Origin of the sequence: Streptomyces sp. NPDC020884 (assembly GCF_044333935.1) — a bacterium.
Lineage (GTDB): Bacteria > Actinomycetota > Actinomycetes > Streptomycetales > Streptomycetaceae > Streptomyces.
In genome coordinates this window covers 1-55,419 of the sequence record NZ_JBIRRY010000009.1, presented here as the reverse complement: position 1 = coordinate 55,419, position 55,419 = coordinate 1, and the positions used below count along the sequence as shown (strand labels likewise).

Below are 55,419 nucleotides of genomic sequence, written 5' to 3'. Positions count from 1 at the left end.
AACGCGAGGGCATGCCCTTCGTCGAATTCTGCGACTGATTGGCGAGGATGTTGTAGTCCATCGAGAGCACCTCGAAGGAGTGCCCGGGGAACGGCATCGCCTGCAGCGGCAGGTCCCAGACGCCGCCGCGCTTAACCGGCCAGGTCTGACGGCCGCCGGGCGAGCTGGCGTCGTAGCGCCAGCCCAGCTTGCTCGCGGTCGGCAGGAGGTTGTCCTGGCCGAGCAGGCAGGGGGTGCGGCCGCCGATCAGTTCCTTGCGATAGTCGAACGGAAGCGGGTCCTCGTTCTCCCAGCCGGTGTTGGTGCGCCATTCCGTGACGAACGACACAGCCTGATTGATCTCGCTGTGCCATTGCGCCGGGGTCCAGCGCTCCACCGATCCGGAACCGCCGCAGAAATGCCCGTTGAAGTGGGTGCCGATCTCGTGGCCGTCCAGCCACGCCTGACGCACGTACTTCAGTGTGTCCTTGACGTGGTCGTCGGTGAGATAGCCGATGTCGGAGGCGCCGCGGGGGTTGTTCGGCGGACGGTAGAGGGACTTCTTCGACTCGGGCAGCAGATAGACGCCGGAGAGGAAGAACGTCATCGCCGCGTCGTGTTCCTTGGCGAGTTCGAGAAATCGCGGGAAGAGTCCGTTGCCGACCTCGCCCGCGCCGTCCCAGGAAAAGATCACGAACTGCGGCGGCTTCTGGCCGGGTTCCAGCGGAACGGGCGCCTGCGGCTGGTGGGGCTGCTTGCCGGTGTCGGCGGTCGAGCCGTCACCGATCAGCCGGACCTTGTTCTTCGGCGAGCCGTTGCCGCTGCCGTTGCCGCCGGTGCCGGTGTCGCCCTTGCCGCCCTGGCCGGACCCTCCGTCGCCCGAGGATCCCGAGGTGCCGCAGCCGGCGAGCCCGATCGCGGCTGCGGCGCCGAGCCCTGCCCCGAGCAGTCCCCTTCGTTTGATGTCGCGCATGCCGTCCTCATCTGCGGTCGTTTTATCTCAAGCCCATACAAACTGCTGAAGGATTAGATGAGGTGTGCAACACGTCGGTTCCGTGCATTTGGGGACTTTCTTTACGCTTTACCTTGCGACCGCCCGGACGATCTTGGCGCGACATCCGTGCGGCGCTCGCACACCTTTACGGGCAACCCTGAGAGGGGACGCCGGGACGACCCTCCGCAGTTCTGCCGTCGGCCGACGGATCGACTTCCCCGGATCGTCGAACTCATGCACGAGCGCGGGGAGAGGGCGGCAAAGGGGACGGGACCGGCCGCCGTTGCTTCGGCGACCGGTCCCGTCGTGTCCCGTCATGTCCTCCCGGCGGCGGCTACGCGCCGAACGCCTTGGACTGCCCCGGCTTTCCCTTCACCGGCTTGGCACCGGCCAGCAGATGCGCGGGCACCAGGTCCCGGGCCGGCTCCGAGTAGCCCACCGAGACGATCTCGTCGCCCCGGTAGGTGAAGCTGGTCAACGAGGCCAGCGTGCACTGCCGCTTGCGCGGGTCGTGCCACAGCCGGCGGCGCTCCACGAAGGAACGCAGGATCCAGATCGGCAGCTGGTGGCTGACGCAGACCGCCTCGTGTCCGCGCGCCGCGTCCCGGGCGGCGTCCAGCGCGCCCATCATCCGGACGACCTGCTCGATGTACGGCTCGCCCCAGGACGGCTTGAACGGATTGGTGAGGTGCTTCCAGTTGTCCGGCTTGCGCAGCGCGCCGTCGCCGACCCCGAAGGTCTTGCCCTCGAAGACGTTGGCGGCCTCGATCAGCCGGGCGTCGGTGGCCAGGTCCAGGCCGTGCGCCTTGGCGATGGGCGCGGCCGTCTCCTGGGCGCGCTCCAGCGGGGAGGCGACGACATGGGTGACATCGCGCTTCTCCAAATGCTCGGCCACCCGGTCGGCCATCTTCCGGCCCAGGTCGGAGAGGTGGTAGCCGGGGCGGCGGCCGTAGAGCACACCGTCCGGGTTGTGCACCTCGCCGTGCCGGACCACGTGCACCACGGTCAGCTCGGCGCGGTTCGCGTCCCCGCTCTGCACGTTCTCGCTCATGCGGTGGCCTCCGATGCGGCACGGGCCGCGGCGGGCAGGGCGGCGGCGATGCGCTCGACCGCCCGCTCGTCGTGGGCCGTGGAGACGAACCAGGACTCGAACGCGGAGGGCGGCAGGTAGACGCCCTGCTCCAGCATGGAGTGGAAGAAGGCGGTGAAGCGGAAAGCTTCCTGCTTCTTGGCGTCGTCGTAGTTCCGGACCGGCCGGTCGGTGAAGAACACCGAGAACATGTTGCTCGCGGCCGACACCGTGTGCGCGACGCCCTCCTTGGTGAGCGCGTCGCCCACCAGGCCCCGCAGCTCGGCGGAGACCGCGTCGAGCTTCGCGTACGCCGCGTCGTCCAGCAGCCGCAGCTGGGCGAGCCCGGCGGCGGTGGCGACCGGGTTCCCGGAGAGCGTGCCCGCCTGGTAGACCGGGCCGGCCGGGGCGAGGTGCGCCATCACGTCGGCGCGGCCGCCGAAGGCCGCGGCGGGGAAGCCGCCGCCCATCACCTTGCCGAAGGTCATCAGGTCGGGCCGGACGCCGTCGACGCCGTACCAGCCGGCCTTCGACGTACGGAAGCCCGTCATGACCTCGTCGGAGATGTACAGGGCGCCGTTCGCCGCGCACAGCTCCTTGAGCCCGGCGTTGAAGCCGTCCGCCGGCGGGACGACGCCCATGTTGCCGGGCGAGGCCTCGGTGATCACGCAGGCGATCTCGCCCGGGTGCGCGGCGAAGGCGGCCCGCACCGCGTCCAGGTCGTTGTACGGCAGCACGACGGTGTCCCCGGCGGTGGCGCCCGTGACGCCCGGGGTGTCGGGCAGCCCGAAGGTGGCCAGGCCCGACCCGGCGGCGGCGAGCAGCGCGTCCACGTGCCCGTGGTAGCAGCCGGCGAACTTCACGACCTTGGCCCGGCCCGTGAAACCGCGGGCCAGCCGGATCGCCGACATCGTCGCCTCGGTGCCGGAGGAGACCAGGCGCACCTGCTCGACGGGCTCGATCCGCGCCACGATCTCCTCGGCGAGCGTGACCTCGCCCTCGCCCGGCGTGCCGAAGGAGGTGCCCCGGGAGACCGCTTCCTGGACGGCTGCGATGACCTCAGGGCGGGAGTGGCCGAGAATCATCGGCCCCCACGAGCAGACGAGGTCGACATACTCCCGGCCGTCGGCATCGGTGAGGTACGGACCGGTGCCGGACACCATGAACCGGGGCGTACCGCCCACGGCCCGGAAGGCACGCACGGGTGAGTTCACGCCGCCGGGCGTCACGACGGACGCCCGGTCGAACAGCGACTGCGAAACTGGGGCTTCGTATGAATACGCCACTTTGGTCCTGATCTGCGATTCGGGTATCGGGAGGCCGGGCCGGAGAATCCAGGGGAATCCCGGCCACCGGTGAGCAGGAGGCGTGCTCCGCTCGTATCACGGAAGAGCGTCAGCCCCCTCGCGTCTGCGAAACTGGGCCGGCACAGGGAAAGCTCACACATGCCATGGTGTCAGAGGCACGGACGGTCTTGCGGACAGGTGTTTCACCGCACGCCCGCGGGGGAGGTCACTGACACGATGATCGGGTTGCGCGGCGGGGGCTGTGTCTCCTAAGAAGTAGTCGGGTGGATGAGATATGCATCGCGGTGGCGGAGTGGGCGAAGGGACCGACGACCTGGGGCCCGAGCCTGCCCGGCGAGGGCGGCACCGGCGTAGGGCCGAGCGCGCACAGAGCAGGGGCGCGGACAGCACGCCGCCCCCCGGGACCAGGAGCGGGGGCGGGATGGGGGTGACCTACAAGTACTTCGGCGCCCCGGACGGCGCCACCGCCGCACGCGTGCCCATCTCGATGCGCCCGGAGGAGCTCGGCGGTGACGAGCTGGGCATGGGCGGCATGTTCACCAAGATCAAGCCGGAGACGGTGGCCGCCATGGTCCTGACCGGGATCCAGGGCATACCCCTGCACAAGGTCCCGCCGCTGGAACTGGTCGTCCTCCACCCCGACTACGCCGTGGTGAAGCTCCCGATGACCGTCGTCGACCCGCTGCGCGGCGTCGGCGAGGAGTCGGTCGGCGCGGCGGCCTTCATCTGGTCCACGGTCCCCGACCGCGGCGGCCCGCGCGACGCCTTCAACGTCTACCAGCTGCTCCACGAGTGGCAGGACTTCTCCCACCGCCTGCACGACGCGGGACACCAGGCGTACTGCCTGGTCTGGCCCTGACCCGGGATCCCCCGGAGGCCGTACGACCGGTCGAAGCGACCGAACAGGCGCACCCGCGCGCACGCATTCGGTCAAATCCAGCCGTATATTGCGGAGATTTGGCCGACGGCCAATCTTCAGCCGACCCTCCCGGCACGCCGATGCACAGGACATCGACCATCGAGGAGGTCCGCCGTGGGCGACGTTCTGCTGGCCCTGTCCATCCCCGTGCTCGTCTTCGGCGGCGGCATCTACGCGGCCTGCGACTGCTGGTGGCGGCGCAGGCGCCCGGCGCCACCGTCCCCGTACACCCACCGGGCGGCCCGGCTGGCGGAGCAGGACATGCTGCTCCTGGCCGAAGGGATCGTCGACGGCGCGTACGCCGCTCTCGGCCCCCTCTACGACGCCCCGGCCGCCCCGCGTCCCACCGGACCGCCCGCCGGACTCAGTCTCCGGTCGGACGCCACCGGGGATCGCGCCCCGTCACCGCCAGCAGCCGCTCGAAAGCGCTAGCCCCCTCCCCCACCGGGAACGGCTCGCCGAACACCTTCATCTCCCGGGCCTGCGGGGCCATCGCCGCGAGCCCCGGGCCCAGCACGTCGAGGACCCTCGGCTCCGGCACGAAGTCCGCGCCGGTCACCCGTGCCAGGTCCCAGGCGTGCACGGTCAGATCGCCGAGCACCATGAGCCCCACCGTCCGGGCCGGCAGCCCCATCTTCCCGGCCGTGCCCTCCTCGGCGCCCGGCGCGTCCCACGCCGCCACCAGCCGGGCGGTCTCCGCACCGAACCTGCCCCGCCAGTCGCCCGTCACGAACTCCGGCGCCCCGCCGAAATCCGCGTCCTCGCGGGCCGCGAGGGCCCGGAAGTTCACGACCACCAGGAACAGGTGGTTCACCAGCGCCCGTACGTCGTACGCGGCACAGGGCGTACGGTCGCCCAACTGCGCGTCGTCGATGCCCCGGACCACGGGCAGGGCCCGGACCGCCGCCGCGTCCAGCAGTTCACTGATCTTCTCCGTCATGCCTCCCACCCTGCGTCCGCGCCCGGCCCGCGTCTTGAAGAAAGACGACAGGCGTCCGGGCCGCGCGCCCGAGCGCCGTCCCGTCGTCCCCGGCCGGACAGCCCTTAGGATCACGGTCATGGCCGCCGGACCCCGCCGCGACACCCGGGGCATCGTCGACGCCCCGGACCTGTTCGCCCGCGTACGCTTCCGCCGCCGCGAGCCCGCCGCCGCGCTGCGCCCGTACCTGGAGCACTACTGGCTGATCGACTGGGACCTCACCGAGCCGTACGCCGCCCATGTCGTCCCGCACCCGTCGGTGAACCTGGTCCTCCAGCGGCACGAGGCAGGGCAGACCCCCGGGGAACGGTCCGGGTACGCCGAGGTCGCGGGCATCGGTCCCGGGCTCTTCACCCAGGAGCTGGCCGGCCGCGGGCGGGTCTGCGGGGTGCAGTTCCGGCCCGGCGGCTTCCGCCCGTTCGCACCGGAGCACGCCCTGTGCGACCTGACCGGACGCCGGATCGCCGCCGCCGCGGTGCTGCGCACTCCGCCGCCCCTCGACGCGGTCCTCGGCCCGGACGACGAGGACGCGCGGGTCGCCGCGCTGGACGCCTTCCTGCTGGCCCTGGAGCCCGTCCCCGACCCGCAGGCCGCGCTCGCGATGGCCGTCGTCGACCGGGTGCGCACCGACCGCACGGTGCGCCGGGTCGGACGACTGGCCCGGGACGCGGGGCTCTCCCCCCGCTCCCTGCAACGGCTCTTCGCCGCGTACGTCGGGGTGGGGCCCAAGTGGGTCATCCTCCGCTACCGCATCCACGAGGCGATGGAGCGCGCCGGATCCGACCCGGCGCTCGACTGGGCGCGGCTCGCGGCGGATCTCGGCTACAGCGACCAGGCGCACCTGGTCCGGGACTTCACCGCCACGGTGGGCGTGCCCCCGACGGCCTTCGCCGCGCGCTGACGGCGCACGGGCGCGCACCCCGCCAAATCCCTGGCTCCCCGTCCCGCCCCGATGGCATCCTGACCGGGTGAACGGACCCGAGATCACCCTCGAAGTAGCCCCTGAGCTGCGGCTCTTCGTACCGCAGGACCGCCGCGGCGGGCCCACGCCCCTCACCACCGACGGCTCCTCGACCCTCGGCCATGTCATCGAGTCCCTCGGCGTCCCGCTCACCGAGGCCGGCACCCTGCTGGTGAACGGCGGCCCGGTGGCCCGCTCGCACGTGCCCGGCCCCGGCGAGCACATCGAGGTGCGCCCCGTGGCACGCCCCCAGCAGGTGCCCGGCGCGCCTCTGCGCTTCCTCCTCGACGTCCATCTCGGCACGCTGGCCCGCAGGTTGCGGCTCCTGGGCGTCGACGCGGCGTACGAGAGCGAGGACATCGGTGACCCCGCCCTGGCCACCCTCTCGGCGCGGGAGCGGCGCGTCCTGCTCTCCCGGGACCGCGGGCTGCTGCGCCGCCGCGAGATCTGGGCGGGGGCGTACGTCTACAGCGACCGCCCCAAGGAGCAGCTCCGCGACGTCCTCGGCCGCTTCGCTCCGGCCCTGACCCCGTGGACCCGCTGCACCGCGTGCAACGGCATCCTGGCCGGGGCGGCCAAGGACGCGGTGAGCGGGCTGCTGGAGCACGGCACGCAGCAGGCGTACGACGTGTTCGCCCAGTGCACGGAGTGCTCCCGGGTGTACTGGCGCGGCGCCCATCACGGCCACCTGGAGACGATCGTGTCCGAGGCGGTCCGCGACTTCGGGGGTGCGGCGGCGTAGGCGCAGCCCCCCGGCGGCTGCGGCTGCGGCTGCCGGCTCAGAAGGCGTAGGGGTCCCCGGTCGAGGGCGCCAGCACCGCGTGCACGTCGTTCCCGGTGTCCGCGTCGCGCACCCCGCCGTTCCACACGGTGTCGACCCGGACGACCACCTCGGCCGGACGGCTCGCGAGCCGCAGGTCCAGCGCGGTCTGCCGGCCCCCTCCGCCGGAGGACAGCGCGCCCGTCTCGCACAGCACCGCGGCCCTGCCGCCCCACAGGCAGCCGGCGGGAAGCCGCTGCCCCACGGACGGCGGCGCGGAGAAGCGCAGCCGTACCGTCGAGGCGGGCACATCGGCGGGCCCCCGGTTCGCGGTCCGCAGCCGGATCTCCAGCCGGTCGCTCCAGAGGGAGACATGACCGTGGTGGGAGACGTCCGCCTCGGGAGCGGCGGGGGCGGCGGGGGCGGCCGCCGCGAAGGAGACGGGGTCGGTGTCCGCCACCGGCACCGCGGTGGCGGTCACGGTCGGCACGGTCGTCGCGGCGGCCAGGGCGACGACGACGGACAGCCGCGTCAACAGTCCTCTGCTCAGCATCAGCATGTCCGGAACGTACCGAAACCATCGGTTGATCCGATGAACCCACCGGCCTGACGCGCTCTCCCCCACCCGCACAGCCCACGGCCGCCCGCGCGGCGGACCCGCCGCGACGCCTGCCTATCCTTTCCCCGTAACCGATCAGCAGTCCGAGGAGATCGCCATGGCCGCCACCCCCATCGCCGTCGTCACCGGCGCGAGCAGCGGCATCGGCGCCGCGACCGCCCGCACCCTGGCCGCCGCCGGCTTCCGGGTCGTGCTCACCGCACGCCGCAAGGACCGCATCGAGGCGCTCGCCGCCGAGATCACCGAGGCGGGCCACCAGGCGACGGCCTACCCCCTGGACGTCACCGACCGCGCGGCGGTCGACGAGTTCGCCACCGCGTTCCGCTCCCTGGCCGTCCTGGTCAACAACGCGGGCGGGGCGCTCGGGGCCGACCCGGTCGCGACCGGCGACCCCGCCGACTGGCGCCAGATGTACGAGACCAACGTGATCGGCACCCTCAACGTCACCCAGGCCCTGCTGCCCGCCCTCACCGCGAGCGGCGACGGCACGATCGTGATCCTCTCCTCGACCGCGGCGCTGTCCGCGTACGAGGGCGGCGGCGGTTACGTGGCGGCCAAGCACGGCGAACACGTCCTGGCCGAGACCCTGCGGCTGGAGATCGTCGGCACCCCGGTCCGCGTCATCGAGGTGGCCCCCGGCATGGTCAGGACCGAGGAGTTCGCCACCACCCGCTTCGGCGGCGACACCGAGAAGGCGGCCAAGGTCTACGCGGGCGTCGACGCCCCCCTGACCGCCGAGGACGTCGCCGACACGATCGGCTGGGCCGTCACCCGCCCCAGCCACGTCAACATCGACCTCCTGGTGGTCCGCCCGCGCGCCCAGGCCTCCAACACCAAGGTCCACCGCACCCTGTGAGGAGGATGCGGGGCCCGGCGCCCGGCCTCAGCCGACCGTGAACGTCGTCAGGACCGCCGCGTGGTCCGTGGGCCACACGTTGCCCGCCTGGTCCGGGACCGGCTTCGGGTCACCGTCGACGAAGGACACCGAGTCCTTCACCGTGAGCTTGCTGCCCGCGTAGTCGATGAAGTCGATACGGTCCTGCGGCTCGTCGACCCCCGTGGAGCCCTCGTGCTGCGGGTAGACCGGCGACCAGGTGGTGCCGGGCAGCGCCGCCGGGTCCGGGTTCGCCTCCCGGAAGGAGTCCTTCAGACCGGCGCCCTCGAAGATCTTGGTCACGGGCCAGTCCACCTGCCCGTACCCGCAGTGGCTGTCCTTCGTCGCCTCGGTCCAGTCCAGGTGCGAGGGCGTGTTGAAGTCGCCGACGAGCAGCACCGGCGTCTCGTCCGCGGCCGCGATCTTCGGCGCGAGGTCCTTGGCGATGGCCTCGGCCTGCGGGGTACGGCCGGACTGCGCCTCCCGCCGGAAGATCTCCTCGACCGGCATCCCGTCGAAGCAGGCGTCGTACGGGCCGTACGGGTCGTAGCCCAGGTGCGCCGTCCAGAGTTCGACCTCCTGGCCGGTGCTCTCGTCGATCCGGATGCGGACGCCCGCCGCGGCCTGGCTGGTCTCGACCTCCGAGGTGAACGGGAAGCGGCTGATGATGCCGAGATCCGCGTCGGACTGCCAGTGGTCCCAGCCCAGTTCCTCCGCCAGCTCCCGCGCGGAGTGACCGGAGGTCTCCTGGAGACCGACCACGTCGGGCCGGTGCTTCTCGATCACGGCGACCTGCTTGGCCAGACCGTCGTCGACCTTGGCTCCGCCGTGCCACAGGTTCAGGGTCATGACGCGCAGCTCGCTCGCCGCAGCGGGCTCGGGGGGCCGGTCGGCCTCGTCGGGCCCGGCCACGGGACCGGCGACCGCGACGGCCGCGGTCGCGGCGAGGGCGACGGCCGCTCCGGTGGCGGACAGGAACACACGGCGCTTGGCACTCACTGGTTGCTCACTCCTTCACTTACACCTTGAGGGACGGGGCGACGGCTCGCTCGGCGACGAGCACGGGGTTGTCGTGCGGGGTGATCGTGCAGCGGGCTCCCGGCGCCAGCGCGGTCGCCTCCCAGCTCGGCAGGTCGGCCTTGCACACGGCTCCGGAGTCCGTGGTGAGGTGCAGCCGGGTGGTGGCGCCCAGGAACGTCGCCACCCGTACGGTCGCGGGTGTGCCCGCCCCGTCGTCGGCGGCGCCGACCGCCAGGCCCTCGGGGCGCAGCAGCACGTCGACCTCGGCGCCGGACGCGGGCGTCGCGCCGTGGATGGGCAGCCGCCGCCCGAACAGCTCGACGACCCCGCCGTCCCGGACGGTGCCCGGCAGCCGGTTCATGGTGCCGACGAACTCGGCGACGAAGGGCGTGGCCGGGCGGTCGTACAACTCGCCCGGCACCGCGCACTGTTCGAGCCGCCCGTCCTTCATCACGGCGACGCGGTCCGCCATGGACAGCGCCTCCTCCTGGTCGTGGGTGACGAAGACGGTGGTGATGCCGAGATCCAGCTGGATGCGCCGGATCTCCTCGCGCAGGGTGAGCCGCACCTTGGCGTCCAGGGCGGACAACGGCTCGTCGAGAAGCAGCACCTTGGGCGAGATGGCGAGCGCGCGGGCGAGCGCGACCCGCTGCTGCTGACCGCCGGACAGCTGGTGCGGGTAGTCGCCCTCGCGGCCGGGCAGGCCGACCAGGTCCAGGAGTTCGCGGGCCCGCTCCCTGCGTTCGGCGCTCGCCCTGCCGCGCACCCGCAGGCCGTACGCGATGTTCTCGGCGGCCGTCATGTTCGGGAAGAGGCTGTAGGACTGGAAGACCATGCCGATGTCACGGCGGTGGGCCGGGACCGAGGTGACGTCCTGGCCGTCCATCAGCAGCTCACCGCCGTCGGCGCTCTCGAACCCCGCGATGATGCGCAGCGCGGTGGTCTTGCCGCAGCCGGACGGGCCCAGCAGGGCGACCATCTCGCCGGGGGCGATGTCCAGGTCGAGCCCGTCGAGCGCGACCGTGGAGCCGAACGCCCGACGCAGGTTCTTGAGGTGCACGGGAACGGTCATGACACGGTCTTCTTTCGGTTCGCGCGGTTCTCGCGGCCGGAGTTCGGGCGCGTACGACGGCGGCTGCGGCCGCCGGCCAGGGTGGTGAGCAGGAGCAGCAGCCCCCAGGTGATCAGCAGGCTGAGCATCGCGGCCGCGACCGACAGCTGGGCCTCGGAGTCCTTGATCTCCACCATCCATACGGAGAACGGACGGTAGGAGAGCACGGAGGCGACGGTGTACTCGCCGAGCACCATGGCCAGGCTGAGCACGGCGCCGCCCACCACGGCCGTCCGCAGGTTCGGCACGACGACCTGCCACAGGGTCTGCAGCCGCGAGGCGCCCAGGCTGCGGGCGGCCTCGACGAGGGTGCGCAGGTCGACGGCGCGCAGCCCGGCGTCCAGCGAGCGGTACAGGAACGGCAGGGACATGACCGTGTAGACGAGCACGAGGATCAGCGGGAAGTCCTCGTCCCGCAGGATCTGGAAGGTCATGTACAGGGGCGTGTCGGCCAGGTCCTGCTCCCAGGACAGCACCGTGGTGACGCCCGCTACCAGCGCGATCGGCGGGACGACCAACGGCATCATGCACAGGATCTCGACGATCCGGCGCAGCCTCGGCAGATAGAGCGCGATCGCGACCAGGGTCGGCACCATCAGCAGCAGTCCGCAGACGATGGTGGCCAGGCCCAGCCGCACGGAGAGCATCAGGCTGGTGGTCAGCCCCTCGGCGCCGAGCCCCTCGGTGTACGCGTCGAAGCTGATGCCCTCCACCTCGTTGACGCTGAACCAGATCGAGGCGCCGATGGGGACCAGGAAATACAGCGCGGCGAGCGGCAGGACGACGCCTCGCGAGGTGAACTTCATCCGAGCCATCGGGTACTCCTGCGCTGCAGCGGTATCTGTACGGCCATCACGAGCAGCGCGATCACGACCATGTTGAGGCTCATCGCGAGAGCGAGGTTCTCCTGACCCACCAGAACGTTGCCGTTGAGGGCGTTGGCGATCTGGATGGTGATCAGCGGCTGCGAGGAGCCGACCATCACGGCGGCCGTGGCGTGCGAGGCGAACGCCGTGCCGAACATCAGCACCGCGCCACCGAGCAGCGAGGGGGTCAGCACCGGGATGCCGACATGCCGCCAGTACTGCCCCCGGGTGGCGCCGCAGGACGCCGCGGCCTCCTGCCACTGGGAGCGCAGGCCGTCGAGCGCGGGCAGGACGGTCACCACCATCAGCGGCACCATGAAGTAGAGGTAGGCCAGGACCAGGCCGGTGAAGCTGTAGAGGCTGAAGCCCGTCCGGTCCAGGTGGAACAGCTGGGTGACCGTGCCGGTCGTGCCGAGCGTCGCGATGAAGGCGAACGCGAGCGGCGCGCCGGAGAAGTTGGCGAGCACCCCGCTGGCCGAGACGACGACGCCCCGCAGCGCCGGCCGCGGGGAGCTGACGACGGCCTGAGCGATCAGCGTGCCGACCACGGTCGCCAGCAGCGCGGTCACGAGCGAGAGTTCGACGCTCCCGGTCAGCCCGGTCGCGTACGCCCCGGACAGCGACCCGCTGACGTTCTCCGTCGAGAACCGGTCGGCGCCGCTCGCCCGGTCGACGACGGTGAAGGCCCCGTACACCATGGTTCCGGCGGGCAGCCCGAAGCACACGGCGAGAAACGCGAAGAAGGGAACGACGACGGGCCACCGGTGCCGCCGCGCGCCGCGGCGCCGGGCGCCGCCGTCCCGTGGGGGACGCGCGGGGGCGGCCGGGCCCGCCGCGGGCACGGAGTCCGCCGAGGTGGCGGCTCCGCTGCCCGCGGGGAAGGGTGCGGTCGTGTCGGGCATGGTCAGCTGACCGCCTTGCCCCAGCCCTGGACGACCGTCTCCTTGGCCTTCGCCTCCTGGGCCACGGTCGGCTCCTCGGGAGCGCCGTGCACCTCGGGGATCTCGGCCAGGGCGGCCTTGTCGGCGGTGCCGTCCTTCTTCATCGCGTCCAGGAGCGCCGGGCGCGAGAAGCCCTTGAGCCAGATGTTCTGGCCCTCGGGGCTGTAGACGAACTCCAGCCACAGGCGGGCGGCGGCCGGGTGCGGGGCGTGCTTGTTGACACCCTGGTTGTAGTAGCGCGAGTACAGGCCGTCGGAGGGCACCACGACCTGCCAGTCGACGCCCTTGGGCTTGAGCTTCTGGCCGTAGCCCAGGTTGAGGTAGTCCCAGTCGATCGAGATCGGCGTCTCGCCCTGCTGGATGGTGGCGAGCGTGGACTTCGCGGGGACGAAGTTGCCCTTCTTCCGCAGCTCCTGGAAGAAGTCGAGACCCGGCTGCGCGTCGTCCAGGGAGCCGCCGTTGGCCAGCGAGGCCGCGATGACCGCGGCCAGCGCGGAGCTGGACTCGGTCGGGTCCCCGTTCAGGGCGACCTTGTTCCGGTACTCGGGCTTGAGCAGGTCCTCGAACGTCCGGGGGCAGTTCTTCACGGCCTTGGCATCACAGCCGATGGACATGAAGCCGCCGTAGTTGTTCATGAAGGAGGCGTCCGGCTGCTTCTGCGCGTCGGGGATGTCGGCCCAGCCCTTGACCTTGTACGGGGCGAGCAGGTCCTGCTTCTTGGCCTCCTGCATGTACGAGGTGCCCAGGTCCAGCGCGTCGACGGCCCGGTCCTGGCCCTTGCGCTTGGCCGCGGCGTTCAGCGCGCCCTGGCTGCTGCCGCCCGGGTCCTCGTTGTTGACCTCGACGGCGTACTTCTTCTCGAACGCCGCGATCATCTCGCCGTAGTTGGCCCAGTCCGGCGCGAGGGCGTAGACGTTGAGCTTGCCCTCCTTCTCCGCCGCCGCGACGAGCTCCTCCATACCGCCGAGGTCCGCGGCCGACTCCGCCTTCGCGGCCGTGCTGTTCTTCGCCCCGTCGTTGTCGGGTGCGGAGCCACAGCCGGCGGCCACCAGGGCGGTGAGCCCGGCGAGGGCCGCGGCGGTCAGGACGCGGCGGGGACGGTGTGCCTTCACGATGCGTACTCCTGGGTCTGCGGCGAGCCACCTGTATGGACAAGCCATCGTCAGTAAGCGAGCCGAAGCTAGCAGCCGAGTGACCGGCGGGTAAAGCTTTCGTGAGGTAAAAAGTGCAGGTCAGAAGCGTTATCAAGACGTAGGTTTACCTGACCCCAAAGCGGTTAGACGCAGGGTTCGCACTTCGGGGGAAGCGCCGATTGCGTGCAGTTCAAAGATGCGACGCACCTCGTGCGGATGACATGATCGTCCCTGCTCACCCGGAACGCACCGAGCGTCCGGCGCACCCCCCGGAAGCCCCAAGGAGAGACGTGACCCGACGGCACCAGCAGATCGCCGAGGAGCTGCGCCGATCCATCGCCGAAGGCGCCCACCCCGTGGGCTCCGAGCTGCCGTCCGAGTCCGAACTGGCCCTGGCCCACGGCGTGTCCCGGGGCACCCTCCGGCAGGCCTTCGGCACGCTCCAGTCGGAGGGCCTGATCGGCTCCCGGCAGGGCGCCCGCCGGACCGTCCTGTCCACCACGCCCAGCCAGAGCTTCACCGAACTGCGCAGCTTCGCCCAGTGGGCCAGGGCCGGCGGCCGCACCCCCGGCGGCCTGGTCCTCCGCAAGCGCCACGCGAAGGCCACCGAGGCGCAGGCCGCCCAACTCCAGCTCGCCCCCGGCGAACCGGTCCTGCACATCCTGCGGGTGCGCACCCTGGACGGCGAACCGGCCCTCCTGGAACGCACCCTGTACGCCGGGTGGGCGGCGGCGGCCGTGGAACGGCTTCCGGACGACTGCGAGTCGGTCACCCAGAGCATGTACGAGGAGGCCGGCGTGGTCATGAGCCACGGCGAACACCACCTGGACGCCGTCGCCGCGGGCACCACGGACGCCCGGGAGCTGGCCGTCCGGCGCGGCTCCCCGCTGCTGCGGGTGCGCCGCACCACGACCACGACCGAGGGCCGTCCCGTCGAGACCTCGGACGACCGCTACCGGCCCGGCTCGGTCGTCTTCACCGTCCGCAACTCCGTGCAGGCCAACCCGCTGGTCCGCACCGCCGCCGACTGACGCACCGGGCAGACGCGCCCGGCCCCGCCCATCCACCCCCGACCGGGCGGGGCCACCCGCCCCTCCCCCGCGGCCCGGTCGCCCACCCCCAGGAACAGCGAGCCCCGTATGCCCCCGCTCCCCCGCCCCGCCGCCCTGCTCTGCGACATGGACGGCACCCTCGTCGACACCGAGCACGCCTGGCTGGACACCGTCGCCGGGTTCCTGCGCACGCAGGGCGCCCCGGCGGATGCGGGCGCCCTCGCCCCGTTCGCGGGCGCCGCGGTCGCCGACGCGGCCGCCCTTCTCGTACGCGGCGGCCTCACCGCCCTTCCGGCGGCGGAGACGGCCGCCCGGCTCGACCGGGAGTTCACCGCGCGGGTGGCGGCCGGCGTGACCGTCCAGCCGGGCGCCCTGCGGCTCCTGGACCGGGCGCGCGCGCTGGGCGTGCCGACGGCCCTGGTGACCGCGTCCGAGCGGCATGTGGCCGACCTGGTCCTCGGCATCCTGGGCCCGCACCGGTTCGACACGTCGGTCGCCTCGGGCGAGACGGCACGCGGGAAGCCGCACCCCGACCCGTACCTGGCCGCCGCGGCCGCGCTCGGCGTCGCCCCGCGGGACTGCCTGGCCGTCGAGGACACCCCCACGGGCGCCGCCGCCGCGCTGGCCGCCGGGTGCCGCCTGCTCGCCGTCCCGTCGGTGCCCGGCATCGAACCGGGCCCGCGCACGGTCCTGGTCGCCTCCCTGACGGAGGCGGACCTGGCGGAGGCGGCGTAGGAGCCGGTGCCCGGAGATCCCCCTCGCCCCGTCCGCGCCGTGCTAGGAAGGACGCACCTCGACCGCCGGGTACCGGCCGGTGAGTTCACGAAGGAGTGGTGCGCCATGAAGCTGGTGGTCCAGGAGTTCCTCTCGCTCGACGGCGTCTCCCAGGGCCCCGGTGCGCCCGACGAGGACACCAGCGACGGGTTCACCCGGGGCGGCTGGTTCGTACCGCACCTGGACGAGGCCTTCGAGCGGCAGGCCGGCGAGTGGCTCGACGAGGCGGACGCCTTCCTGTTCGGCCGGCGCACCTACGAGAACTTCGCACGGGACTGGCCGCAGATGACCGACCACCCCTTCGCCGGCATCCTCAACGGCCTGCCGAAGTACGTGGCCTCCACCACCCTGACCGAGGCCGCGTGGAACCCGACCACGATCCTCTCCGGCGACGTCCCCGCCCGGGTCGCCGAGCTGAAGCGGCAGCCCGGCCGGGACCTCCAGATCCACGGCAGCGCCCGGCTGGCCCAGTCCCTGCTGGCCGCCGGCCTGGTCGACGAACTGCGCCTGGCCATCGCCCCGGTCGTGGTCGGCCAGGGCCGCCGGCTGTTCCCGGACGGCGGGGCCCCGGCCGGCCTGCGCCTCGTCGAACAGCGGACGACCCCGGCCGGCGTCTCCGTCCACGTCTTCGCGGCGACGGGAACGCCGGACTACGCGACGTACGGGGGCGGGGAGTAGTCCGGCCCTCCGCCGGACCTGCGTGCCACGCCCCTGTCCTCGATCACTCGTGCGGGTGATCGGGCCGGATCACCCGCCCGTCCCTCGTGGCCGCTGCCTAGGCTCGATCGCGCCAGAACACCGTACGGCCCCCGGTCAGGATTGCCGTCCCGCCCGAGGGCCTCACCATCAGGAAGTTGGGCTTCCCATGGCTGAGCACGACACTAACGCGCGCCCACTGTTCGAGATCGGAGATCTCCTGCCGGCCCCAGCCGCCGGTCCGGTCTTCATGGATCTCGAGCACCCCGACTACGCCTACATGTTCGGCTTCCTCCAGGCCGACGGCCACCTCGCCCAAGGCACCGGCCGCAAGGGCCGCCTGACGGTGGAGATCAACGTCCGGGACATCGCCGTACTCCGCGAGTTCCAGCGGCTGACCCCGTACTACAGCAGCATCAACGAGCGAGTGCGGGCCACGAACTTCTCGGAGAAGCACCACTCGGCCACCTGGACACTCTGCGATCAGGAAGCCAGGGCCCGGATCAACGGGCTGGGCCTTCCCTACGGCCGGAAGTCGAGGAAGATCACCCCGCCCCGTGTGGAGTTCTCCCGTCGCGACTACCTACGGGGCGTCATCGACGCCGACGGTTCGGTCGGCCACACCGGTCAAGGACTCCCCTTCATCTCGCTGACCACCGCGAGCGCCGCTGTCGGCGCCTATCTCTGCAGGTATGCCAAGGCCGTGACCGGGGCCGCCCGGCAGATCGGGCGCAACGCCCGCGACGGGGTCTTCAACGTCGTCTACACGAAGGAAGCGGCGGTTCAGCTGGCCGGGCACCTCTACTACCCGGGCTGCCTGTCCCTCGCGCGCAAACAGACGGCGGCCACGTCCCTGGCTTCCTGGAAGCGCCCGGCGGACATGAGCGTTCGTCCTCCGGGGCGACGCTGGAAAGCCTGGGAGGACCGCGTCCTGCTGGCTCACGACGCCACTGCGGCGGCCGCCGAACTGGGCCGCAGCGAAGCCTCCTGCTCCGTACGCCTGTGGCGGCTGAAGACCGGAAAGGTGCGGCACCCCGAAGACGCTCCGCCCGGCGCGTAACCCCCTGGAAGGCCGGTGAGGGGCTTCGCCGGCGTCGGCGGCGGAGCCCCTCGTCTCAGCCCTTGATGCAGATGACCTGCTTGAGCTTCGCGACAACCTCGACCAGGTCCCTCTGCTGCTCCATGACCTGCTCGATCGGCTTGTACGCGGCCGGGATCTCGTCCAGGACACCGGAGTCCTTTCGGCACTCCACACCGCGCGTCTGCTCCTCCAGGTCACGCACCGTGAAGCGGCGCTTGGCCGCGTTCCGGCTCATCCGGCGACCGGCTCCGTGGGAGGCCGAGTTGAACGCCTTCTCGTTGCCCAGGCCCTTCACGATGTACGAGCTGGTGCCCATCGAGCCCGGAATGATCCCGTACTCACCGGAGCCGGCGCGGATCGCGCCCTTGCGCGTGACCAGCAGGTCCGCTCCGTCGTACCGCTCCTCCGCCACGTAGTTGTGGTGGCAGGAGATCTCCTGCTCGAAGACCGGCTTCGCCTTCTTGAACTCCTTGCGGACCACGTCCTTGAAAAGCGCCATCATGATCGCGCGGTTGTACTTGGCGTACTCCTGCGCCCAGTACAGATCGTTCCGGTAGGCGGCCATCTGCGGGGTCTCCGAGATGAATACGGCCAGGTCCCGGTCGACGAGGCTCTGATTGTGCGGAAGCTTCTGCGCGATGCCGATGTGGTGCTCGGCGAGTTCCTTGCCGATGTTGCGGGAGCCCGAGTGCAGCATCAGCCACACCGCACCCTCACGGTCAAGACAGAACTCGATCATGTGATTTCCCGAGCCCAGCGTTCCCATCTGCTTTGTGGCGCGCTCCTGACGGAATTTGACCGCATCGGCGATCCCTCCGAACCGCCCCCAGAAGTCGTCCCATCCCGACGTCGGGAATCCGTGCAGCTTCCCCGGGTCCACCGCCTCGCCGTGCATCCCCCGGCCGACCGGAATGGCCTGCTCGATCTTGGAGCGCAGCCGTGACAGGTCGCCGGGAAGATCGTTCGCGGTGAGGGACGTCTTGACGGCGGACATCCCACAGCCGATGTCCACCCCCACCGCGGCCGGGCACACCGCGCCGTGCATCGCGATCACCGAGCCGACCGTCGCCCCCTTGCCGAAATGGACGTCCGGCATGACGGCGAGACCTTTGATCCACGGCAGCGTGGAGACATTGCGCAGCTGCTGCATCGCGACGTCCTCGACCGAAGCGGGGTCCGCCCACATCCGGATGGGAACCTTCGCCCCCGGTACCTCTACGTACGACATAACCCCTCGATTCCCCCGAAAAGACTGAAAGCGCAAAACCGGTGCCAAGGTCGGCAAACCTGTCGGCCGACCGGCATTCACAGCGGCGCGTGCGATACACATTGTGTCCATCGGCCGCCTCCGAGCGGCAACCCGTTTTCCGTACCGAAGGGAGCCTGGGACGGTGCGACACATGGCGTACGTACCCGGCGTCGCGCTTCTCGCAGCGCTCGTCGTCGGCTGCAGCGCCGGCGCCGACAGCAACGCGAACGGCGCCGACAGCAAGGCGGGCAGCCCGACGGTCAGCCCCGCGCCCCCGGGCAAGTACCTGACCCTGCCCGCCCCCTGCCGCGCCGTGCCGCGCGGCACGCTCAAGGACCTGCTGCCCGGCGCCGCGGAACTGCCCGGGGACCAGCAGGAGAAGGTGTTCCGGGGCGCCGCGTCCGTCACGTACGACACCGACCGCAAGGTCGGCTGCAGCTGGAAGTCCGACGCTCCGGACGCCACCCGGAGCCTCTCCGTCGACTTCGAGCGCGTCGTCTCCTACGACCCCGCCGTCAGCGACGACGACCGCGCCGACACGGTGTACGCGAAGAAGGAGAAGGCCGCCGGCCTGTCGTCCTCGGCGACCCCCGGGCCGGACGCGGAGAAGGACACCGGGACCCCCGGTGAGAAGGGCAAGGGCAAGGGCGGCGGCGAGCCGAAGGAGACGGCGGGGGACGACACGGCCTCGGCGGACCCCTCGCCCTCCGGAAGCAGCGGCGGAAGCAGCGGCAGCCCGGAGGACGTCCTGCCCTCACGCGTCCTCGACGGTCTCGGAGATGCCGCATTTCTGCAGGATCTGCCCACACGGGCAGGTTCCACCGCACAGCACCGCACGGTGAGCGTGGTATTCCGCACATCGAACGTGGTCGTGACCGTCCGGTACGCCGAGCAGCCGGCCCTCGTCACCCAGGAGCCCGACAGCCGGGAACTCCAGGAGAAGGCCCAGGCACTGGCCCGGAAGCTGGCCGAGACGCTCAGCGAATAGGCTCCCGCCCGAGGGCCCCCACCGGCCGGATTCCGGCCGCCCGGGGGCCTCGGTCGCGGCGCGGGACGGCCGCCGCCCGTCGTACCGTGGCTGTCCGGAACGCACCGACCCGCCACCGAATCCGCCCGTACACCGCACGAACCGAGACCTCCAGCACCGAGAGCTCCGTGCCATCCGAGTGAAGGAACCATGCACCGATCAGCCCCGCGCCTGTCCCGCATACTCGCCTGCGCCGCCGTCCCGGTGATGCTCGTAGCCGTCGGCTGCTCGTCGGACTCCGGCTCCGACGGCAAGAAGAACGCGGGCTCCTCCTCGTCCGGCGCCGCCAGCACCAAGCCCTCGGAGCCCACCGTCGAGCCGGCGAAGTTCGCCGATCTGCCCGACCCGTGCACCTCGGTCGCGAAGAAGACGGTTCAGAGCCTGGTGCCCGCGGCCAAGAAGAAGAACGGCACGGCCGGCCAGTCCAACGATCTGGCGGCCAGGAGCAGCTGCTCCTGGAACGGTCTGGACGACAAGGGCGTCAAGGGCTCGCAGTACCGCTGGCTGGACGTCGGCTTCACCCGGTTCGACTCGGACCAGTCGCTGGGCAGCGGCGCCAAGCGCGCCACCGACGACTACGCGAAGCAGGTCACCAAGACGAAGGCGTCCGAGGGCGCCAAAAAGGTCGCCGCCGAGCCCACCGCCGGCATCGGCGAGGAGGCGACCCTCATCACCTACGGCCTCAGCAAGACGGACGAGGACTTCGCGTACGCCACCGTCGTGGCGCGCACGGGCAATGTCGTCGTCACCCTGACGTACAACGGCGCGGGCTACGCGGGTGCGAAGACGCCCTCGTCCGCGGAGATCGTCAAGGGCGCCCGGAAGGCGGCGAAGGAAGCGGTCGACGCGATCGACAGGACCGCCGACGCCAAGACCACTCCGCCGGCGAAGGGCGGCTCCGGCGGCGACGCCGGGGACGACGGGAAGGACAGCGGGAAGGACAGCGGGAAGGACGCGGCCAAGAGCAGCGGCAAGGGCGGCACGACGTCCAAGCCGAAGTCGAGCTGACGGCCCGTCCGGGCGTCCGGATGCCCGGCGTGACCTGAGGTCCGCCCGGCCGACAGGACGCGAGCACCCCCTCCGAGCACGGCTTTCCCGCGACCCGGCCCTCCCGAGGGCCGGGTTGCGCACGTTTGGGCACGTCCCGGGGGCATGTGCCTGTCACCTTCATGCCAACCCTCCGCCCGTTCCGTTCCGATCCCGGCGGACGCCGTTACGCTCCACGGCGAACCCCGAGGAAAGGCAAGGGAATTGCGCCATCGAATCGCACTCGCCGCCGCGCTCGCCACCGGTCTTCTCGCGCTCACCGCCGCCTCCGCCACCGCCGCGCCGACCGAGGCGCGGGCCGCGGCGTCCGGCGACGCCCGTGCGTGCGCGGACGTGAAGCTGTCCGGCGCCCTGCCCGTGCCGCCCGCGGGCATGTCCGTCCGCCAGGACGTCTCCATCGGCCCCGACTGCGCGCCGGTGCTCGGCCCCGCGCGGCTGGTGCCGAAGGCCGGCCCGGCCGCAAACGCGCAGGCGGCTCCGGCCGCCGCCCAGGCCGACCGGCAGGTGCGGAGCTGGTCGGAGATGTACGACTGCTGCAACATCCGGATGACGGGTCTCTACACGACGTCCGACTGGAGCTCCGACGGCACCGTGGTGACCGCCTCCGCCACCGACGCGACCCAGCAGTGGAACCGTGAACCGTGGAACGCGGGCTGGTCGCTGGAGTCCTCGGGCAAGTCCGCCGACTGCGTCGCGAACTGCGCGGTCTCCACCAACGTGGCCGACGCCTCGTTCTCCTACCAGGGGATCTTCGACCCGACGGGCAGCGTGTACGCCAACACGCACCGCTCCACCGTGGCCCTCAAGGCCGACGGGACCGCGTCCTGCGAGTTCGAGGTCGACCTGAAGAACACGTTCGTCGGCTGGAACTGGCAGCGCGGCTGCGAGTAGACCCTTCAGCGGTGACGGCCCCCCTCGCCGTCACCGCTGGAGCCCCCCGGCCATCGCCGAAGTCCCCGGCGTTCAGGCCGGGTTCTTCTGTTTTCCGACGGGTCACCGCGAGCCCACCCGACCCGAAAACAGCCCCGCGGCTCCTCCCCGCGCAACGGAACTCGCACACATGTGCCAGGCTGTGCCATCGCCGGGCGTCCGATGTCCGGCCGAAAAACAACGCCGGGCGCACCGAGTCGGGTCCGGGTACAGAGGTCGGGGAGGGGATCGCGGGTGGCCGCGATGCAGCTGACACGCACGCACCGCATACTCATCGGGATCGTCGTCGCCGGTGCGGTGCTCATCGCCGCGATCGGTTTCGCGGGTTCCTACGCCGCCGTGCGCGAGCTCGCGGAGGACAAGGGCTTCGGCGAGTTCTCCCTGGTCTTCCCCATCGGCATCGACGCGGGCATCTGCGTCCTGCTGGCCCTGGACCTCCTGCTCACCTGGATGCGGATCCCGTTCCCGCTGCTGCGCCAGACGGCGTGGCTGCTGACCGCCGCGACGATCGCGTTCAACGGTGCGGCCTCCTGGCCCGACCCGCTGGGCACCGCGATGCACGCGGTGATCCCGGTGCTGTTCGTCGTCTCCGTCGAGGCCGCCCGGCACGCGGTGGGCCGGATCGCGGACATCACGGCCGACAAGCACATGGAGGGGGTCCGCCTCACCCGGTGGCTGCTCTCCCCCATCCCGACGTTCAAGCTGTGGCGGCGGATGAAGCTGTGGGAGCTGCGCAGTTACGAGCAGGTCATCAAGCTCGAACAGGACCGGCTGATCTACCAGGCCCGGCTCCAGGCCCGCTTCGGCCGCAGCTGGCGGCGCAAGGCCCCGGTCGAGTCGATGATGCCGCTGCGGCTGGCGAAGTACGGGGTCCCGCTGGCCGAGACCGGTCCGGCCGGGCTCGCCGCCGCCGGGATCGAACCGGCCCTGCTGCCGCCGGTCGAGGGGTCCCGCCCGAAGGCGGAGCTGGGCTACGAACCGCGGCAGGAGCACGAGCAGGCGTACGAGACGGACCCCGGCCGCCCGTACGACGGCCGCCCGCACCACCAGGAGCAGGCGCAGGGCCACGGACCGGACCAGGGGCCGGGGCAGTACGCCGACGCCCCGCACGTCCACCCGCAGCAGGACCGGCCCGAGCAGCCCCAGGCGTCCGCGAACCACGAGAGCCCGTGGTTCGCGGTCCAGCAGCTGCCGGACGGCACCGCCCACGGGAGCGCGTACGACCCGCAGCACGCCGAGGGCCTGGAGCGGAACCCGGTGCAGATCCCCTCGGGTCCCGGCCGGACCCGGCCGCTGGGGGACGTGGGCACCATCGGCGCGGTCCCGCACCCCCGCCGCGAGGAAGCCCTCCAGCCCGAGCCCCAGCCCACGCCCCAGCCCGAGCCCGCGCCGCAGCCCGGGATCCAGGCCGTCGAGGCGGCCGAGGCCCCCGGCCCCGAGGACGCCCCGCAGCTGGAGGAGTGGACCCAGGAGGACGCCGAGTTCGCCGACGCGGCCTTCGAGGTGTTCAGCGCGTACACGGACCAGGAGAGCCAGTACCCGAGCGTGGAGATCCTGGACATCCACCTCTCCGACACCCGCGACGTCCGCCACCCCCGCTCGCGGGAGCTGCTGCTGCGCCTGATGCCGGAGTTCAAGCAGGCGTACGTCCCGGCGCAGTCGACGGCCGACCAGAGCGCCTGACGTACGGCCGCACGGCGCGGCCCGCGACCACGCGGCATGACGAGGGGCCGCCGCCCGGAGATCCGGGCGGCGGCCCCTCGTCGTCGTCGCGGTGCTACGCGCCGAGCAGCGCCCGCACCCGGTCGGCCCCCACCGCGAGCAGCAGCGTGGGCAGGCGGGGCCCCGTGTCGCGGCTGACGAGCAGCCGGTAGAGCAGCGCGAAGAAGGACCGCTGGGCGGCCTTCAGCTCGGGCGTCGGCTTGGCGTCCGGCTCCAGGCCCGCCAGCTCCTTCGGCACCCCGTAGACGAGCGTGGTGAGCCCGTCCAGCGACCAGTGCGAGTCCAGCCCGTCCAGGAGGAGGCGCAGCGACTTCCGGCCCTGGTCGTCGAGGGAGCCCAGGAGCTCCTTGTCGGCCTCGTCCCGGACGATGGTGCGGGCCTCGGCCGGGACCTGGGTGGTGATCCAGTTCTCGGCGCGGTCGAGGCGCGGGCGGGCCTCGTCCAGGGAGGTCAGCGGGTTGTCCGGGTCCAGCTCTCCGAGGATGCGCAGCGTCTGGTCCGCGGCGCCCGCGGTGATGTCGGCGACGGAGGCGAGCGTCCGGTAGGGCAGCGGGCGCGGGGTGCTGGGGAGCGGCCCGGCCGCCGTGCCGATGGCGCGGGAGTGCGCGGCGGCGTCGGCGGGCAGCACCGTGCCGTCGGCGACCTTGCGGCCCAGCGAGTCCCACTCGTCGTACAGCCGCTGGATCTCCTGGTCGAAGGCGATCTTGAACGACTGGTTGGGCCTGCGGCGGGCGTAGAGCCAGCGCAGCAACGGCGCTTCCATGATCTTCAGCGCGTCGGCCGGGGTGGGCACCCCACCCTTGCTGGAGGACATCTTGGCCATGCCGGAGATGCCGACGAAGGCGTACATCGGCCCGATGGGCTGCACGCCGTCGAAGACCTCGCGGACGATCTGGCCGCCGACGACGAAGGAGGAGCCGGGCGAGGAGTGGTCGACGCCGCTGGGCTCGAAGATCACGCCCTCGTAGGCCCAGCGCATCGGCCAGTCGACCTTCCAGACGAGCTTGCCGCGGTTGAACTCGTTCAGCCGGACCGTCTCGGCGAAGCCGCACGCCGAGCAGGTGTAGTTCAGCTCGGTCGTGTCGTCGTCGTAGGAGGTGACGACGGTCAGGTCCTTCTCGCAGTTGCCGCAGTAGGGCTTGTACGGGAAGTAGCCGGCGGTGTTGCCGCTGCCGTCGTCCTCATCGGCGGCGCCGGAGCCCTCGGCGGCCTCCAGCTCGGCCTCGTCGACCTTCTTCTGCTGCGGCTTCTTGCCGCCCTTGCCCTGGGCCGCCGGGTCCTTCTTCGTCCGGTAGCGGTCGAGCACGGCGTCGATGTCGCCGCGGTGCTTCATCGCGTGCAGGATCTGCTCGCGGTAGGTCCCCGCGGTGTACTGCTCCGTCTGGCTGATTCCGTCGTACTCGACGCCCAGCTCGTCCAGGGCCGCCGTCATGGCGGCCTTGAAGTGCTCGGCCCAGTTCGGGTGGGCGGAGCCGGCCGGGGCGGGCACCGAGGTCAGCGGCTTGCCGATGTGCTCGGCCCAGGACGTGTCCACGCCCGGGACCCCGTTCGGGACCTTCCGGAAGCGGTCGTAGTCGTCCCAGGAGATCAGGTGCCGCACGGTGTACCCGCGGCGGCGGACCTCGTCGGCGACCAGGTGCGGGGTCATGACCTCGCGGAGGTTGCCGAGGTGGATCGGGCCCGACGGGGACAGGCCGGAGGCGACGACGACCGGTTTGCCAGGCGCACGACGCTCCGATTCGGCGATGACATCGTCCGCGAAGCGGGAGACCCAGTCGGTCTCGGTGCTGGTCTGACTCTCGGCCACGGTCGGCACGTCCTTCTCTCGTCTGTCGTTTCCCGATGGGGTGCGGACCATTCTCCCAGCTACCCCCCGCAGCGCGAAAACGGCTTTACGCCCCGTGGGATACTGGACCGATCCCTTGTACCCCTACGGAAACGGCAGCCCGTCCCATGCCTGAGCACGGCTCGGTTCCCTCCCTCGCTTCCACGCTCCAGCAGCAGCTGGCGGACGCCCTGACGGCAGCTCTGCCGGATGCCGGCGCCGCGGACCCGCTGCTGCGCCGAAGCGACCGGGCCGACTTCCAGGCGAACGGCATCCTGGCGCTGGCCAAGAAGCTCAAGGGCAACCCGCGCGAGCTGGCCGCCCAGGTCACCGCCGCCCTTCCGGCGGGCGGGCTGATCAAGGACATCGAGGTCTCCGGACCCGGCTTCCTCAACATCACGCTCACCGACCGGGCGATCGTCGAGACGCTGGCCGCCCGGTCGGCGGACGGCGGGGGCCGGCTCGGCGTCCCGCTGAAGGACGACGCCGGGACCACGGTCATCGACTACGCCCAGCCGAACGTGGCCAAGGAGATGCACGTCGGCCATCTGCGGTCGGCGGTCATCGGCGACGCCATGGTGAAGATCCTGGAGTTCACCGGCGAGAACGTGGTCCGGCGGCACCACATCGGCGACTGGGGCACCCAGTTCGGGATGCTCATCCAGTATCTGACCGAGCACCCGGGCGCCCTGCGGCACGAGGGCGGCGCGAGCGACGGCGAGGCGGCGATGTCGACGCTGAACCGGGTCTACAAGGAGTCGCGGGTCCTGTTCGACTCCGACGAGGAGTTCAAGGCGCGGTCCCGGGACCGGGTGGTGGCCCTCCAGGCCGGGGACCCGGAGACGCTGGAGCTGTGGCAAGGCTTCGTCGACGAGTCGAAGATCTACTTCCACTCCGTCTTCGACAAGCTCGACATGGAGATCAGCGACCCGGACATCGTCGGCGAGTCCGGCTACAACGACATGCTGGCGGAGACCTGCCGGATTCTGGAGGAGACGGGCGTCGCCGTCCGCTCCGAGGGTGCGCTGTGCGTGTTCTTCGACGATGTGAAGGGCCCGGACGGCAACAAGGTCCCGCTCATCGTCCAGAAGACGAACGGCGGCTTCGGCTACGCGGCCACCGACCTGTCCGCGATCCGGGACCGGGTGCAGAACCTGAAGGCCGACACCCTGGTGTACGTGGTGGACGTCCGGCAGGCGCTGCACTTCAAGATGGTCTTCGAGACGGCGCGCCGGGCCGGCTGGCTGAACGACGGCGTCAAGGCCGTCCAGCTCGCCTTCGGCACGGTCCTGGGCAAGGACGGCAAGCCGTTCAAGACCCGTGAGGGCACGACCGTCCGGCTGGAGGACCTCCTCGACGAGGCGGTCGCGCGGGCGACGGCGGTCGTCCGGGACAAGGCCGAGAAGGTGGGCCTGTCCGAGGAGGAGATCGTCGAGAACGGCCGGTACGTCGGCATCGGCGCCGTGAAGTACGCGGACCTGTCGACCTCCGCCGTGCGGGACTACAAGTTCGACCTGGACCAGATGGTGGCGCTGCACGGCGACACCTCGGTGTACCTCCAGTACGCGTACGCCCGGATCCAGTCGATCCTGCGCAAGGCCGGGGACGCTGTCCCGGCCGCCCACCCGGAGCTGGAGCTGGCCCCGGCCGAGCGGGCGCTGGGTCTGCACCTGGACCAGTTCGGCGAGGTGCTCGCCGAGGTCGGAGCGGCCTACGAGCCGCACAAGCTGGCCGCGTATCTCTACCAGCTGGCGTCCCACCTGACCACGTTCTACGACCAGTGCCAGGTGCTCAGCCCGGACAACGCCCCGGAGGTCGTCGAGAACCGGCTCTTCCTGGTCGACCTGACGGCCCGGACCCTGCACCGGGGGATGGCGCTGCTGGGCATCCGGACGCCCGAGCGGCTCTGACCCGGGGCGTTGTCACGTGTGTGGGCCCCGGCACGGGTGATGTGCCGGGGCCCACGCGCGTAGGTCCGTCCGGGTCAGGGAGCGGTGAGTTCCACGACGACGTCGTAGACCGCCGGGTTCGGGGTGACCGGCTGCACGGTCTGCTCGCGCGCGGCCCGGGTGCGGGAGGCGAAGTCGGGGTCGGCGGTGGCGGCCTCCCACGCCTCCTGGCTCTCCCAGTGGGAGACGTTGACGAGCTGGAAGCGGGAGTCCGAGGAGCGGGCCCGGTGCATCCGCGAGTCGATGAAGCCCGGCTTCTCCCGCATGAGGCGGGCCCGCTGCTCCCACTTCTCGACGAACGCGTCGAGTTCGTCGGCGGAGATCTCGAAGACGTTGATGAAGGTGACGGGCGGGTCCGGCGTGCCGTCGGCCGGAAGGTTCTCTGTGGTCATGCCGAAACCCTAAGCAACGGGCCGGAGTTGAGCGGCACCGCCGTGTCCGGCGTGGTGACGGGGCCGCCTACTGCGGGCGGCCCAGCGCCCACCCCGACACGTCGGCGAGGCGTCCGCGCCACAGTGGCAGGGAGACCGGGTTCATGGCCCCGACGACGAGCGTGACGTCCCGCAGATGGATCCAGCGGGGCAGCCGGGCCGTCTCCGCGTCCTCGCCGGCGCGCAGTTCCCGTACGCCCTGGTCGACGGTCTCGGGGAACTCGGCGAGCAGGTTGGCCCCCTCGCCCTCGACCTGGCGCAGGCTCCGGGCCCACTCGGCCTTCCACTGCTCGTGCCCGATGACGTCCCCGTGCAGGACGCCGCCGGGGTGCGTGAGGGTGAGGGGCAGGCTGGAGCGGGGGTCCTCGTCGAGGAGCTGGATGAGCAGCTGGAGCTGAAGGTCGGGCAGGGGTTCGGTGATCACCGCGGCGGACGGTGCCGGTGAGGTGTCGGCGGTGGCGCTCATGGGCCCTTCCCTTCCTGTGGAGGAGGACGGTCGTTCTCCCCGCCTGCCCGGCGAGCGCGGGAGCACGCCCCCGAGGGCAGGCCGGTCTCAGAGGAAGCGGCGGATGGGCAGCACGGCTGCTTCCCGGGCCCGCTGGAGGAGGTCGCGCCGCTTCCACCGGCCGCGCTCGATCAGCACGCTCTTCTCCCGGTCCTCGTCGAAGTGGCCGTCGAGGGTGGCGGTGAAGTCCCGGTCGAGGACGGCGAGCATGACTTCCTCGTCGTGGTCGAGCGAGCGCCGGTTGAAGTTGGTGGAGCCGATGAGCGAGGCGACCCGGTCGATGGTGAGCGTCTTGGTGTGCATCATCGTCGGCTGGTACTGGTGGATCTTCACGCCGCAGGCGGTCAGCTCCTCGTAGAAGCGCTGCCCGGCGAGCTGGCAGACCCGCTTGTCGGTGTGCGGGCCGGGCAGCAGGATCTCGACCTCCACCCCGCGCCGGGCGGCGGCGCAGAGGAGCCCGGTGAAGTAGGCGTCGGGGGCGAAGTAGGCGGTGGTGAGGCGGACGCGCTCCTCGGCGGACTCCAGGACGACCCGGATCAGGGTCTGCATGTCCTGCCAGCCGAAGGACGCGGAGCCGCGCACCACCTGGACGACGGCGTCCCCGTGGTGCTCCTCCGTGAGGAACCGGTCGCGCTCGTCGAACAGCTCGTCGTGGCACTCGGCCCAGTTCTGGGCGAACGCGGCGGCCAGTCCGTCGACGGCGGGCCCGGTGACCCGGACGTGGGTGTCACGCCACTCGTGCTCGTTGCGGGCGTCGCCGCACCACTCCTCGGCTATCCCGACACCGCCGGTGAACGCGGTGCGCTCGTCGACGACGAGGACCTTGCGGTGGCAGCGGTGGTTCTGCTTGAGCGGCGAGAGGTAGAGGGGCTTGCGGAACCAGGTGACGGTGACCCCGGCCTCGTCCATCAGGGCCAGCTGGTCCTTCTCGATGAGCCGCGACCCGAACCCGTCCAGCATGAGCCGCACCCGGATCCCGGCGCGGGCCCGGTCGGCCAGTGCCTCGGCGAACTCGTGGGCGATGTCACCGCGCCAGTAGACGAAGGTCATCAGGTCGATGGTGTGCTCGGCGCCCCGGATGGCGTCCAGCATCGCGCCGAAGATCTCGTCGCCGTTACGGAGCGGGAGGAGGGCGTTGCCCTCGGTGGCGGCGATCCCGATGAGCCGCTCCAGCCTGCGTCGGAGCCGCAGGGACCGCTCCTCACAGGTGCGGGCGTCCAGGGCCATGGGGTCGGGGGCTTCGGCGGTCGCGGACATGGGGTCACCTGGTGGGGAGGCGGGCTGGAGCGGCTGACCGGTCGGAACCGGACGACCGCGAGGACCCGGCGACTGTACTCCTGTGCGAATCCGGACGGAATCGGCCTTGTACCCCGAGGGGCACGTTCCCCTCGGGCGGGGGCGGGCGGGAACCGAGCCGGAACGCGCGTCAGGTCGCGGGCTCCCACCCGACGTCCTCGTTGCCGTACACGTACTCCGGCCGCCCCTTCATCCCACTGGTACGGAACGGCTTCCCGTGGTCGTCGATCCGCAGCACCCCTTCGTTCCCGCCGCTGCTCCACTCCAGCTCCAGGTACCAGGTGACGTCGTAACCGACGGCCTTCATATCGAGGTTGAAGACCTCCACGTCCTCGGACGTCACCTTGTACGGGAAGTCCACGGCAGGAACCACCACGTCCCCCTGCTTCCCCGACACCGGCCGGAGGGTGGGATGACCGGCGTCGAGATGGGCGGCGAAGGTCTGGGGCGCGATCCCGCTGCCGCAGCCGTTGCCCATCAGATACGCCGACCAGGGCAGCGGAGCCTTGCGGGAGAGGACGCGTACGTTCATGCCCTTGAGGACCACCGCCTCGCGGGAGGTCCCCTGCACGGTGAGCTGGAGCAGCATGTTCCCGGCGTCGACCCCGCCGTACGACTCCGCCCAGCCGCGCCGGTCCTGCGGCGCGGGCGGCGGGTCGAGCTCGTCGGGCCCCCGGTTCACCAGGTAGTGCTGGCCGCAGGGTTCGTCCCAGTTGTACGAGGAGATGTTGACGGTCGGCGGAGCACCGAGGCCCGTACCGCTGCCGCCACCGCCCTGCGGCTGCCCCGCCCCGGAGCCCGCCGAGGGCTTCACGGATGGCGGCCCCGAGGGGGACGCGGAGGCGCTCGCCGAAGGATCGGCCGAACTCGGGCTCGCGGACGGCCGGGGCGTGGCCGAGGCGGAGCCTTCCGGCGCGGGCCCGAGGTCTCCGCCGGCGTCCTCCACCCGGTCCGCGGCGCTCCCGCCGTCCTCCCTCCCCGAGCCGACGAGGTCGGCGGCGACGACGGTGGTGGGTACGAGGAGCGCGGCGACCCCGGCGGCAGCGACGAGCACCCGCGTACGCCGGGAGAGCCGGGACCACCGGGCGCGCGCGGCCGACGGAGGACGGCCGCCGCCCACGTCGCTCGCCGTGACGTCCGGCGCGAAGCCCTCGTCGTCCGCGGCGCGGTCACCACCCCCGGAAGCCTGGCCTCCCGCAGCGGCCCCGCCGCCCGCAGGAGCAAGGGCCGGAGAAGCCGCAGGAGCAACACCCCCCGTCCCGCTCCCCGCTTCCGCTCCCGTGCTCGCCTCCACCGGAGGCCGCCGCCGCGCCGCGTCCGCCACGATCCACCGCCGGTGCACCTCCACCAACTCGTCGCCGGACGCCCCGCACACCCGCGCGAACCGCTCCACCGGGGCGAACTCGTTCGGCACGGCGTCCCCGTTGCAGTACCGGTGGAGCGTCGACGTGCTGACGTGCAGCTTCCCCGCCAGCACGCCGTAGCTGCGCCCCGAACGGTCCTTCAGATCCTTCAGCAGAGCCGCGAACTCCACGGCCTCCGGCGTCGCCACGACGGCGCTCCCCTTCCTCATGCGTCCCGGAACGGCGTTCCAGGGACGCGGAATCCCCGCAGGTCACCGTACGCGTAGTCATTCCAGCATCCCCAATGGTTCGGCAGGCGTTGCGGCCGGAACCCGCCACCCCACAAGCTCGGACCAGACCACAGCAGGACAGCACCACCGCGGGCCGGCCGTTCAACCGGACCAACACGCCAACCGATCACGGGGAGTACCACCGCCATGCGCACCAACCGCATCCGCACCACCGCCCTCGCCGCCACCGCCCTCGCGGCCGCTCTCTCGCTCACCGCCTGCGGCGGCGAGGACAAGGCCATGGGGACCAAGCCGGCCGGCGCCGCCGATACGGCGACGCCCGCGGCGACGAACACCGGCTCCACCGACGGCACGGCACAGCCCGACGCACCGAAGACCGGCACCCCCGGGACGCAGACCATCCCCACCGCGGGGAAGCACGCGGGCGGCAACGGCAAGAAGCCGGAGACCGTGCCGGACACGGAGGCCGCACAGTCGATCCCGGCCTGCACGCCCACGAACTCCACGGTCAAGGTCTCCTCGGTGAGCCGCCCGATCAACCACCTGCTGCTCACGGTGACCAACACCGGCTCCACCGACTGCGCCGCCTACTACGCGCCGTTCCTCCGCTTCGACGGCGCGCAGGCCGTGTACCCGGTCTACGACGACAGCCAGCCGCAGGCGGTCGTCACGCTCTCCCCCGGCGAGAAGGCGTACGCGGGCATCGCCCTCCTCGGAGAGCCCGGCGAGAACGAGCCGGTCAAGAGCGACAACCTGGGCGTCGCCATGGTCGACAAGAACAACAAGCCGAAGGGCGAGTCCACGCTGAAGCTCCCGGCGGGGACCTCCACGGACGGCCTGGGCTTCGTCACCTACTGGCAGTCGGACGTCGAGAACGCCCTGATGTACTGAGCGGACGAGGCAGTCCGGGCCAGTGCCTGACGTGCGGTAACTGTGCGCGACCCGTACACCTTTGTTGTACGGGTCGCGCAGGCGTGAAGTGGGTTCCGGGGTGGGAGTGGGAACCGTATGCACCCCAGAAAGCGACAGCGTAAGAACGCGTCGACCATGAAGCTCGTGGGCAAGCTGCTGGCCCGCTTCCGCAAGGAGGCGGGCCTCACGCAGACCGAACTGGCCCAGGCCGCAGGCGTACAGGAGGACACGATCGCCTCCGTCGAGCAGGGCAGGCGCTCGCTCGTCCCGGATCTGGCGGAGACGATCGACGATCTGCTGGACACCAAGGGCGCGCTGGCGACGGCGGTCGACAACATGCCGGAAGTCGACCTGATCCCGCTGTGGGCCGAGGACTACATCGACATGGAGCAGGACGCGCTGGCGCTGTCCTGGTACGACAACCAGGTCATCCCGGGCCTGCTCCAGACGAAGGCGTACGCGCAGGCGGTGTTCGGCAACAAGATCCCGGTCTACAGCCCGGAGGAGATCGAGACGCAGACGGGGACTCGGCTGCAGCGCCAGCAAATCCTGGGCCGGAAGAAGCCGCCGACCACCAGCATCGTGATCTGGGAACCGGTCCTGATGATGAAACTGACCTCGGACGAGGACCACCGGGAACAGCTGCGCCACCTCTACGCGATGGCCCGACTCCCGGGCGTCTGCCTCCAGGTGCTCCCGCTCGACAGCCGGGTCCACGCGGGCATCGACGGCCCCTTCATCCTCCTGGAGACCCCGGACCACCAGCACGTCGCGTACACCGAGACCCAGCGCGGCAGCCAGTTGATCTCCGACCGGAACGAGGTCAGCATCCTCGCCCAGAAATATGCGATGCTGCGAGCCCAGGCGCTCAGCCCTGTGGAGACCCTGCGCCTGCTGGCCCGCTTACTGGGAGAGACATGAGCACCGCACTGAACTGGTTCAAGTCGAGCTACAGCGGCGACGAAGGCGGCGCGTGCCTCGAAGTAGCCTACGACTGGCGGAAGTCGAGCTACAGCGGCAGCGAGGGCGGGGCATGCGTCGAGATCGCCGCCCACCCCGCCGCCGTCCACGTCCGCGACTCCAAGGACATCGAGGGCCCGGCCTTCACCGTCGCGCCCGCCGCGTGGTCGGCGTTCGCCGCCTACGCCGCAACCGCCTGACCCCGCACCGCCGCAAGGCTCACCCCCGGACCGTCTCGTAACGGAGCATCGCGACCCCGTTCCCGAAGGTCCGGGACTCCAGCAGCCGGAGCATCTGCCGCTCCTCCGCGTCCCGGAAGAAGCGGCGGCCCCGGCCGAGGATGACCGGGTGGACGTAGATCCGGTACTCGTCGATCAGATCGGCCCGCCGGAACGACTCCAGCAGATCCGCCCCGCCGACCGCCAGGTCCCCCGATGCGGCGTCCCGCAGACCGCGCACCTGCTCGGGGTCGACCTCGTGCAGCAGGGTCGCGTTCGGCCCCACGCTCTCCAGCGTGCGCGAGAAGACGAACTTCGGCGTGTCCCGCCAGATCCCCGCGAACTCGGCCATCGGGCCCTCGTTGGCCGGGTCCTGATCGGCGGTCGGCCAGAACTCCTCCATCAGCTCATAGGTGACACGCCCCTCGACGAAGCCACCCATGGTCCGGAAGTAGTCGTTGAAGTGCTGGTGCACCTCCTCGTCGACGGTGTGCCACTCGATGTCGTGGTCGGGTCCTTCGAAGAATCCGTCGAGGGAGAGCGAGATGGACGTGACGATCCTGTTCACGGCAGCCTCCTGGGCAGCTCATGGAGCGGGACAACAGGGGTGGTTCATGGGGTGTGGCTCATGACGTGGCTTCCTGCCGTCGCACCATCTCGGCGATCCAGGCGGGCGCGTACGGGGACGTACAGTTCGGCGGGGTCGGATAGTCCTCGAGAACTCCCAGACGCTCACCGATGGCGATCGCGCGGGCGCGGTGTTCGGGGTGCTGGATGCCGATCTGGGCCAGGCAGTGGTTCATCGCCCACTGGAGCCGGTCCGGGGCGTCCTTCATCTTCGCCCCGACCGTGTCCAGCAGCCCCGCGAGGTCCAGCCCTTCGGGCTTCTTCGCCACCCGCTCGGTGGTCAGCGCCCACCCGGCGCTCGCGACCACGGGGTCGGGGTCCTCGGTCCAGGAGAGGCGCAGCTCCTTGGCGTGCGGGCTCTTCTTCACGACGTAGTTGACGAGCCAGTCGTGCACCTTGGGGGCGCGCGCCCCACGCAGCATGGCGTCCAGCTCTTCGCGCTCGAAAGCCTTGGGACGGCAGATCAGGATCGCCAGCAGCCGAGCCGCGGTGTCGTCGGTGGCCCAGAGGTCACGGGCGAGGTCCTGCTGCGTCCTGAGCCGCTTGGCGAGAGCGCGCAGCTTGCCGAGGTTCACGCCGTGGTCGTCGCCGTGCCTCTCGTTGACGACGCGCGCCTTCGGATCCTCCAGCGCGGCCAGTTCCTCCATGACCTGCGCCGCGGTCGTCCCGGTCGTCCCGGACTTCGCGGTCACCGCTGTCATCGCGGTCTCCTTCCCCTGGTCGCCTCGCACGGCAGTTTTCAGCCTATGACCGACGGAGGCCCCCCGCTTCCGCTCGGCACCCGCTGTCCGTACCCGTTGTCAGTGCCCCGGCTTAGAGTCACCACCATGGCGACGCTCCCGAATCCCCTGCCCTCCCTGGCCTCCTCCGGCCTGGATCTCCCACCCGGCTCCCTGGTGGACGCCACGCTGGACGGCCCCTGGCACGAGCCGCTGCTGTGGTACGCGGACGGCCGGGCGGCCCCGCGTGACTGGTCGGCCCTGCGGGCGGCCGGGCGGCGGCTCGGGCTGCTGCCGGTGCTGGTCACCGGCGGCCCGCGCGAGCAGTGGCCCGAGGACTGGGACCTCTGCCCGGACGGGACGTCCTTTCCCGGCGACCACGACGCCGACGAGGTCCTCGCGGGCTACTGGACGAACTACGCGGCCGACGAAGTGGCCCCGGAGAACGCCGGGCCGGGCACGGAGGACGACTCCTCGGGCTCATCGGACCCCGGCCCCGGCTCCTGGCCCGGTCTCGCACCGGTCCCCGCCCAGGAGGCGGCGGAGGACCCGGACACGGCGGCCGCCGGCATCGCGGGCGTGATCGCCGCCGACGCGGACAGCTGGCCCGGCGGGGCCCGGATGGCGCTCGTCCCGGCCCGCCGCAGCGCGGACATACCGGCGGCGATCGGCTGGTCCGGCCCGATGAACCACGAGAACGACGTGGCCCGGCTCTGCGCGGTGCTCCGCTCCTGGGAGGACCGCTTCGACGCCCGGGTCGTGGCGCTCGGCTTCGACACGATGATCGTGTCCGTGGGCCGCCCGCCCGCCACCGCCGAGGAAGCCCGCGCCCTGGCCGCCGAGCACTACGCGTTCTGCCCGGACAACGTGGACCAGTCCCCGCCGTACGACCTCGACGTCTACGCGGAGAAGGCCGTCCTCAACCAGGAAGCGTGGTCGTTCTGGTGGGACTGAAAACGGACCTCAGCAGGATCAAGGCCTGGTGGCGCACCCTGGGCGGCGACCGCTTCGCCGTCCTCCCGCCACCGACCCGGGGCCGCTACACCCAGTCCGACGGCCACGCGGACGCGGCGGAGATGTTCGCGGCCCGGGGCATCGCCACCGACACCTCCTTCGTCTACTGGCACTGGCAGTCCCACGACGCCTTCGCCCGCTCCGGCGAGCTGACCGGCGAGCTCTATCTGCACTGGGGCGGCGACCACGCCACGGTCGCCGCCTGTCTCGGCGACGGCCCGGACGGCTATCGGATCGTCAACGGCGGGCCGCAGGGCGCGTTCCGGCTGGACAGGGTCACGACGACGGACGCCGACGGGCTGCCCGGCCCCGAAGACACCACAGGCGTACGCCAGTTCCTCGCCCGCGTCGGCAAGCCCCGCCGCCGGACCGGTCGCTCCGTGGAGTACGACCCGCTGACCGCCGCCGAGGAACGCTGGCTCCACGACCGGCTGGCGGGCCCCGTGGACCTGGCCGCCGCCGTCCGTTTCGCCGCCCCGCTGGAACACCGGCAGGCGCTGACCCCGGACGAGACGGCACGGCTGCTGTCCGCCTGGCGGGAGACCTACGCCGGGCGGCTCACGGCCTGGGGCGGGTGGCGTTCCGTGCTCCTCGCGCTGCTGCGCCAGGAGCACCCGGAGTGCTGGGAGGTGGCCGCCGAGCTGGGCGCGGACGCGGCGCACGCCCTCGCCGCGTACCCTTCGCCGCGCTCGCTGGAGTTGCTGCGCAGGACGGCGCTGGCCGGTGACGTCGGTGCCGTGCGCTGCTGGTTCCGCGCCCACCACGCCCTGCGCGAACCGGACCCGGTGCGCGCCGCCGCCGCGCTCTCCGAGGAGCTGACGGAGCACACCGCACCCGAGGCCGCGCAGACCGGCCTCCTTCACGCGCTGCGCGAAGCCGTCACGGACGAGCCCGACACGCGCCCCCACGTCGCCGACGCGTTCTTCCCGCTCCTCCTCGCCACGGTCCGGTTCGCCACCGACGACCGTCTGCCGCGCCCGCTGCGGGTCGCCGCCGCGCAGGCCGCCACGGACACGGCCGACCGCGTGCGCGAAGCGGCCGGCCGCCTCACCGACGCCGCCGAGACGGCCGAGGCGCTGGCCGCCGTGGAGCGGTACGAGACCGTCCGCGACGACCTCCTCGCCGGCACCGGCCCCGACCTCACCGGCTACGAGGGCGGCCTCGGCGACATCTGGCACCACTACCGCACCCTCACGCCCGCCGACGTCCAATGGCTCCGGGCCCGGCTCGCCGACCCGTCCACCGGCGTCCAGGGCATCGCGTTCTGCCTGGAGTCGCTCCACGCCCACGGCGAGGCCACCGAAGCGGAACTGCTCGCCCTCCTGCCCCGCTGGAAGAAGGAGCTGACCAAGCAGTACCGCACCACGTACACCGAGTGGCGTCACCCGCTGGTCACCCTGACCTGCCTGGCCCAGGACCTGGGCCACCCGGCCGCCGAAGCGATGCTGGCCTGGTGGGCGAAGCCCAAGCCGCTCTGGAAGGGCCCGGTCCGGCTCCTCACCCACCTCGGCGCCCCCGACGAGGCGAAGGCCGCCGAGCTGTGGGAGTTCATCGTCTCCGGCGGCCACGACACCGGGCACCTGATGACCTGGGTGCTGCTGCGGGCCCGCCTCGACGGCACGCACCCGCTGTACGTCGCGGAGAGACTGATCGGCGAGCCGGGCGTCCGCGCCCACGTCCTGGGCCACGTCCTGATCGGGGTGGCCGACCCCGGCCAGCCGCTGTGGCACTACGGGTTCGACCCGCGCAGCCACAGCTGGTGGCGGCGCGCCCAGGAGGTGGCGGACCACCCCGGCCTGTCCGCCGAGGCTCGCGCGATCGGCATGAAGGCGGCCCGCCGGCACTGCGTCGCCCGCTACCCGGACCAGGTCCGCCCGGCCCTCACGGACGGGCAGGTGGCGCAGGCGCGCGCCTGGCTGGAAGCCCGCGCCGACAGGACCGCCGCCGGCTGAGCCCTCGTACTCATGCGGGCGGCGGCCCCACGCGGTTCACTCGGAAACATGAGCGACGACAGGCCCGGGACCGCCCCCGCACCCTCCCCCGACGAGACGCCCGACCCCCATGCCTGGATCGCCCCGCTGATCTCCTCGGTCGTCACCGTGCCGCTGGGGCTGCTCGCCCTGATCTACGGGGCGCTCTCGCCCATGGAGTGCGACTCCTGCAACGGCGCGGTGGCCGACCGCTTCCACGACAGCTGGACGATCGGGTGGACCGTCCTGTGGATCGGCCTGCTCATCGCCCTGGCCGTGCTGATCGCGAGCTGGGCCGTCCCGCACCAGGTCCGCAACTCCGCCCGGCGCATGGGCCTGGCACTCGCCGCACCCGCCACCGTGGGGGTCACTTTCGTAGCATTCATGGCACTGGTCGACTGGCCCTGACAGAAAGTGTCCACCCCCATGAACGACACGAACGTCCCGACCACGACGGAAGCCGCCTCCGCGACGGAAGCGGCGGAAGTCGCCGAACGCCTGATAGCCGAGTTCCGCGCGCTGCCGCCGGGCAGCGACCGCAAGCGCGAGATCGTCACCGAGCTGGACGCCAACGCCCAGGCGCTGCCGTTCCTCGTCTCGGTCGTCGCGGACCCGGGCGAATACGACCTCGCCCGCGTCGAGAGCGCCACCGTCCTGCGCCTGTGGCCCCCGGCCGACCCGGCGCTGCGCCGCGCGGCGGGCCGCGCCCTGCTCACCGCGCTGCGGGACCCCGAGGAGGACCTGGTACGCCAGTACGCGGCGATGTCCCTGGCGCCCTACACGGCCGACCCGGTCGTCGCCACGGTCCTGGACACCACCGCGCGGGCCGACGAGGACCCGCTCGTACGCGACAGCGCCCGCTTCTCCATCAAGGAGGCCCGCCGGCTCCAGGAGACCGGAGCCGGCGGACCCTGAGAGAACCGGTTCAGCCCCGGTCGCCGCTCCGCCCCAGCCACTGCGCGACCTCCGTCGCCCAGTAGGTGAGGATCATCTGCGCGCCGGCCCGCCGGATGCCGGTCAGGCTCTCCAGGATCGCCTTGTCCCGGTCGATCCAGCCCTTCTCGGCGGCGGCCTCGATCATCGCGTACTCGCCGCTGATCTGGTACGCCGCGACCGGCACGTCCACGGACTCGGCGACCTTGGCGAGGATGTCCAGATACGGTCCGGCGGGCTTCACCATGACCATGTCCGCGCCCTCGGCCAGGTCCAGCGCCAGCTCCCGCAGCGACTCGCGGGCGTTGGCCGGGTCCTGCTGGTAGGTCTTGCGGTCGCCGGTGAGCGAGGAGCCGACGGCCTCGCGGAAGGGGCCGTAGAAGGCGGAGGAGTACTTCGCGGTGTAGGCGAGGATCGACACGTCCTCGTACCCGGTCTGGTCCAGGGCGTCGCGGACCACGCCGACCTGACCGTCCATCATCCCGCTGGGGCCCACCACATGGGCCCCGGCGTCCGCCTGGACCTGGGCCATCTCGGCGTACCGCTCCAGGGTGGCGTCGTTGTCCACGCGCCCGTCGGCCGTCAGGACCCCGCAGTGGCCGTGGTCGGTGTACTCGTCCAGGCACAGGTCCGACATCACCACGAGGTCGTCGCCGACCTCCTCGCGGACCGCGCGCAGGCCGAGCTGGAGGATGCCGTCGGGGTCGGTGCCCGCGGTGCCCCGGGCGTCCTTCTTCGCGTCCTCCGGGACGCCGAAGAGCATGATCCCCGAGACCCCTGCCGAGACCGCCTCGACGGCCGCCTTCCGCAGGGTGTCCAGGGTGTGCTGCCGCACTCCGGGCATGGCCGAGATGGCGACCGGGGCGCCGATGCCCTCCCGGACGAACGCGGGAAGGATCAGGTTCGCGGGGTCGAGCCGTGTCTCGGCGACCATCCGCCGCATCGCCGGGGTCGTCCGCAGCCGCCGAGGGCGGGAGCCGGGGAAGTTTCCGTACGCAGTCATCCTTCGACGATAGACCCGTACGCAGCACCGTCTTACCGACACGGACACCGGTAAAGGCACCGGCGAACGGCGGTGGGCCCGGCCGCCGAAGCGACCGGGCCCACTCACTCTTCCTCGCGTGACCGCGTCACACCGCTCAGGTCGTGGTGCGGCGTCTGCGCGCACCCGGGCGGCGCTCGCTCGGCCGGGTCACCGGGTCGCCGGCCTCCTTCGCCGCGTCCCGGCGCTGCGCGCCGAAGGCGGCGAGCGCCTCGGCGAGCCGGTGCACCGACGGCTCCGGGGACAGCACGTCGACCCGCAGGCCGTGCTCCTCGGCGGTCTTCGCCGTGGCGGGGCCGATGCACGCGATCACGGTCACGTTGTGCGGCTTGCCCGCGATGCCGACCAGGTTGCGCACCGTCGAGGACGAGGTGAACAGGACCGCGTCGAAGCCGCCGCCCTTGATGGCCTCACGGGTGTCGGCCGGCGGCGGCGAGGCGCGGACCGTGCGGTACGCGGTGACGTCGTCGACCTCCCAGCCCAGCTCGATGAGCCCGGCCACCAGGGTCTCGGTGGCGATGTCGGCGCGCGGCAGGAACACCCGGTCGATCGGGTCGAAGACCGGGTCGTAGGGCGGCCAGTCCTCCAGCAGCCCGGCGGCGGACTGCTCGCCGGAGGGCACCAGGTCCGGCTTCACACCGAAGTCGACCAGCGCGGCGGCGGTCTGCTCGCCGACGGCGGCGACCTTGATCCCGGCGAAGGCGCGGGCGTCGAGACCGTACTCCTCGAACTTCTCCCGCACCGCCTTGACGGCGTTCACGCTGGTGAAGGCGATCCACTCGTAGCGCCCGGTGACCAGGCCCTTGACCGCGCGCTCCATCTGCTGGGGCGTACGCGGCGGCTCGACGGCGATCGTCGGGACCTCGTGCGGCACCGCACCGTAGGAACGCAGCTGGTCGGAGAGCGACGCGGCCTGCTCCTTCGTACGCGGGACGAGCACCCTCCAGCCGAACAGCGGCTTGGACTCGAACCACGCGAGCTGGTCGCGCTGGGCGGCGGAGCTGCGCTCTCCGACCACGGCTATGACCGGCCGGTGGCCCTCGGGCGAGGGAAGCACCTTGGCCTGCTTGAGGACCTGGGCGATCGTCCCGAGGGTCCCCGTCCAGGTGCGCTGGCGGGTGGTGGTGCCCGCGATCGTCACGGTGAGCGGGGTGTCGGGCTTACGGCCCGCGGAGACCAGCTCACCGGCGGCGGCCGCGACCGAGTCCAGCGTGGCGGAGACGACGGCGGTCGCGTCGCTCGCGCCGACCTCGCCCCAGCACCGGTCGGAGGCCGTACGGGCGTCGACGAAGCGGACGTCCGCACCCTGCGCGTCGCGCAGCGGCACTCCGGCGTACGCGGGCACGCCGACGGCGTTCGCGATGCCCGGGACGACCTCGAAGGGCACCCCGGCGGCGGCGCAGGCGAGCATCTCCGCGCCCGCGTCCCCGTCGAGACCCGGGTCGCCCGCGACCGCACGGACCACCCGCCTGCCGCCCTTCGCGGCCTCCATGACAAGATTGCCGGCATCCCTGAGAACGGGTACTCCGGCGGCTGTTGACGAGACGTCAACAACCGTCAGCTCAGGCGTGCTCACACCCGCCCGCGCATGGCTGCGGACGACGTCGAGCACCTCGGGCTCGGCGACAAGGACGTCCGCGCTCGCGAGCGCCTCGACGGCACGCAGGGTCAGCAGTCCCGGGTCGCCGGGACCGGCGCCGAGGAAGGTGACCTGGCCTTGGGCGGACAGGACAGGAAAGTCGGATGCGGCGGGGCCGGTGGGGCTCAAAGTGCTCGCTCCCCCATAAGACCGGCCGCACCCTTGGCGAGCATCTCGACCGCGAGTTCGCGACCGAGGGCCGCCGCGTCGTCGTGCGACGTGGGGACGGGACCGGTGGTGGACAGCTGTACCAGCGAGGAACCGTCGGTGGTACCGACGACTCCGCGCAGGCGCAGTTCGTTGACAACCTGTCCGTCGACCAGGAGGTCGGCCAGCGCACCCACAGGTGCGGAGCAGCCGGCCTCCAGGGCGGCGAGCAGGGCACGCTCGGCGGTCACGGCGACCCGGGTGTACGGGTCGTCGAGCTCGGCGAGCGCGGCGGCGAGGTCGGCGCTGGACGCGGCGCACTCGATCGCCAGTGCTCCCTGGCCGGGAGCGGGCAGGACGGTGTCGACCGGCAGGAAGTCGGTCACCTCACCGCTCCGGCCGAGACGGCTGAGCCCGGCGGCGGCGAGAACCACCGCGTCGAGCTCCCCGTCGCGCACGAACCCGATCCGCGTGTCGACGTTGCCCCGGATGGGGACGGTCTCGATCCGCAGGCCGTGGGACCGGGCGTACGCGTTGAGCTGCGCCATCCGGCGCGGCGAACCGGTGCCGATGCGGGCGCCGGACGGCAGCTGCTCGAAGGTCAGGCCGTCCCGGGCGACCAGCGCGTCGCGCGGGTCCTCGCGCTGCGGCACGGCCGCCAGCACGAGGTCGTCGGGCTGGCTGGTCGGCAGGTCCTTGAGCGAGTGGACGGCGAAGTCCACCTCGCCCCGCAGCAGCGCCTCGCGCAGGGCCGCGACGAACACGCCGGTGCCGCCGATCTGCGCCAGGTGCTCGCGGGAGGTGTCCCCGTACGTGGTGATCTCGACGAGCTCCACGGCGCGCCCGGTCACCTCGCGAACCGCCTCGGCGACGAGTCCGGACTGGGCCATGGCGAGTTTGCTGCGCCGGGTGCCCAGCCGGAGCGGCGCGGGATGCCGCGCGCCCGGGGATGAGTTGTCGGTCATGACCGCCCTCTATTCGGGTCGTTCAGGTCTGCCCGGGAGACGGCGGCCACCGTCTGCGGGTCGAGGTCGAAGAGTTCTCGCAGCGCGTCCGCGTACCCGGCGCCGCCGGGCTCGCTGGCGAGCTGCTTGACCCGCACGGTGGGCGCGTGCAGGAGCTTGTCGACGACGCGGCGCACGGTCTGGGTGATCTCGGCGCGCTGCTTCTCGTCCAGGTCGGGAAGGCGGCCGTCCAGCCGGGCGATCTCGCCGGCGACCACGTCGGCGGCCATGGTGCGCAGGGCGACCACGGTCGGGGCGACGTGCGCGGCGCGCTGGGCGGCGCCGAAGGCGGCCACCTCGTCGGACACGATGGTGCGGACCCGGTCCACATCGGCGGCCATCGGGGCGTCGGCGGACGCCTCGGCGAGCGACTCGATGTCGACGAGGCGCACACCGTCGATGCGGTGGGCCGCGCCGTCGATGTCGCGCGGCATGGCGAGGTCGAGCAGGGCGAGCCGGACCGGTCCGGTGGACTGGGCGGGGACGGTGACCCGGCGCAGCGCGGTCGCCGGACCGGCCTGCGCGGCGGAGGTGGCGGAACCGTTCTCCACCCAGGCGGCGTGCTGGTCGACGTCGGCCGGGGCCGGGGTGACGGTGGCCGCCGGCTGCTCGGGCGCGGCGTCCAGGGTCACGCCCAGGGCGTCGGCCAGGGCGTCGGCGGTGAGCACGAGACCCGTGGAACCGGTGCACGAGACGACGATGTCGGCACGTGTCAGTTCGTCGCCGACCGCCGACATCTCGACCGCGTGGGCGCGCACCGCGGCGCCGTCGCCCTGCCGGAGGATCTCCGCCAGGCGGTCCGCGCGGGAGCGGGTCCGGTTGGCGACGACGATCTCGGCGCAGCCGGTGCGGGCGAGGGTCGCGGCGGCCAGCGAGGACATGGACCCGGCGCCGATGACCAGGGCGCGCTTGCCGCGGGCCCAGCACGCGGGGTCGGCCCCGGCGGCGAGCTGCTGGAGCCCGAAGGTGACGAGCGACTGTCCGGCCCGGTCGATCCCGGTCTCGCTGTGGGCGCGCTTGCCGACCCGCAGGGCCTGCTGGAAGAGGTCGTTCAGCAGCCGTCCGGCGGTGTGCAGCTCCTGGCCGCGCGCCAGCGCGTCCTTGATCTGACCGAGGATCTGCCCCTCGCCGACGACCATCGAGTCCAGACCGCAGGCCACCGAGAAGAGGTGGTGGACGGCCCGGTCCTCGTAGTGCACATAGAGATACGGAGTGAGTTCCTCGAGACCGACGCCGCTGTGCTGGGCGAGCAGCGTGGACAGCTCGGCAACGCCCGCGTGGAACTTGTCCACGTCCGCGTACAGCTCGATGCGGTTGCAGGTGGCCAGCACGGCGGCCTCGGTCGCGGGTTCCGCGGCGAGGGTGTCCTGGAGCAGCTTGGCCTGGGTCTCGGCGGCGAGGGAGGCCCGCTCCAGTACGGAGACGGGGGCGCTGCGGTGACTCAGTCCGACGACGAGGAGGCTCATGCCGGCATCACGGCGGGCATGTCCCCGTCGGGTCCTTTCCGGCTCACGGGCGTGGCGCGCATCGGGGGCGCACCCTCGTCCTCGGCGGCGGCGTCCTCGCCGGCCTTGCGCTGCTCGTGGAACGCGAGGATCTGGAGCTCGATGGAGAGGTCGACCTTGCGCACGTCGACGCCCTCGGGCACCGACAGCACGGTCGGCGCGAAGTTCAGGATGGAGGTCACACCGGCGGCGACGAGCCGGTCGCAGACCTGCTGGGCCGCGCCGGGCGGGGTGGTGATCACGCCGATGGACACACCGTTGTCGCTGATGATGCGGTCCAGGTCGTCCGTGTGCTGGACGGCGATCCCGGCCACCGGCGTACCGGCCATGGCGGGGTCGGCGTCGATCAGCGCGGCGACCCGGAAGCCACGGGAAGCGAAGCCGCCGTAGTTGGCGAGGGCCGCGCCGAGGTTGCCGATGCCGACGATGGCGACCGGCCAGTCCTGGGTGAGCCCGAGCTCGCGCGAGATCTGGTAGACGAGATACTCGACGTCGTACCCGACACCGCGGGTACCGTAGGACCCCAGGTAGCTGAAGTCCTTGCGCAGCTTCGCCGAGTTGACCCCGGCCGCCGTGGCCAGCTCCTCGGAGGAGACGGTGGGGACCGATCGCTCGGAGAGCGCGGTCAGGGCGCGCAGATACAACGGAAGTCGGGCGACGGTGGCCTCGGGAATTCCTCGGCTACGGGTCGCCGGTCGGTGAGTTCGGCCAGTTGCCACGGTGCTCCTGCGGGATGAGCGGGGCTGCAGGCGGCCGTATGTCCCAAGACCGCCCCGTCGAATGCAGGCTATGCCTTTGTGAACGCGTGCACAAAGATAGTGTCCGTTTTGTCTGGTCAAAGTGACCGGGGTCACGCGCATTCCCCGCGCGATCCCGGAACCGGGGACCGCATCAGTCCGTTGCAGCCTCGAAGGGGGCAAAGCGGTACACACTCCTGACAACTCAGCCCCCGAGGCCACTCAAAACGCCCGCAATGTTAACCGGGTTTCGCGTCCGCACCCAGCGCCTTGCGCAGTCTCGCGGGGTCCACGCGCCAGAACGTGTGCTGTTCGCCGTCGATCAGCACCACCGGAATCTGCTCCCAGTACTCCTTGTGCAGCTCCTCGTCCTCGGTGATGTCCTTCTCCACCCACGACGCACCGGTCTCCTCGCAGACCGCGCTCACGACCGTCCGCGCGTCCTCGCACAGGTGGCAGCCGGGCTTTCCGACCAGCGTGACCACCCGCTCGGCGGGCTTCTTCTTCGTACGTCGCAGCAGAGGGCTCATGCCTCCATTCTGCGCCCGCCGCACCCCCTTTCCGTGCTCGCGCGACCCCGCCGCGGGCCGCCCGGAATCGCCCGATTCACCATTCCGACCCGCAGCGTTCACGCCCCCGCATCGCGGCAGGTCGGGCAGGTGGGGGCGGACTGGCTATGCTCACGGCATGGCCGCTCTTCGATGGCTCACACCCCGTAGGCGTTCCGCTACCGCACGGAGCGTCCTGGCAGGCGAGGCCGCCGCCGAGGCCGCGCGCAAGACCTCGGCCGCCGACGACGACTCCGCCCTCCTGACCAAGGCCCCCGACGAGGCCGGCGGAACGCCTCCCGAGGAGCCCGCGTTCCCCGTCGCCGGGGACGACCGCGCCGCCGCCTTCTTCGACCTCGACAACACCGTGATGCAGGGCGCCGCGATCTTCCACTTCGGCCGCGGCCTCTACAAGAGGAAGTTCTTCGAACGCCGCGAACTCACCCGGTTCGCCTGGCAGCAGGCGTGGTTCCGGCTGGCCGGCGTCGAGGACCCCGAGCACATGCAGGACGCCCGCGACAGCGCCCTGTCCATCGTCAAGGGCCACCGCGTCTCCGAGCTGATGTCCATCGGCGAGGAGATCTACGACGAGTACATGGCCGACCGCATCTGGCCCGGCACCCGCGCCCTGGCCCAGGCGCACCTGGACGCCGGCCAGAAGGTCTGGCTGGTCACCGCCGCCCCGGTGGAGACCGCCACCATCATCGCCCGCCGCCTCGGCCTGACCGGCGCGCTCGGCACCGTCGCCGAATCGGTCGACGGCGTCTACACCGGCCGCCTCGTCGGCGAACCGCTGCACGGCCCCGCGAAGGCCGAGGCCGTCCGCGCCCTGGCCGCCGCCGAGGGCCTGGACCTGGAGCGCTGCGCCGCCTACAGCGACTCGCACAACGACATCCCGATGCTCTCGCTGGTCGGCCACCCCTACGCGATCAACCCGGACACCAAGCTCCGCAAGTACGCCCGCGCCCGCGACTGGCGGCTGCGCGACTACCGCACCGGCCGCAAGGCGGCCAAGGTCGGCATCCCGGCCGCCGCCGGGGTCGGCGCGCTCGCGGGCGGCACGGCCGCCGCCGTCGCCCTGCACCGCCGCCGCCGCTGACCCGCGGCACCCTCCCCACCCTCCGCGCCCCGCGTCCGCCGCCCCGTCCGGTCACGGGGCGCAGCCACGCCCGGAGCCGTACGGCCAATCGTGAGCCGTTCCGCCGGCGCGGCCGACGCCCCCTCCGGCCAGTCGGATCACCGGCGCCCGGCCACAACCCGTCGCCCCCACAGACAGATCACGAAGTAATCCGATCAATAAACGGTCACCATGTGCTACTTGATACGTCACTTAGCGATAACAGAAGCGACGGAACCGGTGATTTAGACAACTGGGTGTAGCGCTGCCTGCACGAAGCGTTATTCTCCTCAGACGCATCACGGAGACCGCCACTCGCTACCACGGGTGACGTTTTTCGAACTGCTCGTGATGGAAGCTCTGCCTCTGGGAGTCCCGTGTACCCACACGTCGGGGTTGACGCCTCGGGCCTGGCTACGCTGCGTGCATCGGTCATTGACCGCTTGCGCGGCTTCGTCCCCACCGCGTACGCCGCCCCCGCTTTTGCCACCCCTGCACCTGCCGGCCCTTGCTACGCCCTGGCCGAACGCAGTGCGGCGGTCGGAAGACGCAGCACCCGCCCCGCCTCGACCACGTCGACCGTCCGCCGTCCCACCGCCGACAGCGACAGCGCGCGCATGATGGATCTCGTCGAGCGCGCACAGGCCGGTGAGGCGGACGCCTTCGGCCGCCTGTACGACCAGTACAGCGACACCGTGTACCGGTACATCTACTACCGCGTGGGCGGCAAGGCGACCGCGGAGGACCTCACCAGTGAGACCTTCCTCCGTGCGCTGCGCCGTATCTCCACGTTCACCTGGCAGGGGCGCGATTTCGGCGCCTGGCTGGTCACCATCGCTCGCAACCTGGTCGCCGACCACTTCAAATCCAGTCGTTTCCGACTGGAAGTGACCACCGGCGAAATGCTCGACGCCAACGAGGTGGCGCGCAGTCCCGAGGACTCCGTCCTGGAGTCCCTCTCCAACGCCGCACTGCTCCAGGCCGTGCGCCGTCTCAATCCCCAGCAGCAGGAGTGCGTCACCCTGCGGTTCCTCCAAGGCCTCTCGGTCGCCGAGACCGCCCGGGTGATGGGCAAGAACGAGGGCGCGATCAAGACCCTCCAGTACCGAGCCGTACGGACGCTCGCCCGACTCCTGCCGGACGACGCCCGCTGACCGGACCTCTGCGTGACCGTCTCCTCACGCAGTGGTCCGATCATCTTTCGTGCGTAACCCAAGTGCCGCGCCACTCGTTGTGCCGGTTGCAGGCCCCCTGTCGTCACCCCCTGTCCGTATCCACTCACTCCATCGAGTGGAAACGCTCAAGGTGTGCAACCTTCCGGACCGCCAGGGGAGTCGACCGTCATGACGAGAGGAGGTGCCGCCAGTGATCGCAAACGTTTCGGCACACCGGCGGGCGAACGCCTTCGCCCAGGCCCTGGAGGAGCAGATCCCCCAGGGTGCGGCGGCCGTACAGCCCGCGGAGCCGGCCGACCAGGCCGACCGCGGACCGCTGTTGGCCCTGGCGAACGGCCTCGGTGAGCTACCGAAGCCGCAGTTGGACCCCGAGGTCAAAGTGGTGCAGCGAGCCCAGCTCGTCGCCGCCATGGAGGCCATGTTCGCCGAGGGCGGCGCGTCCACGGGCCCTACGGTGCCCGTGCAACGGGGCAAGGGGGCCCACCGGGCCTCACCACTGCGGAAACTGCGCCCCCGCTCCCGCTGGGCGAAAGGCCTCACCGCCGGCGGGCTCACCGTCGGCGTGGCCGCGGGAGCCTTCGGCGGAGTGGCCGCCGCCAGCTCCGACGCCCTCCCCGGTGATTCGCTCTACGGACTGAAGCGCGGGATGGAGGACATCAGCCTCGGCATGGCCAAGGGCGACGCCGACCGCGGCGAGGTCTATCTCGACCAGGCCTCGACCCGGCTGAGCGAAGCCCGCAGACTCATGGAACGCGGCCGGTCCGGCGAGCTGGACCACGAAGCCCTCGGCGCCGTCAGACGCGCACTCAACGGCATGTCCCACGACGCCTCCGAGGGCCACCGCCTGCTCCACTCCGCCTACCAGCGCGACGGAGCGATCGGCCCCATCCAGACCCTGGACACCTTCTCCCGCTCGCACCGCGACACCTGGAGCAACCTCCGCGACCGGCTGCCCGTCCAGCTCACCGACGTCCGCGACCAGGTCAGCTCGGTCTTCGACGCCATAGACGACGAAGTCGCACCGCTCCAGTCCCTCCTCCCCCGCCCCCCGGGCACGGACAAGGACACCGGACGCTCCGACGCCACCACCCCGGACGCCGGCTCGCCCCGGACCGACGTCCCGGCACCTCCCGCGGCCCCCGAGAAGCCCGGGGACCGCACCGACGGCAGCACAGACCCCCACCCGTCCGGCGCACCGGGCTCCGCCGACGCCACCCCGGACGACGGCCTGCTGGGCGGCGGTACGGACGGCCTGCTCGAGGAGCTTCCGACGGACGGCCTCACCCCGCCGTCCCCCGAAGGCCGGCCCAGCACACCGGCCGCCCCGGACGTCACCCTGCCCCCGCTCCTCCCGGGGCTCCTCCCGGGCCTCGGCATCGACGGCGAGAACCTCAAGCCGTAGACGACCGGCCCGGCCCCACCGAAAGGGGGCCGGTACGCACAGCGCGTACCGGCCCCCTTTTCCCGTGCAGCGGCTCAGAAGAAGACCGAACGCCGCTGCACCAGCAGCTTGTACAGCGTGTGCTGGATCTGCTCGCGCACCTGGTCCGTCAGGTTGAACATCAGCATCGGATCCTCCGCCGCCTCCGGCGGATACCCGTCCGTCGGGATCGGCTCACCGAACTGGATCGTCCACTTCGTCGGCAGCGGCAGCGCGCCCAGCGGCCCCAGCCACGGGAACGTCGGCGTGATCGGGAAGTACGGGAAACCCAGCAACCGGGCCAGCGTCTTCGCGTTGCCGATCATCGGGTAGATCTCCTCCGCGCCCACGATCGAGCACGGCACGATCGGCGCCCCGGCCCGCAGCGCCGTCGACACGAACCCGCCCCGGCCGAAGCGCTGCAGCTTGTAGCGCTCACCGAACGGCTTGCCGATGCCCTTGAAGCCCTCCGGCATCACCCCGACGATCTCGCCCATCTCCAGCAGCCGCTGCGCGTCCTCCGCACAGGCCAGCGTGTGACCGGCCTTGCGCGCCAGCTCGTTGACGACCGGAAGCTGGAAGACCAGATCGGCGGCGAGCAGCCGCAGATGCCGCTCCGCCGGATGGTTGTCGTGCACCGCGACCTGGAGCATCAGCCCGTCCAGCGGCAGCGCTCCGGAGTGGTTGGCCACGATGAGCGCCCCGCCGTCCGACGGGATGTTCTCGATGCCCTTCACCTCGACCCGGAAATACTTGTCCGCCAACGGCCGCAGCATGGACATCAGGACCTGGTCGGTGAGCTCCTCGTCGTACCCGAACTCATCGACGTCGTAGTCACCGGTGACCCGCCGCCGCAGGAACGCGAGCCCGCCCGCGATCCGCCGTTCCCAGCCGCCGCCCGAGGAACCGTCCGTGTCCACCGCGTCCTGACGGGGCTCCTCGCGCTCGTGCTCCGCCTCCCCCGGCTCCGAGGGCTGCTCGGGGACCTGCGCCCCGGGCAGCGCGCTCACCGGAGCCGCGGAGTGCTCGCCCCGACCGCTGCCGCCCGCCCCGGACCGGCGCCGCGCCGGACGCGAGGCGCCACCGGACCGCGAACGGTCGTCGTCGAACGGAATGACCTTGGCGTCCGCCATCGTGGGTGCGCTCCTCTACCTGGCGCCGTGATTCGTCTGTACCGCACCGGTCCCGCGCTCCCGCGGCCCGGCGCCTCCCGGGAGCGGCAGCGCCGCCAGCCGGTCCACCGCCCTGCCCACCGTCGCCGGCGGCAGCAGTCCGGGCCCCCGGCTCCGCGCGAACTCCGCGAAGGTCTCCGCCGTGGTGAACTCCGGCCGAAAACCGAGGGTCTCACGCATCTGCACGGTCGAGACCACCCTGCCATGGGTGAGCAGCCGGATCTGCTCCGGCGAGAAGTCGGTCATGCCCATCGTGCGGAGCGCCGAGCCGACCCAGGTGACCGCGGGCAGCAGCACCGGCACGGTCGGCCGCCCCAGCCGCCGCGAGCACTGCGACAGCAACAGCACCCCGTCGCCCGCGATGTTGAACGTGCCGCTGTTCAGCGTCCCGCGCCGGGGCTCGCTCGCCGCGATCCCCAGCACGTCGATCACATCGTCCTCGTGCACGAACTGGAGCCGCGGGTCGTAGCCGAAGACGGTCGGCAGGACGGGCAGCGCGAGATAGTCGGCGAGCGGCGAGTCCGGCCGGGGCCCCAGGATGTTGGCGAACCGCAGCACGCACACCGCGACGTCCGGCCGGCGGCGGGCGAAGCCTCGTACGTACCCCTCGACCTCCACCGCGTCCTTCGCGAAGCCGCCGCTGGGCAGCGACTTGGGCGGGGTGGTCTCGGTGAACACGGCGGGATCGCGGGAAGCCGATCCGTACACGCTCGTACTGGACTTCACCACGAGCCGCTGCACCGTCGGGGACTTCTGGCAGGCGCCGAGCAGCTGCATGGTGCCGATGACGTTGGTCTCCTTGATCGCCGTCCGGCCGCCGGCGCCGAGCGCCTTGCCGGAGACGTCCAGGTGCACGACCGTGTCGACGGAGTGCTCGGCCAGGATCCGCGCCAGGGCCGACTGCCGGATGTCCGCGCGCACGAACTCCGCGTCGCCCAGCTGATGCGCGGGCGCGACCGCGTCGACCGCGATCACCCGGTCCACCCAGGGCTCGCGCTGGACGCGCCGGACGAAGCGGCCCCCCAGCTGCCGGGCCACTCCCGTGACGAGGACGACCTTTCCCAAGACCCGGCTCCCCTGCTTCCCGCGGTAACTTCCTGGCCGTCACCGTAGCGGGTGGAAGCCGCCCTGTGACGACCCCGTGCCCCGAAACGCACCGCAGCCCTCCCGCCAGGACGGCGGAAGGGCTGCGGATCTCACGAACTGCGTTCGCTTACTTCTTGTTGCGACGCTGAACGCGCGTGCGCTTGAGCAGCTTGCGGTGCTTCTTCTTGGCCATCCGCTTGCGCCGCTTCTTGATAACAGAGCCCACGACTACCCTCGCTTACTTCATCTTCACTGGTGCGGGGCGTCTGGGCCCACACGACCTACGTCGGCCTAGCCTACCCGCCACCGTGCGAGGGGCGTAATCCGCAGGCAACCTCAGGCTGATTCCACCCCCACAAAGGACTCGCGGAGATACGCGTGGACCGCTTGCTCCGGCACCCGGAAGGACCTGCCCACCCGGATCGCCGGAAGATGACCGCTGTGCACCAAGCGGTACACGGTCATTTTCGACACTCGCATGACCGAGGCGACTTCCGCCACGGTCAGAAACTTGACCTCGTTGAGAGGCCTCTCGCTGCCAGTAGCCATGACGCACCTGTACCTTCCGCACCGGACGCGCACCGGCTTCCCCTCCGGTGACTCTTCGTCGATGTGCGCTCACTCACCAGATTAGGGGCGGGTGGTGCGAGTGGGGAAGAGGAGAGGCGAACGACGGCCTACCGCGACAGACAGGCCCGATTGAGCACATAGCGTGTCAACGGCCGGTAGAACGCCGACCGTACGCCGTCGTCGAGCGGGACCACGACGGACACCCGCCCCTCCGCCTCGCCCACGAACAGCGCCGGATCGTCCGTGTCCGCCGGCCCTATCGCCTCGATGCCCAGCTGACCTGCACCGCAGACCCATCCGTGATCCCCGATCACCAGCTCGGGCAGCACCCCGAGCCGCTCCGCCGCGTCCTGGAGCGCGAGCCGCACCGGAAGCGGCGAATGCGTGTGCGCGCCGGTCTCACCCCCCGTGGGCCGCCCCCCCGGTTCGCGCACCAGGGCGACACCTCGTACGTAGTCGAGACTGTACGTACGTACGCCAAACCGGGTCGTTATGTCGACACATCGGCCCTGCGCGGGGGTGAGAACAGGACAGCCCGCCGCCGACAGAGCGTCTGCCAGTCCGGCGTAGAAACCGAGCAGTCGGTGCGGATGGCCGGTCCCCAGCAGCACCGGAGCCCGCCGTTCGGCCACTCTCGCCAGCCGCCCGGCGAACGCGTCCAGCGCGGCCATCGTCCGCTCCGGGTCGATCGCGTCGGGCCCGGAGACATGCGCGGGATCAGCCGAGACCCCGCACCGGTCCGCCATCAGCCGCAACAGCTCGCCCTCGCCCCAGGCCCGCTCGGGCGCGAGCCCCAGCATCACCCGAGGATCCCGGGCCGCGAACAGCCGATAGCTGCGCAGACCGTACTCGCGCGGCGTGGCCACGGGTCCGGCCAGCCGGGCCGCCAGCAGATGGGCGCGTAACGCCCCGGTGCTCAACACCCCTGGGATGCTGCCGTATCGCGGAGCCCCGGCGGACCGGAATCCCGGTACGCCCCACCGTTGGCGTAACGCACGGCACAATGCCCCACCGGCCCGCGTCCCTCAGGTCAACAGCCCGCGCAGCGGGAACGCGGCCTTCCGGGACGCCAGCACCGCCTGGTCCAGCCGGTCCGCCGGGTCGTACCCGTCCTCCCAGGACTTCCAGGACGGCGTACGCCCGTCCGTCATCCGGCCGGGCCCCAACTGCCGCGTACGGGCATAGACGAGATCCCGCCAGGACGGCGGCACGACCGACTCCGGATCGACGGGAGCGTGCGCCGCGATCCCCACCAGATGCGTCCAGGACCGGGGCACCACGTCCACCACCGCGTACCCGCCGCCGCCGAGCGCCACCCAGCGCCCTCCCGCGTGGTCGTGCGCCAGCCGGTGGCAGGACTCCATGACCGCCCGCTGCGCGTCCAGCGACACCGCGAGATGGGCGAGCGGATCCTCGAAGTGGGTGTCGGCCCCGTGCTGGGTGACGAGCACCTGGGGCCGGAAGTCGGCCAGCAGCTCGGGCACCACCGCGTGGAACGCCCGCAGCCACCCCGCGTCCCCGGTCCCGGCCGGCAGCGCCACGTTCACCGCGGAGCCCTCCCCCGCCCCTGCCCCGGTCTCCTCCGGCCACCCGGTCTGCGGAAAGAGGGTCCTCGGGTGCTCGTGCAGCGAGATCGTCAGCACGCGCGGGTCCTCCCAGAACGCGGCCTGCACACCGTCCCCGTGGTGGACGTCCACATCGACGTACGCGACCCGCTCCGCGCCCAGCTCCAGCAGCCGGGCGATGGCGAGGGCCGGATCGTTGTAGACGCAGAACCCGGCGGCCGACCCCGGCATGGCGTGATGCAGCCCCCCGGTGAAGTTCACCGCGTGCTCGCTCTCGCCCCGCCACACCGCCTCGGCGGCCCCCACGGAGAGCCCGGCGATCAGCGCGGACGCCTCGTGCATCCCGGCGAACGCCGGATCGTCCACGGTCCCGAGCCCGTAGTTCCGGTCGGCGGCCCGCGGGTCCGCGGACGCGGCCCGTACCGCCGCCACGTAGTCCTCGCGGTGCACGAGCCGCAGGGTGGAGTCCCCGGCGGACTTCGCCGTCCGCAGATCCACCGCCCCGTCGAGCCCGAACGCCCGCACCAGCCCCATCGTCAGGGCCAGCCGGACCGGATCCATGGGGTGGGTGTCCCCGAAGTCGTATCCCGTAACTGCGTCATCCCACATCAGCTGTGTGCGGCCGCTCATGCCCGCCACCGTATCGGGCGGGCTCCGGCCCGAACGCGCGGGCATACACGAGCGTCACCAGCACCAGGACCATCGGTACGAGCATGGCCCCCCGATAGCTCCACGCATCCCCCAGAGCGCCCACCAGCGGCGAACCCACCAGAAACCCCACATAGTTGAAGATGTTCAACCGGGCCACGGCCGCGTCGCTGTTCCCCGGGAACATCCGCCCGGCCGCCGCGAAGGTCTGCGGCACGATCACGCAGAGCCCGAACCCGAGCATCGTGAACCCGAGCATCCCCACCCAGGCCCCGGGAGCCAGCGCCACCACCGCGAACCCGCCGGCCGCCAGCAGACTCCCGCCCCGCACCACCGCGACCGCCCCGAACCGCCGCACCCCGAGATCCCCCACGGCCCGCCCCAGCAGGGTCGTCACCATGTAGACGTTGTACGGAACGGTCGCGAGCTGCTCCGAACTGCCCAGCACGTCCTGGAGGTACTTGGCACTCCAGTTGGAGACGGTCGAGTCCCCGATGTACGCGAAGCTCATCACCAGGCAGAGCGGCAGCAGCAGCTTGAACGACAGCGCCCCGCCGACGCCCCCGGGACCGTCCCCCGTCTGCTCCGGCCCGTTGCCCTCCGTGTACCACCGGCTCCCGACCAGCGCGGCCGGCAACAGCAGGACCACCACCGGCAGATAGGACACGAGCAGCGACAGATCCCACCGCGCCCCCACCCACGCCAGGGACGCCCCCGCGATCCCGCCGAGGCTGTAGGCGGCGTGGAAGCCGAGCATGATGCTGCGCCCGTACGCCCGTTGGAGGCTGACGCCCAGCATGTTCATGGAGGCGTCCAGCGCACCGACGGCCAGCCCGAAGACACCGAGCGCGACGGCGACGTGCCACACCTCCCGCCCCGCGCCCACGCCGAGCAGGGCGAGCAGAACGAGCGGCTGGGCCCACCGCAGGACGACGCCGGGCCGCACCCGCGCGACCACCTTCTCGGTGGCCACGCTGCCGGCCCCCGCCAGGATCGGGACCGCGGCGAGGAAGACGGGCAGCAGCCCGTCGGATATCCCGTACTGGTCCTGAATGGCGGGGATACGCGTCACCAGAAGGGCGAAGGCCACCCCTTGAACGCCGAAGCTCAACCCCAGGGAGGCCCTGCCGTGCCGCAAGCCCGCATCAGTCATGGCCGCGAGCGTAGAGCCAGGCTCTACCCATGGGTAGATGGATCAGGCGAGCAGTTCGGGAAGCTGCGCCATGTCCGAGAAGTGTCCGGTCACTCCGACGAGCCGGTCCGCGGGCATCATCGACGTGAACCCGTACACGTCCATCCCGGCCGCCCGCGCCGCCTCGACCCCGAGCGGGCTGTCCTCGATGACGACGCACCGCTCCGGCGCGACGCCCATCCGCTCGGCGGCGTACAGGAACAGGTCCGGTGCCGGCTTGCCCCGGCCCACATCCTCCGAGCTGAAGATCCACTCCTCCTCGAACCACTGGTCGATCCCCGTCTTGCGGTGCCCGACCCGGATCCGCTCGTGGCTCCCGGAGGACGCGACGCAGTAGTCCACCCCGTCCGCGACGAGCTTGCCGAGCAGTTCCTCGGCTCCGTCCACCCCGACCAGCTCCCGCTGGAAAGCGGCGAACGTACGGGTGTTGAGCGTGGAGTCGAAGTCCTCGGGCAGCTTCTGCCCGGTCCTCTCCTCGACGAGATCGTGGACCCGGTGCACGGCGGACCCCATGTAGTCACGGAGCGACTCGTCGTACGAGGTGGGGTGACCGAGTTCGGTCAGGTAGCCGGAGAGGACGGTGTTGGCGATCGGCTCACTGTCGACGAGCACACCATCGTTGTCGAAGATGACCAGTTCGTAGCGCATGGTTCGACCCTAGACGTTCAGAACGCAGAAAAGCCCCGTGCCACAAGGCACGGGGCTTTCCCGGAAAAATTGTTCGGCGGCGTCCTACTCTCCCACAGGGTCCCCCCTGCAGTACCATCGGCGCTGAAAGGCTTAGCTTCC

Annotated in this window: 56 protein-coding genes (1 of these 56 only partly in view); 24 read left to right on the top strand and 32 right to left on the bottom strand. The window is 71.7% G+C overall.

Features of this window, described 5'->3' with window-relative positions; genetic code table 11:
• The 3 genes from ACH4UK_RS25955 to hemL all read right to left on the bottom strand — a co-directional run.
• On the bottom strand, window positions 1-952 hold the 5' portion of the coding sequence (locus ACH4UK_RS25955) for a hypothetical protein (protein ID WP_398360048.1). It extends 305 nt beyond the left edge of the window; only the first 952 of its 1,257 coding nucleotides appear in the window; its start codon is at window positions 950-952; its stop codon lies beyond the left edge, outside the window.
• 355 nt (window positions 953-1,307) lie between these two features.
• Window positions 1,308-2,024, bottom strand: a complete 717-nt coding sequence (locus ACH4UK_RS25950; RefSeq protein WP_398360046.1) for a histidine phosphatase family protein — start codon at window positions 2,022-2,024, stop codon at window positions 1,308-1,310.
• Window positions 2,021-3,292, bottom strand: a complete 1,272-nt coding sequence (gene hemL, locus ACH4UK_RS25945) for a glutamate-1-semialdehyde 2,1-aminomutase (protein ID WP_398360609.1) — start codon at window positions 3,290-3,292, stop codon at window positions 2,021-2,023. The genes ACH4UK_RS25950 and hemL overlap by 4 nt, the downstream gene beginning before the upstream one ends.
• A gap of 331 nt (window positions 3,293-3,623) precedes the next feature.
• On the opposite strand from hemL, the gene ACH4UK_RS25940 reads away from it, so the two are divergent.
• Window positions 3,624-4,208: a hypothetical protein gene (locus ACH4UK_RS25940; protein WP_073746161.1), complete on the top strand. Its 585-nt coding sequence runs from the start codon at window positions 3,624-3,626 to the stop codon at window positions 4,206-4,208.
• A gap of 174 nt (window positions 4,209-4,382) precedes the next feature.
• Window positions 4,383-4,700 carry a hypothetical protein gene (locus ACH4UK_RS25935; RefSeq protein WP_398360044.1) on the top strand — a complete coding sequence of 106 codons (318 nt, stop codon included), beginning with the start codon at window positions 4,383-4,385 and terminating at the stop codon, window positions 4,698-4,700.
• On the opposite strand, the gene ACH4UK_RS25930 is transcribed toward ACH4UK_RS25935, so the two are convergent.
• Complete coding sequence (locus ACH4UK_RS25930) at window positions 4,633-5,208, bottom strand: TIGR03086 family metal-binding protein (protein WP_398360042.1); 576 nt, start codon at window positions 5,206-5,208, stop codon at window positions 4,633-4,635. The two genes, ACH4UK_RS25935 and ACH4UK_RS25930, sit on opposite strands and share 68 nt — an antisense overlap.
• Window positions 5,209-5,326: 118 nt before the next feature.
• Here ACH4UK_RS25930 and ACH4UK_RS25925 point away from each other — a divergent pair, with 118 nt between their 5' ends.
• Window positions 5,327-6,148 carry a DUF6597 domain-containing transcriptional factor gene (locus tag ACH4UK_RS25925; RefSeq protein WP_398360041.1) on the top strand — a complete coding sequence of 274 codons (822 nt, stop codon included), beginning with the start codon at window positions 5,327-5,329 and terminating at the stop codon, window positions 6,146-6,148.
• A gap of 67 nt (window positions 6,149-6,215) precedes the next feature.
• Entirely contained in the window at window positions 6,216-6,950 is a 735-nt protein-coding gene (locus tag ACH4UK_RS25920) for a Mut7-C RNAse domain-containing protein (protein WP_398360039.1), read from the top strand.
• Between the two features lie 37 nt (window positions 6,951-6,987).
• On the opposite strand, the gene ACH4UK_RS25915 is transcribed toward ACH4UK_RS25920, so the two are convergent.
• Window positions 6,988-7,527 carry a hypothetical protein gene (locus ACH4UK_RS25915; protein ID WP_398360038.1) on the bottom strand — a complete coding sequence of 180 codons (540 nt, stop codon included), beginning with the start codon at window positions 7,525-7,527 and terminating at the stop codon, window positions 6,988-6,990.
• Between the two features lie 157 nt (window positions 7,528-7,684).
• Between ACH4UK_RS25915 and ACH4UK_RS25910 the strand changes: the two genes are divergently transcribed.
• On the top strand, window positions 7,685-8,443 hold the full coding sequence (locus ACH4UK_RS25910) for an SDR family NAD(P)-dependent oxidoreductase (RefSeq protein ID WP_398360036.1): 759 nt from the start codon (window positions 7,685-7,687) through the stop codon (window positions 8,441-8,443).
• 27 nt (window positions 8,444-8,470) lie between these two features.
• On the opposite strand, the gene ACH4UK_RS25905 is transcribed toward ACH4UK_RS25910, so the two are convergent.
• From ACH4UK_RS25905 to ACH4UK_RS25885, 5 genes are read right to left on the bottom strand one after another with little or no spacing between them, the layout of a single operon-like run.
• Window positions 8,471-9,460 (bottom strand): endonuclease/exonuclease/phosphatase family protein, encoded by a 990-nt coding sequence (locus tag ACH4UK_RS25905; RefSeq protein ID WP_398360035.1) that lies wholly within the window; start codon window positions 9,458-9,460, stop codon window positions 8,471-8,473.
• A 19-nt stretch (window positions 9,461-9,479) separates the two neighbouring features.
• Complete coding sequence (locus ACH4UK_RS25900; RefSeq protein WP_398360033.1) at window positions 9,480-10,553, bottom strand: ABC transporter ATP-binding protein; 1,074 nt, start codon at window positions 10,551-10,553, stop codon at window positions 9,480-9,482.
• Window positions 10,550-11,407, bottom strand: a complete 858-nt coding sequence (locus ACH4UK_RS25895; protein WP_398360031.1) for an ABC transporter permease — start codon at window positions 11,405-11,407, stop codon at window positions 10,550-10,552. The genes ACH4UK_RS25900 and ACH4UK_RS25895 overlap by 4 nt, the downstream gene beginning before the upstream one ends.
• The gene (locus tag ACH4UK_RS25890; RefSeq protein WP_398360030.1) at window positions 11,395-12,360 is read right to left on the bottom strand and encodes an ABC transporter permease; all 966 of its coding nucleotides are present in this window, start codon (window positions 12,358-12,360) and stop codon (window positions 11,395-11,397) included. Before ACH4UK_RS25890 ends, ACH4UK_RS25895 begins: the two co-directional genes overlap by 13 nt.
• Before the next feature lie 2 nt (window positions 12,361-12,362).
• On the bottom strand, window positions 12,363-13,511 hold the full coding sequence (locus ACH4UK_RS25885) for an extracellular solute-binding protein (RefSeq protein WP_398360028.1): 1,149 nt from the start codon (window positions 13,509-13,511) through the stop codon (window positions 12,363-12,365).
• Between the two features lie 311 nt (window positions 13,512-13,822).
• Here ACH4UK_RS25885 and ACH4UK_RS25880 point away from each other — a divergent pair, with 311 nt between their 5' ends.
• The 4 genes from ACH4UK_RS25880 to ACH4UK_RS25865 all read left to right on the top strand — a co-directional run bounded on the left by ACH4UK_RS25880 (window position 13,823) and on the right by ACH4UK_RS25865 (window position 17,114).
• Window positions 13,823-14,563, top strand: coding sequence for a GntR family transcriptional regulator (locus ACH4UK_RS25880; RefSeq protein WP_398360027.1), 741 nt, complete (start codon window positions 13,823-13,825; stop codon window positions 14,561-14,563).
• A gap of 108 nt (window positions 14,564-14,671) precedes the next feature.
• Window positions 14,672-15,319 carry an HAD family hydrolase gene (locus tag ACH4UK_RS25875; RefSeq protein ID WP_398360025.1) on the top strand — a complete coding sequence of 216 codons (648 nt, stop codon included), beginning with the start codon at window positions 14,672-14,674 and terminating at the stop codon, window positions 15,317-15,319.
• Between the two features lie 105 nt (window positions 15,320-15,424).
• Entirely contained in the window at window positions 15,425-16,036 is a 612-nt protein-coding gene (locus tag ACH4UK_RS25870) for a dihydrofolate reductase family protein (protein ID WP_398360023.1), read from the top strand.
• A 187-nt stretch (window positions 16,037-16,223) separates the two neighbouring features.
• Window positions 16,224-17,114: a hypothetical protein gene (locus ACH4UK_RS25865; RefSeq protein WP_398360022.1), complete on the top strand. Its 891-nt coding sequence runs from the start codon at window positions 16,224-16,226 to the stop codon at window positions 17,112-17,114.
• Window positions 17,115-17,169: 55 nt separating this feature from the next.
• Here ACH4UK_RS25865 and ACH4UK_RS25860 read toward each other — a convergent pair whose 3' ends face one another.
• The gene (locus ACH4UK_RS25860; protein WP_398360020.1) at window positions 17,170-18,363 is read right to left on the bottom strand and encodes an RtcB family protein; all 1,194 of its coding nucleotides are present in this window, start codon (window positions 18,361-18,363) and stop codon (window positions 17,170-17,172) included.
• Between the two features lie 172 nt (window positions 18,364-18,535).
• On the opposite strand from ACH4UK_RS25860, the gene ACH4UK_RS25855 reads away from it, so the two are divergent.
• The 4 genes from ACH4UK_RS25855 (at window position 18,536) to ACH4UK_RS25840 (ending at window position 23,071) form a co-directional block, all read left to right on the top strand.
• Window positions 18,536-19,372, top strand: coding sequence for a DUF3558 domain-containing protein (locus ACH4UK_RS25855; RefSeq protein ID WP_398360019.1), 837 nt, complete (start codon window positions 18,536-18,538; stop codon window positions 19,370-19,372).
• 189 nt (window positions 19,373-19,561) lie between these two features.
• The gene (locus tag ACH4UK_RS25850) at window positions 19,562-20,419 is read left to right on the top strand and encodes a DUF3558 domain-containing protein (RefSeq protein WP_398360017.1); all 858 of its coding nucleotides are present in this window, start codon (window positions 19,562-19,564) and stop codon (window positions 20,417-20,419) included.
• A 243-nt stretch (window positions 20,420-20,662) separates the two neighbouring features.
• Window positions 20,663-21,349 carry a hypothetical protein gene (locus ACH4UK_RS25845; RefSeq protein ID WP_398360015.1) on the top strand — a complete coding sequence of 229 codons (687 nt, stop codon included), beginning with the start codon at window positions 20,663-20,665 and terminating at the stop codon, window positions 21,347-21,349.
• A 273-nt stretch (window positions 21,350-21,622) separates the two neighbouring features.
• Window positions 21,623-23,071: a DUF2637 domain-containing protein gene (locus ACH4UK_RS25840; RefSeq protein ID WP_398360014.1), complete on the top strand. Its 1,449-nt coding sequence runs from the start codon at window positions 21,623-21,625 to the stop codon at window positions 23,069-23,071.
• A 94-nt stretch (window positions 23,072-23,165) separates the two neighbouring features.
• Here ACH4UK_RS25840 and lysS read toward each other — a convergent pair whose 3' ends face one another.
• Window positions 23,166-24,926: a lysine--tRNA ligase gene (gene lysS / locus ACH4UK_RS25835; RefSeq protein WP_398360012.1), complete on the bottom strand. Its 1,761-nt coding sequence runs from the start codon at window positions 24,924-24,926 to the stop codon at window positions 23,166-23,168.
• Between the two features lie 137 nt (window positions 24,927-25,063).
• Between lysS and argS the strand changes: the two genes are divergently transcribed.
• Window positions 25,064-26,845 carry an arginine--tRNA ligase gene (gene argS / locus ACH4UK_RS25830; RefSeq protein WP_398360010.1) on the top strand — a complete coding sequence of 594 codons (1,782 nt, stop codon included), beginning with the start codon at window positions 25,064-25,066 and terminating at the stop codon, window positions 26,843-26,845.
• 74 nt (window positions 26,846-26,919) lie between these two features.
• Here the strand turns inward: argS and ACH4UK_RS25825 are convergent, their stop codons facing one another.
• The 4 genes from ACH4UK_RS25825 to ACH4UK_RS25810 all read right to left on the bottom strand — a co-directional run bounded on the left by ACH4UK_RS25825 (window position 26,920) and on the right by ACH4UK_RS25810 (window position 30,668).
• Window positions 26,920-27,276, bottom strand: a complete 357-nt coding sequence (locus tag ACH4UK_RS25825) for an antibiotic biosynthesis monooxygenase (protein WP_057663696.1) — start codon at window positions 27,274-27,276, stop codon at window positions 26,920-26,922.
• 67 nt (window positions 27,277-27,343) lie between these two features.
• A complete protein-coding gene (locus tag ACH4UK_RS25820) occupies window positions 27,344-27,781 on the bottom strand; it encodes a hypothetical protein (protein WP_050358735.1) in 438 nt (145 codons plus the stop codon).
• Window positions 27,782-27,868: 87 nt separating this feature from the next.
• The gene (locus ACH4UK_RS25815) at window positions 27,869-29,077 is read right to left on the bottom strand and encodes a phosphatidylserine/phosphatidylglycerophosphate/cardiolipin synthase family protein (RefSeq protein WP_398360007.1); all 1,209 of its coding nucleotides are present in this window, start codon (window positions 29,075-29,077) and stop codon (window positions 27,869-27,871) included.
• Window positions 29,078-29,246: 169 nt separating this feature from the next.
• The gene (locus ACH4UK_RS25810; RefSeq protein ID WP_398360006.1) at window positions 29,247-30,668 is read right to left on the bottom strand and encodes a helix-turn-helix domain-containing protein; all 1,422 of its coding nucleotides are present in this window, start codon (window positions 30,666-30,668) and stop codon (window positions 29,247-29,249) included.
• A 228-nt stretch (window positions 30,669-30,896) separates the two neighbouring features.
• Between ACH4UK_RS25810 and ACH4UK_RS25805 the strand changes: the two genes are divergently transcribed.
• The 3 genes from ACH4UK_RS25805 (at window position 30,897) to ACH4UK_RS25795 (ending at window position 32,782) form a co-directional block, all read left to right on the top strand.
• Entirely contained in the window at window positions 30,897-31,601 is a 705-nt protein-coding gene (locus tag ACH4UK_RS25805) for a DUF4232 domain-containing protein (protein ID WP_398360004.1), read from the top strand.
• Between the two features lie 156 nt (window positions 31,602-31,757).
• Window positions 31,758-32,543, top strand: coding sequence for a helix-turn-helix domain-containing protein (locus tag ACH4UK_RS25800; RefSeq protein ID WP_398360002.1), 786 nt, complete (start codon window positions 31,758-31,760; stop codon window positions 32,541-32,543).
• A complete protein-coding gene (locus ACH4UK_RS25795; protein ID WP_398360000.1) occupies window positions 32,540-32,782 on the top strand; it encodes a DUF397 domain-containing protein in 243 nt (80 codons plus the stop codon). The genes ACH4UK_RS25800 and ACH4UK_RS25795 overlap by 4 nt, the downstream gene beginning before the upstream one ends.
• A 19-nt stretch (window positions 32,783-32,801) precedes the next feature.
• On the opposite strand, the gene ACH4UK_RS25790 is transcribed toward ACH4UK_RS25795, so the two are convergent.
• Window positions 32,802-33,368, bottom strand: a complete 567-nt coding sequence (locus ACH4UK_RS25790) for a dihydrofolate reductase family protein (protein ID WP_398359998.1) — start codon at window positions 33,366-33,368, stop codon at window positions 32,802-32,804.
• 58 nt (window positions 33,369-33,426) lie between these two features.
• Window positions 33,427-34,128: a DNA alkylation repair protein gene (locus ACH4UK_RS25785; RefSeq protein WP_398359996.1), complete on the bottom strand. Its 702-nt coding sequence runs from the start codon at window positions 34,126-34,128 to the stop codon at window positions 33,427-33,429.
• 126 nt (window positions 34,129-34,254) lie between these two features.
• Here ACH4UK_RS25785 and ACH4UK_RS25780 point away from each other — a divergent pair, with 126 nt between their 5' ends.
• Genes ACH4UK_RS25780 through ACH4UK_RS25765 form a run of 4 tightly spaced genes read left to right on the top strand, consistent with a single transcriptional unit; the run spans window position 34,255 to window position 38,045 of the window.
• Window positions 34,255-35,100 (top strand): DUF4253 domain-containing protein, encoded by an 846-nt coding sequence (locus ACH4UK_RS25780; protein ID WP_398359995.1) that lies wholly within the window; start codon window positions 34,255-34,257, stop codon window positions 35,098-35,100.
• Window positions 35,079-37,112: a hypothetical protein gene (locus tag ACH4UK_RS25775; protein ID WP_398359993.1), complete on the top strand. Its 2,034-nt coding sequence runs from the start codon at window positions 35,079-35,081 to the stop codon at window positions 37,110-37,112. The genes ACH4UK_RS25780 and ACH4UK_RS25775 overlap by 22 nt, the downstream gene beginning before the upstream one ends.
• Before the next feature lie 48 nt (window positions 37,113-37,160).
• On the top strand, window positions 37,161-37,538 hold the full coding sequence (locus ACH4UK_RS25770) for a hypothetical protein (RefSeq protein WP_398359992.1): 378 nt from the start codon (window positions 37,161-37,163) through the stop codon (window positions 37,536-37,538).
• 18 nt (window positions 37,539-37,556) lie between these two features.
• Entirely contained in the window at window positions 37,557-38,045 is a 489-nt protein-coding gene (locus ACH4UK_RS25765; protein ID WP_398359990.1) for a hypothetical protein, read from the top strand.
• 10 nt (window positions 38,046-38,055) lie between these two features.
• Here the strand turns inward: ACH4UK_RS25765 and hemB are convergent, their stop codons facing one another.
• The 6 genes from hemB to ACH4UK_RS25735 form a co-directional block, all read right to left on the bottom strand.
• Window positions 38,056-39,066: a porphobilinogen synthase gene (gene hemB, locus ACH4UK_RS25760; protein ID WP_398359988.1), complete on the bottom strand. Its 1,011-nt coding sequence runs from the start codon at window positions 39,064-39,066 to the stop codon at window positions 38,056-38,058.
• A 136-nt stretch (window positions 39,067-39,202) separates the two neighbouring features.
• The gene (locus tag ACH4UK_RS25755) at window positions 39,203-40,873 is read right to left on the bottom strand and encodes a uroporphyrinogen-III synthase (RefSeq protein ID WP_398359986.1); all 1,671 of its coding nucleotides are present in this window, start codon (window positions 40,871-40,873) and stop codon (window positions 39,203-39,205) included.
• Window positions 40,870-41,856 (bottom strand): hydroxymethylbilane synthase, encoded by a 987-nt coding sequence (hemC, locus tag ACH4UK_RS25750; RefSeq protein WP_398359985.1) that lies wholly within the window; start codon window positions 41,854-41,856, stop codon window positions 40,870-40,872. The genes ACH4UK_RS25755 and hemC overlap by 4 nt, the downstream gene beginning before the upstream one ends.
• Window positions 41,853-43,361: a glutamyl-tRNA reductase gene (locus ACH4UK_RS25745; protein WP_398359983.1), complete on the bottom strand. Its 1,509-nt coding sequence runs from the start codon at window positions 43,359-43,361 to the stop codon at window positions 41,853-41,855. The genes hemC and ACH4UK_RS25745 overlap by 4 nt, the downstream gene beginning before the upstream one ends.
• Window positions 43,358-44,119, bottom strand: a complete 762-nt coding sequence (locus tag ACH4UK_RS25740) for a redox-sensing transcriptional repressor Rex (protein ID WP_398359981.1) — start codon at window positions 44,117-44,119, stop codon at window positions 43,358-43,360. Before ACH4UK_RS25740 ends, ACH4UK_RS25745 begins: the two co-directional genes overlap by 4 nt.
• 257 nt (window positions 44,120-44,376) lie before the next feature.
• The gene (locus ACH4UK_RS25735) at window positions 44,377-44,667 is read right to left on the bottom strand and encodes a glutaredoxin family protein (RefSeq protein ID WP_398359979.1); all 291 of its coding nucleotides are present in this window, start codon (window positions 44,665-44,667) and stop codon (window positions 44,377-44,379) included.
• A gap of 157 nt (window positions 44,668-44,824) precedes the next feature.
• Here ACH4UK_RS25735 and ACH4UK_RS25730 point away from each other — a divergent pair, with 157 nt between their 5' ends.
• From ACH4UK_RS25730 to ACH4UK_RS25720, 3 genes are all read left to right on the top strand, one after another.
• Entirely contained in the window at window positions 44,825-45,784 is a 960-nt protein-coding gene (locus ACH4UK_RS25730; RefSeq protein ID WP_398359977.1) for an HAD family hydrolase, read from the top strand.
• 395 nt (window positions 45,785-46,179) lie between these two features.
• A complete protein-coding gene (locus tag ACH4UK_RS25725; protein WP_398359975.1) occupies window positions 46,180-46,956 on the top strand; it encodes an ECF subfamily RNA polymerase sigma factor, BldN family in 777 nt (258 codons plus the stop codon).
• A 211-nt stretch (window positions 46,957-47,167) separates the two neighbouring features.
• Window positions 47,168-48,379, top strand: coding sequence for a DUF5667 domain-containing protein (locus ACH4UK_RS25720; protein ID WP_398359974.1), 1,212 nt, complete (start codon window positions 47,168-47,170; stop codon window positions 48,377-48,379).
• Between the two features lie 74 nt (window positions 48,380-48,453).
• Here the strand turns inward: ACH4UK_RS25720 and ACH4UK_RS25715 are convergent, their stop codons facing one another.
• From ACH4UK_RS25715 to ACH4UK_RS25680, 8 genes are all read right to left on the bottom strand, one after another.
• Entirely contained in the window at window positions 48,454-49,530 is a 1,077-nt protein-coding gene (locus ACH4UK_RS25715; protein ID WP_398359972.1) for a lysophospholipid acyltransferase family protein, read from the bottom strand.
• Between the two features lie 15 nt (window positions 49,531-49,545).
• The gene (locus tag ACH4UK_RS25710) at window positions 49,546-50,634 is read right to left on the bottom strand and encodes an NAD-dependent epimerase/dehydratase family protein (protein WP_398359970.1); all 1,089 of its coding nucleotides are present in this window, start codon (window positions 50,632-50,634) and stop codon (window positions 49,546-49,548) included.
• A 148-nt stretch (window positions 50,635-50,782) separates the two neighbouring features.
• On the bottom strand, window positions 50,783-50,881 hold the full coding sequence (locus ACH4UK_RS25705; protein ID WP_003948845.1) for a 30S ribosomal protein bS22: 99 nt from the start codon (window positions 50,879-50,881) through the stop codon (window positions 50,783-50,785).
• A gap of 110 nt (window positions 50,882-50,991) precedes the next feature.
• Window positions 50,992-51,204, bottom strand: coding sequence for a helix-turn-helix domain-containing protein (locus tag ACH4UK_RS25700; RefSeq protein WP_398359968.1), 213 nt, complete (start codon window positions 51,202-51,204; stop codon window positions 50,992-50,994).
• Between the two features lie 128 nt (window positions 51,205-51,332).
• On the bottom strand, window positions 51,333-52,148 hold the full coding sequence (locus tag ACH4UK_RS25695) for a phosphatase (RefSeq protein WP_398359967.1): 816 nt from the start codon (window positions 52,146-52,148) through the stop codon (window positions 51,333-51,335).
• A gap of 102 nt (window positions 52,149-52,250) precedes the next feature.
• Window positions 52,251-53,420 (bottom strand): acetoin utilization protein AcuC, encoded by a 1,170-nt coding sequence (locus ACH4UK_RS25690; protein WP_398359965.1) that lies wholly within the window; start codon window positions 53,418-53,420, stop codon window positions 52,251-52,253.
• Entirely contained in the window at window positions 53,389-54,591 is a 1,203-nt protein-coding gene (locus ACH4UK_RS25685) for an MFS transporter (RefSeq protein ID WP_398359963.1), read from the bottom strand. Before ACH4UK_RS25685 ends, ACH4UK_RS25690 begins: the two co-directional genes overlap by 32 nt.
• 42 nt (window positions 54,592-54,633) lie before the next feature.
• The gene (locus ACH4UK_RS25680; RefSeq protein ID WP_398359961.1) at window positions 54,634-55,278 is read right to left on the bottom strand and encodes an HAD family hydrolase; all 645 of its coding nucleotides are present in this window, start codon (window positions 55,276-55,278) and stop codon (window positions 54,634-54,636) included.
• Between the last annotated feature and the right edge of the window lie 141 nt (window positions 55,279-55,419).

Bases quoted from the DNA above. Each gene is read 5' to 3' on its own strand.
- ACH4UK_RS25950 (WP_398360046.1), bottom strand. From the start codon at position 2,024: ATGAGCGAGAACGTGCAGAGCGGGGACGCGAACCGCGCCGAGCTGACC.
- ACH4UK_RS25940 (WP_073746161.1), top strand. From the start codon at position 3,624: ATGCATCGCGGTGGCGGAGTGGGCGAAGGGACCGACGACCTGGGGCCC.
- ACH4UK_RS25930 (WP_398360042.1), bottom strand. From the start codon at position 5,208: ATGACGGAGAAGATCAGTGAACTGCTGGACGCGGCGGCGGTCCGGGCC.
- ACH4UK_RS25925 (WP_398360041.1), top strand. From the start codon at position 5,327: ATGGCCGCCGGACCCCGCCGCGACACCCGGGGCATCGTCGACGCCCCG.
- ACH4UK_RS25915 (WP_398360038.1), bottom strand. From the start codon at position 7,527: ATGCTGATGCTGAGCAGAGGACTGTTGACGCGGCTGTCCGTCGTCGTC.
- ACH4UK_RS25910 (WP_398360036.1), top strand. From the start codon at position 7,685: ATGGCCGCCACCCCCATCGCCGTCGTCACCGGCGCGAGCAGCGGCATC.
- ACH4UK_RS25900 (WP_398360033.1), bottom strand. From the start codon at position 10,553: ATGACCGTTCCCGTGCACCTCAAGAACCTGCGTCGGGCGTTCGGCTCC.
- ACH4UK_RS25895 (WP_398360031.1), bottom strand. From the start codon at position 11,407: ATGGCTCGGATGAAGTTCACCTCGCGAGGCGTCGTCCTGCCGCTCGCC.
- ACH4UK_RS25890 (WP_398360030.1), bottom strand. From the start codon at position 12,360: ATGCCCGACACGACCGCACCCTTCCCCGCGGGCAGCGGAGCCGCCACC.
- ACH4UK_RS25875 (WP_398360025.1), top strand. From the start codon at position 14,672: ATGCCCCCGCTCCCCCGCCCCGCCGCCCTGCTCTGCGACATGGACGGC.
- ACH4UK_RS25870 (WP_398360023.1), top strand. From the start codon at position 15,425: ATGAAGCTGGTGGTCCAGGAGTTCCTCTCGCTCGACGGCGTCTCCCAG.
- ACH4UK_RS25865 (WP_398360022.1), top strand. From the start codon at position 16,224: ATGGCTGAGCACGACACTAACGCGCGCCCACTGTTCGAGATCGGAGAT.
- ACH4UK_RS25860 (WP_398360020.1), bottom strand. From the start codon at position 18,363: ATGTCGTACGTAGAGGTACCGGGGGCGAAGGTTCCCATCCGGATGTGG.
- ACH4UK_RS25855 (WP_398360019.1), top strand. From the start codon at position 18,536: ATGGCGTACGTACCCGGCGTCGCGCTTCTCGCAGCGCTCGTCGTCGGC.
- ACH4UK_RS25850 (WP_398360017.1), top strand. From the start codon at position 19,562: ATGCACCGATCAGCCCCGCGCCTGTCCCGCATACTCGCCTGCGCCGCC.
- argS (WP_398360010.1), top strand. From the start codon at position 25,064: ATGCCTGAGCACGGCTCGGTTCCCTCCCTCGCTTCCACGCTCCAGCAG.
- ACH4UK_RS25825 (WP_057663696.1), bottom strand. From the start codon at position 27,276: ATGACCACAGAGAACCTTCCGGCCGACGGCACGCCGGACCCGCCCGTC.
- ACH4UK_RS25820 (WP_050358735.1), bottom strand. From the start codon at position 27,781: ATGAGCGCCACCGCCGACACCTCACCGGCACCGTCCGCCGCGGTGATC.
- ACH4UK_RS25815 (WP_398360007.1), bottom strand. From the start codon at position 29,077: ATGTCCGCGACCGCCGAAGCCCCCGACCCCATGGCCCTGGACGCCCGC.
- ACH4UK_RS25805 (WP_398360004.1), top strand. From the start codon at position 30,897: ATGCGCACCAACCGCATCCGCACCACCGCCCTCGCCGCCACCGCCCTC.
- ACH4UK_RS25800 (WP_398360002.1), top strand. From the start codon at position 31,758: ATGAAGCTCGTGGGCAAGCTGCTGGCCCGCTTCCGCAAGGAGGCGGGC.
- ACH4UK_RS25795 (WP_398360000.1), top strand. From the start codon at position 32,540: ATGAGCACCGCACTGAACTGGTTCAAGTCGAGCTACAGCGGCGACGAA.
- ACH4UK_RS25785 (WP_398359996.1), bottom strand. From the start codon at position 34,128: ATGACAGCGGTGACCGCGAAGTCCGGGACGACCGGGACGACCGCGGCG.
- ACH4UK_RS25780 (WP_398359995.1), top strand. From the start codon at position 34,255: ATGGCGACGCTCCCGAATCCCCTGCCCTCCCTGGCCTCCTCCGGCCTG.
- ACH4UK_RS25770 (WP_398359992.1), top strand. From the start codon at position 37,161: ATGAGCGACGACAGGCCCGGGACCGCCCCCGCACCCTCCCCCGACGAG.
- ACH4UK_RS25765 (WP_398359990.1), top strand. From the start codon at position 37,557: ATGAACGACACGAACGTCCCGACCACGACGGAAGCCGCCTCCGCGACG.
- hemB (WP_398359988.1), bottom strand. From the start codon at position 39,066: ATGACTGCGTACGGAAACTTCCCCGGCTCCCGCCCTCGGCGGCTGCGG.
- hemC (WP_398359985.1), bottom strand. From the start codon at position 41,856: ATGACCGACAACTCATCCCCGGGCGCGCGGCATCCCGCGCCGCTCCGG.
- ACH4UK_RS25745 (WP_398359983.1), bottom strand. From the start codon at position 43,361: ATGAGCCTCCTCGTCGTCGGACTGAGTCACCGCAGCGCCCCCGTCTCC.
- ACH4UK_RS25735 (WP_398359979.1), bottom strand. From the start codon at position 44,667: ATGAGCCCTCTGCTGCGACGTACGAAGAAGAAGCCCGCCGAGCGGGTG.
- ACH4UK_RS25730 (WP_398359977.1), top strand. From the start codon at position 44,825: ATGGCCGCTCTTCGATGGCTCACACCCCGTAGGCGTTCCGCTACCGCA.
- ACH4UK_RS25715 (WP_398359972.1), bottom strand. From the start codon at position 49,530: ATGGCGGACGCCAAGGTCATTCCGTTCGACGACGACCGTTCGCGGTCC.
- ACH4UK_RS25700 (WP_398359968.1), bottom strand. From the start codon at position 51,204: ATGGCTACTGGCAGCGAGAGGCCTCTCAACGAGGTCAAGTTTCTGACC.
- ACH4UK_RS25690 (WP_398359965.1), bottom strand. From the start codon at position 53,420: ATGAGCGGCCGCACACAGCTGATGTGGGATGACGCAGTTACGGGATAC.
- ACH4UK_RS25685 (WP_398359963.1), bottom strand. From the start codon at position 54,591: ATGACTGATGCGGGCTTGCGGCACGGCAGGGCCTCCCTGGGGTTGAGC.
- ACH4UK_RS25680 (WP_398359961.1), bottom strand. From the start codon at position 55,278: ATGCGCTACGAACTGGTCATCTTCGACAACGATGGTGTGCTCGTCGAC.